The sequence below is a fragment of the Aeromonas sp. 130281 genome, from assembly GCF_056642115.1.
In genome coordinates this window covers 632,057-689,727 of record NZ_JBWVQS010000001.1, presented here as the reverse complement: position 1 = coordinate 689,727, position 57,671 = coordinate 632,057, and the positions used below count along the sequence as shown (strand labels likewise).

46 protein-coding genes and 1 tRNA gene (2 of these 47 running past the window's edge) are annotated in these 57,671 nt (G+C 59.9%); 42 read left to right on the top strand and 5 right to left on the bottom strand.

All coding sequences use genetic code 11. From position 1 onward, the window contains the following. Together dauA and AC1IN8_RS02975 are read left to right on the top strand one after the other, a co-directional pair. Positions 1-1,188: the 3' portion of a C4-dicarboxylic acid transporter DauA gene (dauA, locus tag AC1IN8_RS02980; RefSeq protein ID WP_479758016.1), read on the top strand. It extends 549 nt beyond the left edge of the window; the window shows 1,188 of its 1,737 coding nt (coding positions 550-1,737); the start codon falls outside the window, past its left edge; the stop codon is at positions 1,186-1,188. 270 nt (positions 1,189-1,458) lie between these two features. After that, positions 1,459-1,546, top strand: a tRNA-Ser gene (locus tag AC1IN8_RS02975). Positions 1,547-1,862: 316 nt separating this feature from the next. On the opposite strand, the gene AC1IN8_RS02970 is transcribed toward AC1IN8_RS02975, so the two are convergent. Then, positions 1,863-3,077 (bottom strand): hypothetical protein, encoded by a 1,215-nt coding sequence (locus AC1IN8_RS02970; protein WP_319917877.1) that lies wholly within the window; start codon positions 3,075-3,077, stop codon positions 1,863-1,865. A gap of 652 nt (positions 3,078-3,729) precedes the next feature. Between AC1IN8_RS02970 and hcp1 the strand changes: the two genes are divergently transcribed. From hcp1 to AC1IN8_RS02775, 39 genes are all read left to right on the top strand, one after another. Then, the gene (gene hcp1, locus AC1IN8_RS02965) at positions 3,730-4,248 is read left to right on the top strand and encodes a type VI secretion system effector Hcp1 (RefSeq protein ID WP_025326621.1); all 519 of its coding nucleotides are present in this window, start codon (positions 3,730-3,732) and stop codon (positions 4,246-4,248) included. 58 nt (positions 4,249-4,306) lie between these two features. Beyond that, positions 4,307-4,525: a hypothetical protein gene (locus tag AC1IN8_RS02960; RefSeq protein WP_139436145.1), complete on the top strand. Its 219-nt coding sequence runs from the start codon at positions 4,307-4,309 to the stop codon at positions 4,523-4,525. Positions 4,526-4,767: 242 nt separating this feature from the next. Then, positions 4,768-6,813 (top strand): type VI secretion system Vgr family protein, encoded by a 2,046-nt coding sequence (locus AC1IN8_RS02955; RefSeq protein WP_479758015.1) that lies wholly within the window; start codon positions 4,768-4,770, stop codon positions 6,811-6,813. Further along, the gene (locus tag AC1IN8_RS02950) at positions 6,803-7,534 is read left to right on the top strand and encodes a DUF4123 domain-containing protein (protein ID WP_479758014.1); all 732 of its coding nucleotides are present in this window, start codon (positions 6,803-6,805) and stop codon (positions 7,532-7,534) included. Before AC1IN8_RS02955 ends, AC1IN8_RS02950 begins: the two co-directional genes overlap by 11 nt. Next, complete coding sequence (locus tag AC1IN8_RS02945) at positions 7,531-12,381, top strand: RHS repeat-associated core domain-containing protein (protein WP_479758013.1); 4,851 nt, start codon at positions 7,531-7,533, stop codon at positions 12,379-12,381. Before AC1IN8_RS02950 ends, AC1IN8_RS02945 begins: the two co-directional genes overlap by 4 nt. 2 nt (positions 12,382-12,383) lie before the next feature. Further along, the gene (locus AC1IN8_RS02940) at positions 12,384-12,605 is read left to right on the top strand and encodes a hypothetical protein (RefSeq protein ID WP_479758012.1); all 222 of its coding nucleotides are present in this window, start codon (positions 12,384-12,386) and stop codon (positions 12,603-12,605) included. 277 nt (positions 12,606-12,882) lie between these two features. After that, positions 12,883-13,341, top strand: a complete 459-nt coding sequence (locus AC1IN8_RS02935) for a hypothetical protein (protein WP_479758011.1) — start codon at positions 12,883-12,885, stop codon at positions 13,339-13,341. A gap of 117 nt (positions 13,342-13,458) precedes the next feature. Beyond that, complete coding sequence (locus AC1IN8_RS02930) at positions 13,459-14,844, top strand: tetratricopeptide repeat protein (protein WP_479758010.1); 1,386 nt, start codon at positions 13,459-13,461, stop codon at positions 14,842-14,844. Between the two features lie 685 nt (positions 14,845-15,529). Then, positions 15,530-16,033 carry a type VI secretion system contractile sheath small subunit gene (gene tssB, locus AC1IN8_RS02925; protein ID WP_139436157.1) on the top strand — a complete coding sequence of 168 codons (504 nt, stop codon included), beginning with the start codon at positions 15,530-15,532 and terminating at the stop codon, positions 16,031-16,033. A gap of 36 nt (positions 16,034-16,069) precedes the next feature. Further along, on the top strand, positions 16,070-17,548 hold the full coding sequence (tssC, locus tag AC1IN8_RS02920; protein ID WP_025326629.1) for a type VI secretion system contractile sheath large subunit: 1,479 nt from the start codon (positions 16,070-16,072) through the stop codon (positions 17,546-17,548). Between the two features lie 6 nt (positions 17,549-17,554). After that, entirely contained in the window at positions 17,555-17,986 is a 432-nt protein-coding gene (tssE, locus tag AC1IN8_RS02915) for a type VI secretion system baseplate subunit TssE (protein ID WP_139436159.1), read from the top strand. A gap of 5 nt (positions 17,987-17,991) precedes the next feature. Beyond that, positions 17,992-19,758, top strand: coding sequence for a type VI secretion system baseplate subunit TssF (tssF, locus tag AC1IN8_RS02910; protein WP_025326631.1), 1,767 nt, complete (start codon positions 17,992-17,994; stop codon positions 19,756-19,758). After that, entirely contained in the window at positions 19,722-20,720 is a 999-nt protein-coding gene (tssG, locus tag AC1IN8_RS02905) for a type VI secretion system baseplate subunit TssG (protein WP_139436161.1), read from the top strand. Before tssF ends, tssG begins: the two co-directional genes overlap by 37 nt. Positions 20,721-20,722: 2 nt before the next feature. Further along, positions 20,723-21,961 carry a type VI secretion system-associated FHA domain protein TagH gene (gene tagH, locus AC1IN8_RS02900; protein ID WP_139436163.1) on the top strand — a complete coding sequence of 413 codons (1,239 nt, stop codon included), beginning with the start codon at positions 20,723-20,725 and terminating at the stop codon, positions 21,959-21,961. After that, complete coding sequence (gene tssJ / locus AC1IN8_RS02895; protein WP_139436165.1) at positions 21,961-22,476, top strand: type VI secretion system lipoprotein TssJ; 516 nt, start codon at positions 21,961-21,963, stop codon at positions 22,474-22,476. The genes tagH and tssJ overlap by 1 nt, the downstream gene beginning before the upstream one ends. A 2-nt stretch (positions 22,477-22,478) precedes the next feature. Next, a complete protein-coding gene (gene tssK, locus AC1IN8_RS02890; protein WP_139744852.1) occupies positions 22,479-23,813 on the top strand; it encodes a type VI secretion system baseplate subunit TssK in 1,335 nt (444 codons plus the stop codon). Between the two features lie 23 nt (positions 23,814-23,836). Then, positions 23,837-24,616, top strand: a complete 780-nt coding sequence (gene icmH, locus AC1IN8_RS02885) for a type IVB secretion system protein IcmH/DotU (protein ID WP_162519181.1) — start codon at positions 23,837-23,839, stop codon at positions 24,614-24,616. A 20-nt stretch (positions 24,617-24,636) separates the two neighbouring features. Then, a complete protein-coding gene (gene tssH, locus AC1IN8_RS02880) occupies positions 24,637-27,279 on the top strand; it encodes a type VI secretion system ATPase TssH (RefSeq protein ID WP_479758004.1) in 2,643 nt (880 codons plus the stop codon). Between the two features lie 2 nt (positions 27,280-27,281). Further along, positions 27,282-28,820: a sigma-54 interaction domain-containing protein gene (locus AC1IN8_RS02875; RefSeq protein ID WP_479758002.1), complete on the top strand. Its 1,539-nt coding sequence runs from the start codon at positions 27,282-27,284 to the stop codon at positions 28,818-28,820. Beyond that, entirely contained in the window at positions 28,820-29,416 is a 597-nt protein-coding gene (gene vasI, locus AC1IN8_RS02870) for a type VI secretion system-associated protein VasI (RefSeq protein WP_479758000.1), read from the top strand. Before AC1IN8_RS02875 ends, vasI begins: the two co-directional genes overlap by 1 nt. 8 nt (positions 29,417-29,424) lie before the next feature. Then, on the top strand, positions 29,425-30,852 hold the full coding sequence (gene tssA, locus AC1IN8_RS02865; RefSeq protein ID WP_479757998.1) for a type VI secretion system protein TssA: 1,428 nt from the start codon (positions 29,425-29,427) through the stop codon (positions 30,850-30,852). A gap of 41 nt (positions 30,853-30,893) precedes the next feature. After that, on the top strand, positions 30,894-34,385 hold the full coding sequence (gene tssM, locus AC1IN8_RS02860) for a type VI secretion system membrane subunit TssM (protein ID WP_479757996.1): 3,492 nt from the start codon (positions 30,894-30,896) through the stop codon (positions 34,383-34,385). 44 nt (positions 34,386-34,429) lie between these two features. Continuing rightward, positions 34,430-35,860: a VasL domain-containing protein gene (locus tag AC1IN8_RS02855; RefSeq protein ID WP_479757994.1), complete on the top strand. Its 1,431-nt coding sequence runs from the start codon at positions 34,430-34,432 to the stop codon at positions 35,858-35,860. Between the two features lie 295 nt (positions 35,861-36,155). Continuing rightward, complete coding sequence (locus tag AC1IN8_RS02850) at positions 36,156-36,443, top strand: type VI secretion system PAAR protein (protein ID WP_025326642.1); 288 nt, start codon at positions 36,156-36,158, stop codon at positions 36,441-36,443. A 10-nt stretch (positions 36,444-36,453) separates the two neighbouring features. Further along, positions 36,454-38,499: a type VI secretion system Vgr family protein gene (locus AC1IN8_RS02845; protein WP_479757991.1), complete on the top strand. Its 2,046-nt coding sequence runs from the start codon at positions 36,454-36,456 to the stop codon at positions 38,497-38,499. Positions 38,500-38,508: 9 nt separating this feature from the next. After that, the gene (locus tag AC1IN8_RS02840) at positions 38,509-41,067 is read left to right on the top strand and encodes an N-acetylglucosaminidase (protein WP_479757989.1); all 2,559 of its coding nucleotides are present in this window, start codon (positions 38,509-38,511) and stop codon (positions 41,065-41,067) included. A 3-nt stretch (positions 41,068-41,070) separates the two neighbouring features. Continuing rightward, positions 41,071-41,868: a hypothetical protein gene (locus tag AC1IN8_RS02835; RefSeq protein ID WP_479757987.1), complete on the top strand. Its 798-nt coding sequence runs from the start codon at positions 41,071-41,073 to the stop codon at positions 41,866-41,868. Between the two features lie 117 nt (positions 41,869-41,985). Next, positions 41,986-42,786 (top strand): lysozyme inhibitor LprI family protein, encoded by an 801-nt coding sequence (locus AC1IN8_RS02830; protein WP_479757985.1) that lies wholly within the window; start codon positions 41,986-41,988, stop codon positions 42,784-42,786. Positions 42,787-43,435: 649 nt separating this feature from the next. Next, positions 43,436-44,569: a hydrogenase 2 small subunit gene (gene hybO, locus AC1IN8_RS02825; RefSeq protein ID WP_025326646.1), complete on the top strand. Its 1,134-nt coding sequence runs from the start codon at positions 43,436-43,438 to the stop codon at positions 44,567-44,569. Positions 44,570-44,571: 2 nt separating this feature from the next. Further along, positions 44,572-45,621: a hydrogenase 2 operon protein HybA gene (hybA, locus tag AC1IN8_RS02820; protein ID WP_479757983.1), complete on the top strand. Its 1,050-nt coding sequence runs from the start codon at positions 44,572-44,574 to the stop codon at positions 45,619-45,621. Then, positions 45,614-46,801: a Ni/Fe-hydrogenase cytochrome b subunit gene (hybB, locus tag AC1IN8_RS02815; RefSeq protein ID WP_479757981.1), complete on the top strand. Its 1,188-nt coding sequence runs from the start codon at positions 45,614-45,616 to the stop codon at positions 46,799-46,801. Before hybA ends, hybB begins: the two co-directional genes overlap by 8 nt. Next, complete coding sequence (gene hybC / locus AC1IN8_RS02810) at positions 46,798-48,501, top strand: hydrogenase 2 large subunit (RefSeq protein WP_479757979.1); 1,704 nt, start codon at positions 46,798-46,800, stop codon at positions 48,499-48,501. The genes hybB and hybC overlap by 4 nt, the downstream gene beginning before the upstream one ends. Then, positions 48,501-49,031 carry a HyaD/HybD family hydrogenase maturation endopeptidase gene (locus AC1IN8_RS02805; protein WP_479757977.1) on the top strand — a complete coding sequence of 177 codons (531 nt, stop codon included), beginning with the start codon at positions 48,501-48,503 and terminating at the stop codon, positions 49,029-49,031. The genes hybC and AC1IN8_RS02805 overlap by 1 nt, the downstream gene beginning before the upstream one ends. Then, positions 49,013-49,555 carry a hydrogenase-2 assembly chaperone gene (gene hybE, locus AC1IN8_RS02800; protein ID WP_479757975.1) on the top strand — a complete coding sequence of 181 codons (543 nt, stop codon included), beginning with the start codon at positions 49,013-49,015 and terminating at the stop codon, positions 49,553-49,555. The genes AC1IN8_RS02805 and hybE overlap by 19 nt, the downstream gene beginning before the upstream one ends. Before the next feature lie 104 nt (positions 49,556-49,659). Further along, complete coding sequence (locus AC1IN8_RS02795) at positions 49,660-51,276, top strand: ABC transporter substrate-binding protein (RefSeq protein ID WP_479757973.1); 1,617 nt, start codon at positions 49,660-49,662, stop codon at positions 51,274-51,276. Continuing rightward, a complete protein-coding gene (locus tag AC1IN8_RS02790; protein WP_479757971.1) occupies positions 51,261-52,265 on the top strand; it encodes an ABC transporter permease in 1,005 nt (334 codons plus the stop codon). The genes AC1IN8_RS02795 and AC1IN8_RS02790 overlap by 16 nt, the downstream gene beginning before the upstream one ends. Continuing rightward, complete coding sequence (locus tag AC1IN8_RS02785) at positions 52,255-53,070, top strand: ABC transporter permease (protein ID WP_479757969.1); 816 nt, start codon at positions 52,255-52,257, stop codon at positions 53,068-53,070. Before AC1IN8_RS02790 ends, AC1IN8_RS02785 begins: the two co-directional genes overlap by 11 nt. Further along, the gene (locus AC1IN8_RS02780) at positions 53,064-53,852 is read left to right on the top strand and encodes an ATP-binding cassette domain-containing protein (RefSeq protein WP_479757967.1); all 789 of its coding nucleotides are present in this window, start codon (positions 53,064-53,066) and stop codon (positions 53,850-53,852) included. Before AC1IN8_RS02785 ends, AC1IN8_RS02780 begins: the two co-directional genes overlap by 7 nt. Beyond that, positions 53,852-54,493: an ATP-binding cassette domain-containing protein gene (locus AC1IN8_RS02775; RefSeq protein WP_479757965.1), complete on the top strand. Its 642-nt coding sequence runs from the start codon at positions 53,852-53,854 to the stop codon at positions 54,491-54,493. The genes AC1IN8_RS02780 and AC1IN8_RS02775 overlap by 1 nt, the downstream gene beginning before the upstream one ends. A 370-nt stretch (positions 54,494-54,863) precedes the next feature. On the opposite strand, the gene hypB is transcribed toward AC1IN8_RS02775, so the two are convergent. Then, complete coding sequence (hypB, locus tag AC1IN8_RS02770; RefSeq protein WP_479758453.1) at positions 54,864-55,694, bottom strand: hydrogenase nickel incorporation protein HypB; 831 nt, start codon at positions 55,692-55,694, stop codon at positions 54,864-54,866. Here hypB and AC1IN8_RS02765 point away from each other — a divergent pair. Further along, on the top strand, positions 55,575-55,955 hold the full coding sequence (locus tag AC1IN8_RS02765) for a hypothetical protein (protein ID WP_479757963.1): 381 nt from the start codon (positions 55,575-55,577) through the stop codon (positions 55,953-55,955). The genes hypB and AC1IN8_RS02765 overlap by 120 nt on opposite strands. Here AC1IN8_RS02765 and hypA read toward each other — a convergent pair. The 3 genes from hypA to hypD form a co-directional block, all read right to left on the bottom strand. Beyond that, the gene (gene hypA / locus AC1IN8_RS02760) at positions 55,933-56,274 is read right to left on the bottom strand and encodes a hydrogenase maturation nickel metallochaperone HypA (RefSeq protein WP_216972722.1); all 342 of its coding nucleotides are present in this window, start codon (positions 56,272-56,274) and stop codon (positions 55,933-55,935) included. The two genes, AC1IN8_RS02765 and hypA, sit on opposite strands and share 23 nt — an antisense overlap. Before the next feature lie 66 nt (positions 56,275-56,340). Continuing rightward, complete coding sequence (gene hypE / locus AC1IN8_RS02755) at positions 56,341-57,345, bottom strand: hydrogenase expression/formation protein HypE (protein WP_479757961.1); 1,005 nt, start codon at positions 57,343-57,345, stop codon at positions 56,341-56,343. A gap of 85 nt (positions 57,346-57,430) precedes the next feature. After that, positions 57,431-57,671, bottom strand: the end of a protein-coding gene (hypD, locus tag AC1IN8_RS02750; protein WP_479757959.1) for a hydrogenase formation protein HypD. 872 nt of this gene lie beyond the right edge of the window; only the last 241 of its 1,113 coding nucleotides appear in the window; the start codon falls outside the window, past its right edge; it ends in the stop codon at positions 57,431-57,433.

Below are 57,671 nucleotides of genomic sequence, written 5' to 3'. Positions count from 1 at the left end.
TGGGGTGATACCCTGGTGGGGGTGGCCACCCTGGCAGTGCTGCTGCTCTGGCCCAGATTGCGGCTGCCGGTGCCGGGTCATCTGCCGGCCGTGCTGGTGGGTGTCGGTCTGGCTTTCGGTCTGCACCAGTTCGGGGTGGACGTGGCCACCATAGGCAGCAAGTTCAGCTATACCCTGGCCGATGGCACTCAGGGCATGGGGATACCTCCCATAGCCCCGACCCTGGTGATGCCCTGGGCCCTGCCCGGGCCGGACGGGGCGCCGGTGGAGTGGAACCTCGCCGCCATCGAGCGCTTGCTGCCCGCCGCCTTCTCCATGGCCATGCTGGGAGCCATCGAATCCCTGCTCTGCGCCGTGGTGCTGGATGGCATGACGGGGCGCAAGCACAGCTCCAACGGCGAGCTGGTGGGACAGGGGCTTGGCAACATCCTCACCCCCTTCTTCGGTGGCATCACGGCGACGGCCGCCATCGCCCGCTCCGCCGCCAACGTGCGGGCCGGTGCCACCTCGCCCATTTCCGGCATAGTCCATGCGCTGGTGGTGCTGGCGGCCATTCTGGTGCTGGCACCCTGGCTCTCCTGGCTGCCGCTCTCCGCCATGGCCGCCCTGCTGCTGCTGGTGGCCTGGAACATGAGCGAGGCCCACAAGGTGGTGGATCTGGTGCGCCGGGCGCCCCGCTCCGACGTGCTGGTGCTGCTGGTCTGCCTGTCGCTGACCGTCATCTTCGACATGGTCATCGCCATCACCTTCGGGGTGATCCTGGCGTCTCTGCTGTTCATGCGCGAGATTGCCAAGATGACTAAGCTGCACAATCTGGCGGAGCATGGGCGCTATGCCAGCGAGGTGCCGGCGCAGACCCTGCTCTACAAGATCAACGGTCCGCTGTTCTTTGCGGCGGCGGAGCGGGTCTTCGACGAGTTGCTGGCCCAGGTGGGGGAGCACAAGGCGCTGATCCTGCAGATGGAGGCCGTCTCCATTCTGGATGCCGGCGGGCTCTCTGCCTTCCAGCAATTTGCCTGGCGCATGGCCAAGTCGGGCGTCCAGCTGAAGGTGGCCGAGCTGCAGTTCCAGCCCCTCAAGACCCTGGCGCGCGCCAAGGTGCGTCCTGTCCCGGGTGAGCTGGAGTTCTACGGCTCGCTGGAGGAAGCCATCAGAGGGGAACATTTGCACGAAGCGGTTGAAAATTGACGTAAAGGGATAGGAAACGGCATCTTTTTGGTCAGTTGGTTCGCAAATTGAGCAAACGATGGCAAAAGATGAAAAATGAGATTGACCGGCATGCTCCTATCCCTTACATTACGCCCCGTTCCAGCGCAGCAGCGCAATGAACCCGTGTTGGATGAACACGTTAAACCACAGACAGAACTTTGGTGCGGTGTCCGAGAGGTTGCCCACCGACGAAGTCGGCAAGATGCACGCGCAGCGTGCTCCGAAAGCCACTTCAAGAAGTAAAAATTTGGTGAGGTGTCCGAGTGGCTGAAGGAGCACGCCTGGAAAGTGTGTATACGGCAACGTATCGAGGGTTCGAATCCCTCCCTCACCGCCAAATTGAAAGCCCGACCTTATGGTCGGGCTTTTTGCATTTCGGGTTATCACATTCCCTGATGCCCAGCGAGGGGCGGCTCGGTTCGAGCTCTGGTTCGACAAGGGGGCAGGACAGCTCGCCTGGACAGCCGCAGGGTTAGCGCCAGAGATGGCGCGAGTCAATCCCGACCACCGCCTTATGCAAAGCCCGATTTCATGATCGGGCTTTTTTGTTGTTGGGGCCGTCATCTCCTCGGCTTCAGCGCAAGATGGCGGTGTCTCCTTGCCGGAGGTGGTAATTCGTCCAGCTCATGCCGCTTTTTCCTTCCCCACCCGTATCAGAAGATCACCCCCACCAGCCTGTCGAGCAGAGTCTCGAAGGAGAAGAGGGTGAGGAGCAGGGGCAGGAAGGGCACCACAGTCGCGAGCACCAGCTGCAGGAACATGTCCCGGCTAAATGGCATGGGCCTTATCTCCTTGATGACGGCATAGGCATTGCCGAAATCTGCGAGGGACTGGATATCCGAGGCGCCGAGCAGGGACTCCCCGTCTCTGTCCGCCGTGCGCAGCCAGCGGTGTTCGAAGCTGCGGCTGTATTCGGCGGCGAGGGCGCCGTATTCCCGTAGCCCCAGACGCTTGGCCGCCAGAATATGGGGGGCAAAGACCGTCAGGGGCGCCAGTACCAGCAGCAGGCCGAAGCTGGCGAGCAGGATGATCTCCGGCTTGTAGGCGGTGAGCACGGCGGCGTCAAAGAAGATCCGGTTGGCGATAAAGCCGGCCAGCTGGGCCCCCAGAGCGGTCAGCAGCGGCGAGTAGGCGTAGGCCGACCCCCCGAGAAAGCCGAGACCGCAGTTGCGATCGGGATGGGTCGGCATGAGGGAGAGGGGGATCCGGGAGACCTGCCAGAGGAAGCGGGTCCAGATCAGGATCCGGTAGAGCCAGCGCAGGAGCAGGAACTGGATGATGGGGTTGCTTACCCAGAAGAACCAGAAACCGGGCAGGGTCAGGGTCGGGTTCCCCCCTTCCATGGTGGCGTACCAGGTCGAGGACTCCAGGATGAAGGTGTGGGTCCGGATGAAGTACCCCATCGAGAAGACAAACAGAATGAGGCCGACCTCTGCGGGGATCGAATTTCGCCAGACCATGGCGCTGCGAATGGCGTCATGAAAGCGTGGCAGAGAGAGCGGCGAGATCAGCCCCCGTTCGATGAACTGGCTGACGATCCCCCGGATGCGCTGGTGGACGATGAGTTCGGCGAACACCAGCAAGGAGACGCAGATGAGAAAGCGGACATGGGTCTCTATGTCCAGCAGAAAAGGCACCGCTACCCCTTGCAGCAGGCTGCCTTCCCACCCGCACAGCAGCAACAGGGGCAGCCAGCAGACCCCGCTCAGGATGAGGATCCGTCGCCTGATGTGCGCCTCTATGTCACCAAGATGCGCCCGACTCCAGAGCTGATAGAGGGGACCCCCCAGGATCAGGGAGAAGTTGCCCGGATCGGACAGGGGAGGGCTGAGGGGATCGGGCGGGGTGACAGGCCTGTGATGCGACATGATGGGACCACCTTGCTGTGCGACAAATGTGCCATCCGGCCGCCACTGGCTCCCCTTGCCACCAGGGTGGAGGGGGAGGGAGCTGCGGGCCGGGATCCGGGCTTGGTGTCATGAGTGCACCATGACGGATCCTCTGAACTCAGCCGATGTATTGGCTGAAAATCCCATATTTAACAGGATTTGCAGAGGAAAATGACTGCCGTGGCGGCGGGTTCCATCGCAATGCCTTTGAGCCAAGCCCCATGGCTATAGGTATAGCCTTTGCCAAGGACGGGTGATGTGATCGGCCCACGACAATTTTACCCTTGGAGTGTGCCCGTTTTCCCGTGATGGTCCTTGCCTCAGGGCCGTGCCGTGTCAGAGAAAGGGATGTGCTGCGATAACGGCATAAAGAGCCGTGTGTTCACCGCTGGTGGCAGTATCACATGCTGTTACGGGCAATATCTTGCCGTAATGGTGGGATTAAGTGCTGTTATTGCAATAAATGCCAGCGATATACACTGGATGCGCAAGGCATTGCGGCGTGTCGATGGAAGCTTGGATGAAAAATAATTTCAACCATTTGTTTTATAACAAAAAAATAGATTGGCATGGTCACTGCTAACGGTTTCGGTTGAGTGTCATTACCGTTCAACCAATCAGGAGCAAACTCATGCCAACTCCATGTTATATCAGCATCGAAGGTAAAACCCAGGGCAACATCACCGCCGGTGCCTTCACCTCCGACTCCGTCGGCAACATCTTCGTACAGGGTCACGAAGACGAGATGCTGGTGCAAGAGTTCCAGCACGTCGTCACCGTCCCGACCGATCCGCAATCCGGTCAGCCTGCCGGCCAGCGTGTCCACAAGCCGTTCAAGTTCACCGTGGCCCTGAACAAGGCCGTGCCGCTGATGTACAACTCCCTGGCCTCCGGTGAGATGCTGCCGAAAGTGACCCTGAAGTGGTACCGCACCTCTGTTGAGGGCAAGCAGGAGCACTTCTTCTCTACCGTGCTGACCGACGCCACCATAGTCGACATCGACTGCCAGATGCCTCACTGCCAGGATCCGGCCAACGCCGACTTCACCCAGCTGATCCAGGTCTCCCTGGCCTACCGCAAGATCGACTGGGAACACACAGTGGCCGGTACCTCGGGTGCCGACGACTGGCGTGCCCCCATCGAGGCTTGATGCCATGAGGGAGCACTCGTTCGGGTGCTCCCCTTTCTGAATCAGACAAGGAGGCATCATGCCAAGAGAGTCGTTCTATCCCGATACCAATGAACCGCACATTCACCTGCACAGAGGGGGCGCCACCTTCACCGACATTGGCCACAGCCATAGAACCCTGGTGCGGGGCTCTTTGGTGTATCGCGGCACCCTGCAGGAGGTGATTGCCGAGCTGCAAAGACGCGGTGATGCCCGCAGCCTCCAGATGGCGCAATACATCCAGACCAATCTGGCGTGATCTCGAAGGCCGGAATGCCGGCCTGCTTGTGACTCCCACTCAATAACGCCCCGTCGGTTTTTCTTCTGCTCGTTTGCAGCTGTGAGCGAGCACAAGAAAAATCACGACTGAAGTTCCAATCGCGCGCCTTTGGGCGTGCGGTAGCCATGGCGGCGAAAAAGTGGCGGCCAGGGTGGATCTTTCACTCCCCTTGACGTCACCCGGCAGTATTGCAGGGCCGGGTTCACAGCAGAGGCGCGCCGATGGCAGACAGCACAGGATTACAATTTACCGTCAAGGTGGGGGCCTTGCCCGAGAACACCTTCGTGGTGGCGGAGTTTGCCCTGGAAGAGGGGCTCAACCAGCCATTTCGCCTGCGCCTCGAGCTGGCAAGCCCCGAGCCCGACGTGGATTTCGGCGCCGTGCTGGACCAGCCCTGCGAGCTCTTGGTGTGGTACAACGGCGAGCTGCAGCGCCGGGTGTGCGGGGTGGTGAGTGACTTTGCTCAAGGGGACAGCGGCTTTCGCCGCACCCGCTACACCCTTGACGTTAAACCGGCGCTATGGCGGCTCTCTTTGCGTCAGAACTCCCGCATCTTCCAGGCACAGAAGCCCGACGAAATCCTCTCCATCCTCTTGCAAGAGCACGGCATCACCGACTACGCCTTTGCGCTCAAGAACGAACACGCCAAGCGGGAATACTGCGTCCAGTATCGTGAGACTGACCTCGATTTCGTCAATCGCCTCGCCGCCGAAGAGGGGCTGTTCTACTTCCACGAGTTCGAGCAGGGCAAGCATCGCATCGTGTTTGCCGACGACGCGGCCGCCCTGACCGCCGGCCCCGAGCTTTTCTTCAATCTGGGCAACCGCTCGCTGGAACAGGGCCCCTATATTCGCCAGTTCCACTACCGGGAAGCGGTGCGCCCCTCGGATGTGGAGCTGAAAGACTACAGCTTCAAGACCCCGGCTTATGGCCTCTCCCACCAGAAGGTGGGGGCGGAGCTCTCCCATCAGCGGGATACCTATCAGCACTTCGACTACCCGGGCCGCTACAAGCTGGACCCGAGCGGCAAGGCCTTTGCCCAGCACCGACTCGATGCCCTGCGCAATGACGCCGTCACCGGCAGCGGCAAGTCCAACTGCGCGGCCCTGCTGCCGGGGCAGACGTTCGCCCTCACCGAGCACCCGAATGGCAGTCTCAATGCCGACTGGCAAGTGGTGCGCATCAGCCACACCGGCTCGCAACCCCAGGCGCTGGAAGAGGAGGGGGGCAGCGGGCCCACCGTCTACCACAACGAATTCGGGGTGGTAAAAGCGAGCACGACCTGGCGGGCCCGTATTGGCAGCCCGGAAGCGCCCGACAGGCCCATGGTGGACGGTCCGCAAATCGCCATGGTGGTGGGCCCGGAGGGGGAGGAGATTTACTGCGACGAGCACGGCCGTGTGAAGCTGCAATTCCCCTGGGACAGATACGGCAGCTCCAACGACCAGAGCTCCTGCTGGGTGCGGGTATCCCAGGGCTGGGCGGGGGGTCAGTACGGCATGATGGCCATCCCGCGCATCGGCCACGAGGTCATCGTGAGTTTCCTCGAAGGGGACCCGGACCAGCCCATCGTCACGGGCCGCACCTTCCACGCCACCAACCGACCTCCCTATGAGTTGCCCGCCCACAAGACTCGCACCGTGTTTCGCACCGAGACCCATCAGGGGGAGGGGTTCAACGAGCTGCGCTTCGAAGACCAGGCGGGGCAGGAAGAGATCTACATCCACGGTCAGAAAGACCTGAACCTGCTCATCGAAAACGATGCCGCCTGGCATATCAAGCATGACGAGCATAGGGATATCGACAATGAGCGGGTGACCCGCATCAAGGCCAATGACCACCTGACGGTGGCGGGCGAAAAACGCGACCAGATCAAGGGGGATTATTCGCTGAGCGTGGATGCGTCCATGCACCAGAAACTCGGCCAGAGCTGGCTCACCCAGGCCGGGCAGGAAGTGCATGTCAAAGCCGGTGCCAAGGTGGTGCTGGAAGCGGGATCTGAAATTACCGTCAAGGTGGGCGGCTGCTTTATCAAGGTCGATGGCGGTGGCGTCACCCTGGTGGGCCCCACCATCAAGATGAACTCAGGTGGCAGCCCGGGCTCGGGCTCCGGTTGGGCGGGCAAGTCTCCCATCGATCCCCAGGGGGTTACCGTGCCTCCCCCACCCAAGGTGCCGCTGAGCCCGGCTCAGCTCGCCACCATGAAGAGTGCGGCTCCTTTCTGTGAGGAGTGCGAGAAGTGCAAGGAGGGGGCTTGTGAGATCTGAGATCATCTCGTTACCCGAGTGGGTCGGCACACACAGCTCATACCCTCTGTATGCCGTGCTGGCGGGGGCCAGCGATGCCGCCCCCTTGCAGCACTACTACCAGCTGGATGGCCGTCATACCCCCCGTGGCCTCTATCTCGGCACTGCCTATGCAGACTGGCACCCTGTCATGCCCTATCTGGTGGCGTTGGATGAAGGCAGCGCCTTTATGGAGTGGGCGTCCAGCACCCCGGCCCGTGATTGGGGATTTCTGCTCTCTACGGCGCAACCCGCCGACACACTCTATGCCCATCTACAGGGGCTGACCCAGATCCTGCACCAGGGGGAGGCGGTGTTTTTTCGTCACTGGGATGGCGTTTACCTGGCGTCGATCATCGAACAACTTGGGGATCGCTTTACCTCCCTGTTGCCCGAGTTGCGCGAGATCTGGGTCTGTGGCAGAGCCTTTGAATGGGCCCCTTCAGAGCCCTTGGCGCCACGTCCCTTCCCTTGGTGGAGCCTGCCCGAATCGTTGGCCGCGGCGCTGGCAAAACGAGATCCAGCCCCCCTTGTCACCAACCTGATGCAGCAGCTTGCCGATCAGAATGGCCAGCTCTATTGGTCCTTTCCCGAAGCCAATTTACGACTCAAGGTTGCCCGCTTTGTCGCACGCAACACCTTGAGTGATTCCGAATTATTCCCGGCGCTTGAAGCTGCGCTGTGTCAAGAGGTGCAAGCATGAACAATGCCGGCCAAGCCGTCTTCAACCAGGTACTTGCCGACTATCGCAATGCCCTGAAAGAGTACCGCAAGGATGCGGAGAGTTTCTTTCTCGGCGACATGCTCGGCATGGACATGGAGCAGACCATCAAGGTCGGCGACAAGACGATCAAAGCCTCATCCAGCAGCAGTAAAGCCCAATCTGTCGTGACCCAGTGCCCGCTCAGCGGCACTCTGCGCCTGGTTCATCTGTTCGAGTCTGTGCGCTTCATCCCCATCGGCAACACCCCTTACAAGGTGGAAGCTGGCAACATGACCAGAACGGGTTTCATGCCCGAGGCCGTGGTCAAGGAGGGCAGCCTGGATGCCAAAGGCATTGCCGAGATTGGCAAGCTCACCCCGGGCAAATCCTATCGGGTGACCTTCTACCCCAATGTGAAGAAGAGCGATCTCGATGCGCTGTTTGCATCCTATGCGCCGCTACAAAAAGATCTCGAAGCCTGGCTCACTCAGGAGTGGAACGGCGAACACAAGGTCGCCTGGAGCCGTTACAGCGCGACCGGTGGCGGATATGGCAGCCATTCTCTGGCAGCAGCCAGCGGCATTGGTAAAGCCCTGGTCGGGGTATGGGATGATCTCAAGACCATCTACGAACTGCTGGCCGATCCGGTGGGTAATGCCAAGAAACTGGCCGAGTTCGGCGTCGATGCGGCCGCCATGGCCGAGGCGGGTGCCTCCCAGATGGAGGCGGCCATGCTGGTGCTGCAGGATGAGGCGCTGCTTTATCTCTATGCCTATGCCCTGGTGAGCTGGGTCAAGCTGCTGCCGCCGGATCAGCAGACCGAGTTTGGTGCCCAGGTGATCGCCTCTGTGCTGATAGACGTCATCGTCGGTGTGGTGCTGACTGGCGGCGCCGGCCTTGCGGCCCGTTACGGTGCCAAGACTGTCTCCATGGCCAAGAACAGCGATCGGGTGATGCACCTGGTGACCTCTCTGGTCACGCTCTCCAAGAAGCACAATCTGGCCCAGCATGCCCAGACCGCCAAGAAGGTACTGGCGGCCGGTGTGGCCAAACTCAATCCGGCCAAGAAGGCCGATCTCAATCTGGTGGGGGATGGCAAGGCCCTGACTCAGGTCGAGCAAGCGACGGCCGCCAAGCGAAAATTCCAGTCTCATACCGAAATCCAGAAGGTCAACAGCACGCCGGATGTGTCCACACCGGCCAAAACGCCATCCGGTCAATCCAGTCAACTCGAGGCTCAGACCTGCAAGAACAACTGCCCTGTCTCCATGGTGACAGGAGAGGAGTTGCTGGCGCTGGAAGATGCGCTGCTGCCCGGCCTGCTGCCCTTTACCTTTGGTCGCCTCTACCGAACTTCGGCGGTAGAGCAGCACTGCGGTATGGGACCTGGCTGGAGTCACTCTTTGGCACACCGGCTGGAACGCCGCGGTGAGACCCTGATCTGGCGCGATAACGAGTCGTTAGCCGTCGAGCTGCCGCTGCCGTCGACAACGAGGCCCATGATAACCAACCGGGTGTCGGAGGCGGCAGCCTACCTGGGGGATCAAACCGATGAGGTGATCCTGGCCAAGGCCGGCTCCCCCTTCCTGCATTTTATCTGGCAGGGAAATGAAGGCCGATTGACGGCGATGTCGGATGTCTATGGCAATCGTCTGACGGTGCGCCCGGATGCCGAGGGTCGCCCCTGCTGGATTGAGCACGATGGTGGCCTGGCCCTGCGACTCGTCTACCAAGAAGGTCGTCTCACCGCCATCGAGTTGCAGCGATTCGATGGCATCAACTGGCAGCCGCAGGCCACCCTTCAGCGCTATCACTACGATGACGCAGGCCATCTGGTGGCCGCCGAAAATGGGGCAGGAGAGAGGGAGCATTATCGTTATCGCAGCGATGGGGTGATCCTGGAGCGTCGTCTCGCGGGTGGGGCCGGTTTCTTCTGGGAGTGGGAAGGTGAGGGGAGCAGCGCTCGCGCCATCCGTCACTGGAGCGACGTCGCCCGCTTCGATGTCAGCTATGGCTGGGATGATGACAAGGGAGAGGTGACCGTCAACAACGCCGACGGCAGCCTGGAGATCTACCAGCATGACAGCAATGCCCGCCTGGTGCGCCAGCAGGATCCGGACGGTGCAGTCACTGAATTTGTTTACAACGACAAGGGCCAGAAGGTGCTGGCTCGCGATGCCCTGGGGGGCGAGACCCGGTATCAGTATGACGATGCGGGTTTGCTCTCCCTCGAGGTTGCCCCGGATGGCAACCAGACGGCCTACAGCTACTGGGATGGCCGTGTTCGCAAAGTCGTACAAGGGGATCGTGAGTGGCGTTTCGAGCGCAACGAGCAGGGCGATGTGGTTGCCAGAGTGGATCCTCTCGGTCGGCAGACCCGTTATGGCTACACGGCACAGGGCAAACTCAGCTGGGTGGCGCAACCCGATGGCAGCCGTGTTGAACTGGTCTGGAATCGCCTTGGCCAACTGATTGAAGAGAAAGGGGGCGACGGCGGCATCACCCGTTGGCGCTATGATGAACGGGGTCGCCAGATCCTGGTGCGCGACCCGCGCGGGGCCATCACTCGCTATGAGTGGGATGCCGCCGATCGCTTGCTGGCCGTACATCTGCCAGGCGGTGGTAGCCGCCGTTTCGAATACAACCCTTATGGCAAGGTAACGGCGCAGTGGGACGAGCAGGGGCGCGAGACCCGTTTCGAATATCATCCGGGCCTGCACCTTGTGAGCCGGCGCATCAACCCCGATGGCAGTGAGCTCAAGTATCGCTACGACAATACCAAGCTGTTCCTGAGCGAGATCGAGAATGAACACGGCGAGCAGCACCGCATCCACTACGCCCCCAACGGGCTGGTTGAGCGGGAAACCGGTTTTGATGGCCGCACCACCGCCTATCGCTACGATCTCAATGGCCACCTCGGTGAGAAGGTGGAGTTTGGCAGGCAGGGGACAGAGCTGGTTACTCGCTATGAGCGTGATGCCATGGGGCGACTGCTCAGGAAGCTGCTGCCGGATGGTCGTGAAATCCAGTTCTCCTATGACCAACATGGCCAGCTGACCCAGGTCAATGATGGCGTCTGGCCGCTTGCCTTTGAATATGACAGGGGCGGCAATCTGGTTGCCGAGCATCAGGGGTGGGCTTCCAGCTACTTCAAGCACGACGTCATGGGGCAGCTCGCCCAGTGGCGGCTGCCGGACGGCAATCGTCTCGATTACCACTATCTGAACGGTGCCTTGAGTGGCGTCGATCTCAATGGAAATGAGCTGACCCGTCACCAGATGTTGGCCGGGCTTGAGATGCGCCGCCGCCAGGGGGCGCTGACCCAGCAATATGAATACGACGAGCAGGGGCGTCTGACCGCCTTGCGCCTGCAGCGTGAGCAGCGGACCGCCCGTGAGCGGCGTTACGGCTATGACAGCACCGGTAACCTGCTGCAGATCAATGACAGCGTGCAAGGGGAGCAGCGCTACCGCTACGACCCGCTGGATCGGTTGCTGGAGGTGCGCGGTGAGCTGACCGAACGTTTCCTGCACGATCCGGCGGGCAACCTGCTGAGCCAGACTCAGGGGGCTCAATTCGAGCCTGCGAGAACCCAGGGTAACCGGCTGCTGTTCAGTGGCGATCGCCACTTTGAATATGACGAATTTGGTCGTCTGGCCGTCGAACGACGCGGCAAGGGCCAATCATTGGTGACCCGCTATGAGTACGATTGTCAGCATCAGCTGATTGCGGTCGAGCTGCCTGATGGCAGCACAGCCCGCTACGACTACGATGCCTTTGGTCGCCGCATTCGCAAGACGCTCAATGGGCAGAAAGGGCAGGGCGCCGAGCTGGTGACCGAGTTCTTGTGGCAGGCCAACAATCTCATCGCCGAGAGCCGCAGCGACGGCATCTATCGCAGCTTTGTCTACGAGCCGGGCAGCTTCAAACCCTTGGTACAGCTGGAGGGGGAAGGAGAACAGGCCGAGGTTTATCACTACCAGCTGGATCACCTGGGCACTCCCTTGGCCCTGACTCATCATGACGGCCACACCGCCTGGCAGGTGCGTTATCGCGCCTATGGCAACGTCTGGAAGCAGGAGCTGGCCGAGGTAGATACCCCCCTGCGTTTTCAGGGGCAATATTTTGATGCCGAGACGGGACTTCACTACAACCGCCACCGCTACTACCAGCCCAACACCGGTAGATTTATCACCCCCGACCCGATAGGCTTGGCCGGCGGGCTCAATAACTACCAGTACGCACACAACCCCACCGGCTGGGTGGATCCGTTGGGGTTAAGCAATGTGCCGGGACAGTGTCCCGATGCTAGTTATGGTATTCAGTCTAAACGCCAAGATGCTTTGGAATCACCACTGAGTGTGGGTGGTAGCAAACCTGATTTTTATGTCGGGCCAAGTGGTCCAGATGCAACTTTGCCGAGCACTGGGTATCGGTATGATCGATATTTAAATGATGATGGTTCGTTATATAAATATGGACAGGATGCAATTAATACAGGAGAAGCTCGACTGTCATATTTCGGTTTTGATAAATTAGATACAGGTAATCAGGTTACAGAGGCATTCCAGATTCGAGCGCCAAAACATGTGAAGATGAATGATCCAGATAAGTCATGGAGTGATGGACGATTACGTATCAAGTTTGATACATTGCAATTATATGATGGCTCAGGTGTTCCAAGAGTGGAAGTGCCTAGAAGTCATGGGGGGAAAGGGCCTGATCTAGAACCATTCACTGAGGCTTATCCAGAGTATGGAAAGGGTGGTGCTAGACAATTAGTTCCTAACACGGATGAGTCTTTATATATAAAGGCTGATGCAATTGATATTTTACCAAAGGAATGATTATGACCGAAGGTGAATACTTTAGAGAACAATTAATAATTCTTATTGAAAATCATAAAGAGGATTTTTTTTCTGACTATGAAAATTTAATTGAAATTCTCAAAGATAAGAATAGAAGAATACCCATCAGGGGGATTAAGGAGAGTATGAGAGGGTATGACCAATCAAAGTACTCTGATGCTGAGAAAGAAATACTTGATGAAGCTATGTATCGTTATGGTTAGACCAAAATAAATATTGAGACTCTCACCATTTTGACTGAGAACAAGCGATCGAGGCTGAGTCGTGAGAGAGAATTTCAACTCAATAGAGGTAGCTTGGGTTCGATGATTTTTTAACTAGCATAAGGCGATCTTTACTATCGAGCAGTGGTTATAAACTAGGTCTGTATACTTGGCGAGAAGTGAATAATGGGGAAAAATAGGCTGCATTGCATTTTTCTGATAACAGAGTGAAATATATGGAACCTATTTTCTTTTATGGCATTATGACCTTGCAAAAATGAAACCATATAATAATATCGAGTTTTTATCAGAGTTCAAAACAAGACCATGGAATTTCTTTAAAGGAAATGAGGGTTTTTTGGTTATGGACAGAGATTGGGGAGAGCATAGCCATCACCGTTCAACTGGGCGCCTTCTAACCTATATTGAACGGGGGAATCTATCACTAGAAGATCTTACGAAAGGAATGAATGCGTTCATAGGCACGCTAGATAAAAATAGTAAAGAAGATTTCTTTCAATTTACCGCTAGTGCTTGTTACATCTATTGCTCCATATATAATGTGGATTTTTATCCATACAAAATAGAAGACGACTTTTTTCTGCCTGGTCATGCTTGCTACAGTGTGACAAAAGAATATATTGATAGCATAACATTTGATTACCACGTTCAACATTATGCATCTTTGATAAAAAATGAATACCCTCAGTCAGGCTTGGCCAATATCCTATTGTAATAGATTATTATCTTGCGTTGGAATACTATTGCTTTTTTATAATGTGGTTGTGGTATTATCAACGTCACAGCCAAAGTAATTTCATTATCTTCTTGTTTAACTCTGCGGGCGTTATAGATGGTATATCGAGCTTTATTATTGATACTATTATCGAGTGTGCTGATTGCTTGCACCACAACTAAATCACTCACTGAATCTGAACTTGCCCAAGCCGCCCGGCAGGGCCAGGGCAAGGTGCAGTATGAACTGGCCAATCGTCTGGCGGCCAAGCCGGATTATCCCGAAGCCATGCGTTGGATGAAGCAGGCCGCGGATCAAACCGGGCCTTTGGCGGCGGATGCCGATATTCGCGGTAAGGCGGCGCTGCAGGTGGGGAGCTGGTATCAGGCTGGTTTGGGTGAGCCCAAGAACCCCAGGCTGGCCCATGACTGGTGGCAGCGTTCGGCCAAGCTGGGCAATCGGGACGCCAGCTATCAACTCGGCAAGGAGTGCCAGCGTCAGCACCAGGATAAGCTGGTGAGCGCCTGTCTCGACTGGTTCGAGCAGGCTGCCAAACGGGATCATGCCGGTGCTCAGTTGGTTCTGGGTGAGTGGTACGCCAGCCAGCCCGGCGCCGATGCAGATGCGGTTCAGTGGCTGGAAAAGGCCGCCGAGCAGGGGAATCGTGACGCTCAATATCGGCTCGGCCTGCGCTATGAGCAGGGCAAGGGGGTGAGCAAGCGCCCCGACCTTGCCCTGCGTTGGTATGAGAAGGCTGCCGCCCAGCAACAACCGGATGCCTTGTTGACCCTGGCTCGCCAGGCAAACACGGCAGAGGCGTTTCCCCTTTATCAGCGTGCCGCCAATGCGGGTTCGCCATCCGCTCAGCTGTGGCTGGGGCAGGCCTATCTGGCGGGTGAACAGGTGCCCCAGGATCTGGCGCTGGGCCGGTACTGGCTGGAGCTGGCCGCAGGCCAGGGCTTCCATGAGGCCGAATACCAGTTGAGCCTGCAGCAGACCGATGCGGTTGCCCGTGAACATTGGCTGACCCTGGCCGCAGCGGGTGGGGTGAGTCAGGCTCAGCTTGAGCTGGCACTCTTGCAGCAGGAGAGGGGAGAGCTGAAGGCGGCTCGCCAGAGCCTTTCCCTTGCCGCTGGTGAAGGCAATGTGGATGCCCGCTATGCCTATGGCGAGATGTTGCGGCTGGGACTCGGCGGTGAGGCGGACTACAGCCTGGCATTGAAACAGTACCGACTTGCGGCAAATGCCAACCACCGTCAAGCCCAATATCGTATGGGTACCATGCGTGAACAGGGCTGGGGGGCGCCTCGCAACAGATTGCATGCCTATGCATGGTATTTGCTGGCGGCCACGGATGGCAATACAGATGCGACTGCCGCCAGCCGTGAGCTGGAAAAAGGCATGACAGAACAAGAGAAGGGAGCTGGACAGAAGCTGGCGCAGCACTGGTTTGTGACACTGGAAAAAAACAGTCAGCTGGTGCAGCCACACAACGACATTTAGCACCATGAATGCCGTGCCGATGTCACATATTCAAAGTGAATGAATGATATCTTGTCGCCGCTATTCCTCCTTTTTTCTTGTCATTAATCAGTCATTAATCAGTCATGAAGTCGTCATGAAACACCATCATGGCGGCCTTCCTATGTGTCAACAGACACTTCTTGTTACATAATTAGCCTTTAAATAGGTTGTTGATTGACCTGTGTTCATTGAGTGACGTTCACTCAATATCTTGGCTGAATATCAGATTAATCCTACATCAATAATGGTTGTTTCTGATTTATCCTTGTTTGTGATCTTTCATTTCAAGTCTTGCGAGTTGCATGTAAGTTATTGTTTTTATTTGATTATTTAGTTTGTTTTTGTTTTGTAAATCCATTTTAAATAGTTTTATGTTGACTAATTTAGATTTTAAAATATACCATTTGTCGCAAATGGCTCTCTAGCCAAGATGATCTCTAACAAAGAGTAGAGACGTTATCGGGTTGTATTAAGTAACAAGATGCATACTGTGTTTTCGGTTGCCAAGCTTCGCCTTGGTATATATCGAGAATGCGCCGTCGGCTGATGTTTTTTTGTCAGGATCCCTGCCGATCCCGTCAACTGTCATTTTTTACAGTTGCTGACAGATGCATTGGCTATAAGCTTTAGGGTCTTCATGGATCCTTAACTTGGTATTTAGAGCATGGGAAAAGGAATTGATGGCGCCACTGTTGCGCCCAAAGAGCGTATCAATATCAAATATGTGCCGGCAACCGGTGGTCAACAGGCGGAAATAGAGCTTCCGTTGACCATGATGGTGGTGGGCAATATGAAAGGACGCACGGAAGAGACTCCCATTGAGGAGCGTCAAACCGTCTCCATCGACAAGAATAATTTTTCCTCTGTCATGAAAGAATCTGCACTGGAGTTGAAGTTCTCCGTTCCCAACCGCCTGGAAGAAAACAGCCAGGACGAGTTGCCAGTGTCGATCAAGATCCAGTCTCTGGAAGACTTCACCCCCGACAGCGTGGCCCAGCAGGTTCCCGAGCTGCGCAAGCTCTTGGAACTGCGTGAGGCCCTGGTTGCCCTGAAAGGACCGCTCGGAAATATCCCGTCCTTCCGCAATCGTTTGCAGGATCTGCTGTCCAGTGACGAAGCTCGCGAGCAACTGCTCAAGGAGCTGGATCTGATTAAGCCTGCGCAGTGATCCGCAGATTAATTGACTGACTGATAAGGAAAAAATATGTCTCTGGTCGAAGAACAGGTTCAAGCGGGGGCGAGTGCGGCCTCCTCGTCCTTGCTGGACGAAATCATGGCGCAGGCCCGCATCACCCCGGTGGATGAGGGATACAGTGTCGCCAAGCAGGGGGTTGCCGCCCTGATCGCCAACATTCTGGACAGCGGTACCACCTCGGAGCCGGTCAACAAGGCACTGGTAGACAGCATGATTGTCGAGCTCGACAAGAAGCTGAGCAAGCAGATGGACGTCATCCTGCACGCCAAAGAGGTGCAGGAGCTGGAGTCCTCCTGGCGCTCCCTCAAGCTGCTGGTGGATCGCACCGATTTTCGTGAAAACATCAAGATCCAGGTGCTCCATGCGACCAAGGAAGAGCTGCTGGAAGATTTCGAGTTCTCGCCCGAGATCACCCAGTCCGGCCTCTACAAGCATGTCTACTCGACCGGTTACGGCCAGTTTGGCGGCCAGCCTGTCGGCGCCGTGATCGGCGACTATGCCTTCACCCACAGCTCCCCCGACATCAAGCTGATGCAGTATGTCAGTGCGGTGGGGGCCATGGCCCACGCGCCTTTCATCTCCTCCGTCGCACCGGCCTTCTTTGGCGTGGACAGCTTCACCGATCTGCCCTCCATCAAGGATCTCAAGTCGGTCTTCGAAGGCCCGTCCTACACCAAGTGGCGTTCCCTGCGTGAATCGGAAGATGCCCGCTATCTGGGGCTGACCGCACCGCGTTTCCTGGCCCGTCTGCCCTATGATCCGACCGAAAACCCCATCAAGGGCTTCAACTATCAGGAAGACATCAGCTCGGATCACGACCACTACCTGTGGGGCAACACCGCCTATCTGATGGGCACCTCCCTGACCGACAGCTTCGCCAAGTATCGCTGGTGCCCGAACATCATCGGTCCCCAGAGCGGCGGTGCCATCCATGATCTGCCGGTGCATGTCTACGAGGCCATGGGTCAGCTGCAGGCGAAGATCCCGACCGAGGTGCTCATCACCGACCGTCGTGAATACGAGCTGTCCGAAGAGGGTTTCATCACCCTGACCATGCGCAAGGACAGCGACAACGCGGCCTTCTTCTCCGCCAACTCGGTGCAAAAACCCAAGGTGTTCCCGAACACCAAGGAAGGGAAGGAAGCCGAGACCAACTACAAGCTCGGTACCCAGCTGCCCTACATGTTCATCATCAATCGCCTGGCACACTACATCAAGGTGCTGCAGCGCGAGCAGATCGGCTCCTGGAAGGAGCGTCAGGATCTGGAGCGTGAACTGAACGGCTGGATCAAGCAGTACGTGGCCGATCAGGAGAACCCGCCGGCAGACGTGCGCAGCCGTCGCCCGCTGCGTGCCGCCCAGATCAAGGTGCTGGACGTGGAAGGGGAGCCGGGCTGGTATCAGGTCGCCATGGCCGTGCGCCCGCACTTCAAGTACATGGGGGCCAGCTTCGAGCTCTCCCTGGTGGGTCGTCTGGACAAGGAATAATGCCCGATGCCGTATCTCTCTTCCTGGGATAGAGGCAATGCGGCCAGTCTGTTTGACCGGATCCGGGGGGAGGGGCTCGTCTCCTCCCCCCAATCGGACGTTGAGGAGCTGATCGACTCGGTCAAACGCCAGCTCGATCAGATCCTCAACACTCGCCCCGGCAATTGTCGTAGCGCGCCCGAACTCGGTGTCATCGATCTCAATGATGCCACCCAGGGCAGCGCCGACATCCGTGGGCGGATCCGTGAGGCGATCCGGCAATGCATCCGCCGCTATGAGCCGCGGATCGTGCATGTGGATGTGCGTTCACCCGATCATCAGTCGAGTCCGCTCGAGATGTCGTTTCAGGTGACGGCCCACGTGAGACTGGAGCATATCGAGCAGGTTACCTCGTTCAACGTCCATATGGACAGCCACCGTCACTACCGCATGGTCTGATCTCAATGTCGCTGGAACATTACTTCAGGGATGAATTGGCATTTTTGCGCCTGCAAGGGCGCGAATTTGCCGATGCGCATCCCGAACTCACCCGTTTCCTGTCGGAGCAAAATACCGATCCGGACGTGGAACGCCTGCTGGAAGGCTTCGCGTTTCTCACCGGCAATCTGCGCGCCAAGATAGAGGATGAGTTCCCCGAGCTGACCCACGGTCTGCTCAATATGCTCTGGCCAAACTATCTGCGCCCCGTGCCCAGCATGACCATCATGCAGTTCTCGGTCATTCCGGGAGCCATCACCCAGCCGGCGCTGGTCAAGCAAGGCTGCCAGCTCGACAGCCTGCCCATGGACGAGGTGACCTGTCACTTCCAGACCAGTCACGATGCCTGGGTCTATCCGGCCGATATCCGCCACATCGCGGCCCAAAGCGGCAACGATCTCTCCACCATCTCGCTGGATATCGCCCTGCATGCTCCCTTGCCATTGAGCGAACTGCAGCTGGACAAGCTGCGTTTCTTCCTCGGTGGCGACAGTTATACCGCCTATGAGCTCTACTTCTGGCTTTCCAACCAGCTCTCCCATATCGAGCTGGAGATAGACGGCAAGCGCTTTCGCCAGGAGGCCAAGGCGCTCAAGCCCGTCGGCTTCGAGCGCGACGATGCGCTCCTGCCCTATCCGAACAATGTCTATTCCGGCTACCGGATCCTGCAGGAGTACTTCTGCTTCCCGGAGAGCTTCCTCTTCTTCGAGCTCAGCGGTGGCGACTGGCCCAAACAGCCGCTGCCGGTGAGCGAATTCAAGATCCACTTCTGTTTCGACCGGCCCCTGCCGGCTGAGCTCAAGATCCGGCCCGACTCCTTCATGCTCAACTGCGTGCCTGCCATCAACCTGTTCCAGCACGACAGCGAGCCGGTCAATCTCAACGGCCGCCAGACGGAGTACCCCCTCAAGGCGAGCTATCGCCATGCGGACAGCTTCGAGATCTTCTCGGTCGATGAGGTCGAGGGCTGGGTCGAGGGCAACCTCGGCCGCTCCCGCGGTACGCCGCGCATCTATCAGCCATTCGAGAGTTTCCAGCACCAGATAGAGCGGGCCAAGCAGCGGCTGGCGCTCTATTACCGGGTGCGGGTCAGAGAGTCGGTGAGCGGCGACGGTTTCGAGCACAGCCTCTCCTTCGTGCGCGGAGATGAAACCACCACAGTCAATCTGGATGAGTCCATCTCTGTCACCCTGACCTGCACCAACCGCTCCCGTGCCGCCCGCCTCAAGGTGGGCAGCATCTGCGTGCCCACCGGCAGCTCCCCCTCGTTTGCCACCTTCCGCAACCTGATCCGGCCGACCCGGCCATTGCGACCGGCCCTCGATGGCAGCCTGCACTGGACGCTGATCTCCAACCTGTCCCTCAACTATGTCTCCCTGCTGCGCCGGGATGCCCTGGTGCAGGTGCTGCGTACCTACGACTTTCCGGCACTGCACGACAAGCAGGCGGAGCAGGCGTCGCGCAAGCGGCTGGCGGGGATAGAGCAGATCGAAACCAGCCCGGTAGACAGGCTGGTGCGGGGCATGCCGGTGCGCGGGCTCAAGTCGGTGCTCTCCATCCGCCAGTCCGCCTTTGGCAGCGAAGGGGAGCTCTACCTGTTCAGCACTGTGCTTGCCCACTTCTTCTCGCTGTATGCCAGCGTCAATGCCTTCCACCTTCTTGAGGTGGTCAATCTCGACAACAAGGAGCGTTACCTGTGGCCAGTCCAGATCGGTCAGCACTCCCTGATGTGACGTCCGCGAAGGACGCGCCCCGCTTCAGTTTCTTCCAGCTGGTTGAGCTGCTCAACCGGCTGGACGGCACCGATCAGGAGCGCAGGCTCGATCACCTGCCCGGGGATGAGGGTATCCGCTTCAAGGCGACCGCCTCTCTCGGTTTTCCTACCAGCGATGTGTTGCAGATCGGCCGCGATGGCAAGGGGCGCCACGAGCTGGAGGTGGCCTTCCTCGGCCTGCATGGCAGCCAGTCCCCCATGCCCGGGTACTACCTGGACTCCCTGGCGTGGGAGTACGCCCAGGGGGAGCAGAAGCTGGGTCTGTTTCTGGACTTCTTCCATCACCGTCTGCTGACCCTGCTGCACCGGATCTGGCGTAAGTATCGCTATCACGTGCGCTTCCAGGACAACGGCGAGGATGGTTTCTCCCGCCTGATGTTCGCCCTGGTGGGGCTGGGCAACGAGGCTGTCTGCCAGAGCCTGCCAGTCAACCGCGCCAAGATGCTCTCCTATGCGGGACTGCTGGCCAGCCCCAGCCGCTCCCCCGAGGTGGTGGCCGGTCTGGTGGCGCACTGTTTCGATCTGGCGCAGGTGGAGGTGAGTGCCTGGCAATGGCGCAGGGTGCCCATTCATCAGGATCAGCAAAACCGGCTGGGCAGCGCCTGCGCCACCCTGGGGGACGATTTTGTCATCGGCGACAAGGTGAACGACTGTGCGGGCAAGTTTCTATTGAAGATCAACAACCTGAGTTTTGGGCAGTTTCTCGGGTTTCTGCCGAACGGGGAGCACTTCCCCGCCCTGGTGACCTTTGTCTCCTTCATCCTGCGCGACCAATTGGCCTGGGATCTGCGACTCGGTTTCGGCCAGGAGCAGGCCAGGGGGCTGCGGCTGGGGGAGGAGCAGAGTGCCCGCCTGGGGTGGAGTACCTTTCTTGGCCAGCCGCCGAGTGATCCCTTCGTGACCATTTGTGTGCAGGAGTGAATGTGGACGACTTTAACCAGCAACTTTCCCTGGTGGTGCTCAACAGCGAGCAGCTCGACGGCAACCAGCAGGGGCAATACCGCTTCGACGAGATGGGGGGGACCCTGGGGGCCTCCGAGCAGGATGACTGGCAACTGCGAGACAGGTTGGGGGCCGTGATGCCGGCCCACGCCCGGGTCGAGCGCCAGGATGGCCGCTTCTGCCTGTGCGATCTGAGCGGCCAGACCTACATCAACGGTGCGACCTCGCCCATAGGGCGGGCCCGCAAGGTGTATCTGGAGCAGGGGGACGAGCTCGTCGTCGGCCCGTTCCGGCTGCGCGCCTATCTGGGGGCCATCTCGGCCGAGCAGAGCCTGCAGCAGGTGCTGGGCACACGCCCGGCCGAACAGCTCGACGAGTGGCTGAGCGGCGATGAGCGGATCAGCCAGCCCATGGAGGCGTCGCGCGCCCTGGCCGTCGACCCCCTGCTGGCGCTGCAGCATGAGCGCTCCGCGCTGACTCCCCTGGTGGATCCTCGTCGCCAGGCCGACTTCTCTTTACAACCGGATATGGAACATCCGTCCCTTTCCCCCTTTTCTGCCGCCGAGAACACCATGAACCAAGAATTTCTGGATATGCCCACCATAGAGAACCATCCCGATTATGCCCATCCGCTGGAGGGGGTCGATCACGTGGCCCTGACCCCGCTGATGCGCGGCCTGGGTCAGCCGTTGCAGCTGCAGGATACCCAGCAGGCCCACGACATGCTCGAAGAGATGGGCAAGACGGTGCGGGCCATGGTGGAGGGGCTGCTGCAACTGCAAAGCGATCAGGCGGCGCTGGCGGACAAGCACCTGCGTCCCATCGAGGACAACCCGCTGCGGCTCGGGCTCGACTATGACGAGACCCTGGCGGTGATGTTTGCCGAGCAGAAGAGCCCGGTGCACCTGACCGCCCCAGCGGCGGTGGCCGAGAGTCTGCGCAATGTGCGCATTCACCACGTGGCGAACCAGCAGGCCATAGGCGCGGCGCTGGACAGCATCCTTCAAGCCTTCTCGCCGGAGGCGCTGCTCGGTCGCTTCGAGCACTACCGCCGCACCGGCACCCCCGGCATGGCCGACGAGGGCTGGGCCTGGAACATGTATCAGCACTACTACCGCGAGCTCACCTCGGCCCGTCAGCAAGGGTTCGACAAGCTGTTCCACCAGGTTTATGCCCAGGCCTATGACCAGGCCGTGCGTCAGCAACAGGGACTGATTTGATGATACGTGCGTTGATGCTGGGGGCCTGTGTGCTGACCCTGGCAGCTTGTACCACCATGGGCAAGATGGCCGACGTGGCCATGAACCCGGACATCCAGGTGGGCAGCAATGACAGCCAGCCCTCCACCCTGGGGCTGAGCCTGGTGGCCGAGCCCGACGTCAACCCCAACGAGAGCGGGGAGGCGGCGCCGATCGAGTTTCAGGTGCTGCTGCTGGCGGAAGATTCCAAGCTGCTCGCCACCGACTACGACCAGGTGACCGAGGATGTGGAGAAGGCCCTCGGCAAGAACTACCTGGATCATCAGGACTACACCCTGCTGCCGGGCCAGTTCAAGTATCTGCCTCCCATCAAGCTTGACGAGAAGACTCGCTACATCGGGGTGATCGCACGCTACGCCGATCCGGACAGCGCCGAGTGGCGCAAGGTCATCAAGGTCAAGAGCAAGGGCACGGCCTATCAAATCCTGGTTCATCTGCGTCTGGATGAAGTGGAACTGCAACAAGAAGAAGAATAACCATGTCGAGTCGAAATCGGGTTATCTGGCGTGAGGGGCTCTTCATCAAGCCCCAGCACTTCCAGCAACAACAAAGGCATTCGGACTACGCGCTGCACGCTCGCCTGAGCGCGCTCTCCGACTATTTCTACGGCTTGCAGTCGCTCGCCATCAACGAGGATTACCTGGGCTTTGGTCGCATCGCCCTGGTGGGAGCCACCGGCATACTGCCGGACGGCACCGTCTTCAATATTCCCAATGACGATGTGCTGCCATCGCCCCTGGAGGTTACCGACGCCTCGGTGGCGAACCAGAAGGTCTATCTGGCGCTGCCGCTTTCGGTGAGCGGGGTCAACGAGGTGGGGCAGGGGGGGCTGGTCTCCAGCCGGTTGCAGGCCCATCGCCACGACGTGCGGGATCTGCACAGCGAAGGGGGGGACGTGGTCTCCCTCGAGGTGGGAAGGGTCAGTCTGCGGCTGATGCTGGAGCGGGACGATCGCAGCGCCTATGCCTCGCTCGCCATCGCCCGGATCCTGGACAAGCGCCCGGACGGCGGCCTGGTGCTGGATCCCAACTTCATGCCCTGCAGCATCAGCGTCTCCGCCATCCCGACCCTCAAGCGCTTCCTCGGCGAGTCGGCCGGCCTCGTGGCCGAGCGGGCCCGCAGCCTCTCCCAGCGCATCGCGGCACCGGGGCAGCAGGGGGTCGCCGATGTGGCCGAGTTCATGATGCTGCAACTGCTCAACCGGGCCCAGCCCCAGCTGTCGCACCTCGCGCGTCTTGGCACCCTGCACCCGGAGCGGCTGCACGAGGCCCTGGTGCAGCTGTGCGGCGAGTTGATGACCTTCACCGACGAGTCCCGCCTTCCCCCCGAGTTCCCCGCCTATCGCCACGACGATCAGCAGGTGAGCTTCGAGCCGGTGATGCTGGCCCTGCGTCAGGCGCTGAGCACAGTGCTCTCGCCCCGCGCCGTCTCCATCCAGCTGCGCAAGCACCAGTACGGCGTCATGGTGGCCGTGGTGGGGGAGAGCGAGCTGATGCAAAGCGCCGACTTCGTGCTGGCGGTGCGCGCCCGCATGCCCCAGGAGCAGCTGCGCAAGCAGTTGCTGCAACAGACCAAGGTGGCGTCCAGCGACAAGATCCGCGAGCTCATCAGCCTGCAACTGCCCGGCATTCCGCTGCTGCCGTTGCCGGTGGCGCCCCGTCAGCTGCCCTATCACGCCGGTTACAGCTATTTCCAGCTCGACCGGCAGAGTCCGGCCTGGCAGATGCTGGCGGTGGGCAACACCCTCGCCTTCCACATCGCCGGCGATTTCCCGGAGCTCGACATGCAGCTCTGGGCCATCCGTAGCCAGTGATAGCACCAAGGAAACAAGCAAAGATGACCACGGACATTATCAAGAACGAGCAACTGAGCGACCTGCTGTTCGATCATGCCGAGCAGCTGGACATGGATTCGGACCACTGGTTCCGCCTGCGTGGCCAGAGCATCAACCCCATGATAGATGCGGTGACCCCCTTGCTGGGGCTGGTGCAGCGGGTGCGCCTGCTGTCGCGCCACGACCGGGTGCCCGAGCTCTATCAGCGGGTGGTGACCGAGATCCAGGCCATCGAACAGGAGCTGATGGCCCAGGGCTACGAGAACGGAGTGGTGCTGTCGTTTCGCTACATCCTCTGCACCTTCATCGACGAGGCCGTGATGGGCCGCGACTGGGGCAGCCAGAGCGAATGGTCCGAGCACTCCCTGCTGACCCGTTTTCACAACGAGACCTGGGGCGGCGAGAAGGTGTTCGTGCTGCTGGCCCGCCTGCAGGAAGATCCGGTGCGCTATCGCGACATCCTGGAGTTCATCTATCTGTGCCTCTGCCTCGGTTTCGAGGGGCGCTACAAGGTGATGAGCCAGGGGCGGGACGAATTCGAGCGCATCGTCAGGCAGTTGCACAAGCAGCTCGCCCCCGAGGTCGGTGGTGAAGCCCCCAGCGTGTTTCACCTCGACCTCGGCCGCCAGGCCTCCCGCTACCAGCTGCGCAAGCAGGTTTCCCTGCGCAGCCTGTTCATGGGCGGCGCCCTGATCCTGGCCATCATCTTTGGCCTCTATCACCACCAACTCAATAACCAGACCCAGGACGTGCTGCGTCAACTGGGCGAATTATTAAAATAAAATACTAAGGAGAGCACGCCTTGATCCGTATAGAGCTACCCGTACTGGTGGAAAGACTCAACCCCATCTGCCGTCACATGCTGGAGGAGGCCGCGGCCCTCTGCGTCAACCATCAAGGGGCCGAGATCCGCATCGAGCACCTGCTGCTGAAAATGCTGGAGACCCCGCTGAGCGACGTGCGCCAGATCCTGAAAGTGGCCGGGGTGGAGGTAGAGGAACTCAAGACCCTGCTGCAACCCTCGAACGCCGACAGCGGTTATGGTCAGGGTTACCCTTCCTTCTCGCCACTGCTGGTGGAGTGGCTGCAAGACAGCTGGCTGCTCGCCTCCGCCGAGCTGCAACACGCCCAGCTGCGCAGCGGCGTCATGCTGCTGGTGCTCTTGATGACTCCCCAGCGCTATTTGCCGGGGTCGGTGACCCGTTTGCTTGCCAACGTCAATCGGGAGCTGCTGCGCCAGCAGTTCGATGAGTGGGTCAAGGAGTCCGCCGAGACCCAGGTGACAGTCTCTGCCAGCGGCGCTGCGACCCAGGCCGCCCTGCCGGCCGATGCCAGCCTGCTGGCCCGCTTCACCGTCAACGTCACCGAGCAGGCCCGCCAGGGGACGCTGGATCCCGTGCTCTGCCGGGATCATGAAATCGACCTGATGATCGACATCCTCTCCCGCCGCCGCAAGAACAACCCCATCGTCGTGGGGGAGGCGGGGGTCGGTAAAAGCGCCCTGATCGAGGGGCTGGCCCTGCGCATGGTGGCGGGCCAGGTGCCCGAGAAGCTGCGCGGCGTCGAGCTGATGACCCTGGATCTCGGCGCCATGCAGGCCGGTGCCTCGGTCAAGGGGGAGTTCGAGAAACGCTTCAAGGGGGTGATGCAGGAGGTCAAGGATTCGGTGCAACCCGTCATCCTCTTCATCGACGAGGCCCACACCCTGATCGGGGCAGGCAACCAGGCCGGCGGCCTGGATGTCTCCAACCTCATCAAACCGGCCCTGGCCCGGGGCGAGCTGCGCACCATCGCCGCCACCACCTGGGGCGAATACAAGAAATACGTGGAAAAAGACGCCGCCCTGTCGCGCCGCTTCCAGCTGGTGAAGGTGGGTGAGCCCAATGCCGACGAGGCTACCGTGATCCTGCGCGGCCTGCGCAGCATCTACGAGAAGGCCCACGGGGTGCTCATCGACGAGGAGGCGCTGCAGGCGGCCGCCCAGCTCTCCGCCCGCTACATCTCCGGCCGCCAGTTGCCGGACAAGGCGATCGACGTGCTCGACACCGCCTGTGCCCGGGTGGCCATCAACCTCACCACGCCGCCGCGCGCGGTCAGCCACCTGCAAAACGCGCTGCGCCAGCGCGAGCTGGAGATCCGCCAGCTGGAGCGCCAGAGTCTGATAGGCCTTGGCGACAACGCCGAGCGTCTGGCCGAGTTGCAGGCCGCCCAGCAGGCTTGCCGCGAGGAGTTGGCCGAGCAGGAGGCCCGGTGGCAGCAGCAGCAGGGGCTGGTGCACCAGATAGTCGAGCTGCGCGCCGCCCTGCTCGCCGATCAGCAGGATGAGATGCTGGCCAGAGAGGCGCTGGATCTCGCCGATGCGCCGCTGGATCCCCAAGCCGCCGCCGAGACGCTTGCCAGCCTCGAGCGCGAGCTGGCCGCCCTGCAGCAGGGAGAAGTGTTGGTCTCCGCCCATGTCGACAAGACCCAGATTGCCGCCGTCATCGCCGAGTGGACCGGGGTGCCCCTCAATCGCATCTCGCAAGGGGAGCTGGACGTGGTGACCCGGTTGCCGGAGTACCTCGGCGAGCTTATCAAGGGGCAGGATGTGGCGGTGGCCCACCTGCACAAGCACCTGCTCACCGCCCGCGCCGACCTGCGTCGTCCCGGCCGACCGCTCGGGGCCTTCCTGCTGGTGGGGCCGAGCGGGGTCGGCAAGACCGAAACCGTGCTGCAGATTGCCGAGCTGATGTTCGGTGGCCGCCAGTATCTGACCACCATCAACATGTCCGAGTACCAGGAGAAGCACACCGTTTCCCGTCTTATCGGCTCGCCTCCCGGCTACGTCGGTTTCGGCGAGGGGGGCGTGCTGACCGAGGCCATTCGTCAGAAGCCTTATTCCGTGGTGCTGCTGGACGAGGTGGAGAAGGCCCATCCGGATGTGCTCAACCTCTTCTATCAGGCGTTCGACAAGGGCGAGCTGGCGGATGGGGAAGGGCGCATCATCGACTGCAAGAACGTGGTCTTCTTCCTCACCTCCAACCTCGGTTTCCAGACCATAGTCGATCACGCCGAGCAGCCCGATGATCTGCTGGATGCGCTCTATCCCGAGCTCGCCGCCTTCTTCAAGCCGGCCCTGCTGGCACGCATGGAGGTGATCCCCTATCTGCCGCTGGGTCACGACACCCTGGTGCAGATTGTCGGCGGCAAGCTCAACCGGCTGGTCAAACTGCTCAAGGAGCGCTTCGGCGCCGAGGTGGTGCTGGAGAGCGAGGTGGCCGAGGAGATACTGCTGCGGGCCAATCGCAGCGAGAACGGTGCCCGCATGCTGGAATCCGTCATCGACGGCGCCCTGCTGCCGCCGGTCTCCCTGCAGTTGCTGCAGCGGCTCTCGGCCGGTGAACCCATCAAGTGCGTCCGCTTCTCGGTGGCCGATCACCAGTTCGTGGCCGAGGTGGAGGGCTGACCATGGAACAAGCCCTCGCCTTTGCCCTCGCTTTGACGCAGCAACGTGACGAGCAGCACCTGTGCCACTGGTGGAGCTCGACCCTGGACGCCAGCTTCCAGCCCAAGGGGATACTGCTCGGCATGCTGGATGTGAGCGGTCGCCAGCTCGAATGCACCGGCTGGGTCAAGGGACAGGCGGTGAGCCTGGCCCTGGCGGTGGACGATTTTTCCCACCCGCTCGCCTATGTGCTGCACAAGGCCCAGTCCCGCACCTGGGACTCCCTCCATGGCGGTGCCCGCATCGAGCACAAGGAGTTTCGTCTCCTGCTCTCCAACCTGGGCCAGCAGTGCGGCCTGCACGCTTTCCCCTTGCTGGACGGCAACGGCAAGCCGTTCGCCGTGCTGGCCATGATGGATGAGGGCGCTGTGTTGCAGGGGTGGACGGAGAGTTCCGAGCTGGCACAGCTGTCGCAGGTATTTTGCAACCAGCTCACCCTTATTCGCGATCTGGGGCGCAGCCGCCGGGATCAGAGCGTGCTGCGGGACTCCCTGCGTCAGATGAAGGGGGAGGGAGAGCGGCTGCGCCAGCATGAGAAGCTGCTCGGCGATCAGCTGGTCGGCCAGTCGGCGGTGATCCGCGGGCTGCGCGAGCAGATAAGCCTGGCGGGCCAGCACAAGCTGACCGTGCTCATTCAGGGGGAGACCGGCAGCGGCAAGGAGGTGGTGGCCCGCCTGGTGCACCAGTGCTCCGATCGGGCGGCCAAGCCGTTCGTCGCCATCAACTGCGCCGCCATCCCGGAGAACCTCATCGAGAGCGAGCTGTTCGGTTACCAGAAGGGGGCCTTCTCCGGGGCGCTGACCAACAAGGCGGGGCTGGTGGCCCAGGCCAACGGCGGCACCCTGTTCCTGGACGAGGTGGGGGACATGCCCGCCGCCATGCAGGCCAAGCTGCTGCGGGTGCTGGAAACCCGCAGCTACCGGCCCCTCGGGGCAGAGCAGGAGTACCACTCCGATTTTCGCCTCATCGCCGCCACCCATCAGCCCCTCAGCCGTCACGTGGAGGAGGGGCAGTTTCGGGCTGACCTCTACCACAGGCTCTGCCAGTGCCTGCTGCTGATTGCCCCCCTGCGGGAGCACATGGACGACGTGCCGCTGTTGTGCCAGCACTTCATGGCCCAGTTTGCCGCCCAGGATGGCAAGACCCTGGCGGGGCTGCAGCGCAAGTTCTTGAAGCAGCTGCAAAGTTATGACTTTCCCGGCAACGTGCGCGAGCTGCGAAACCTGCTGGAGGTGGCCTGCGCCCACACCCGTCATGGGGAAGAGGTGGTGCTGGAGGCGCTGCCGCCTGAGCTGCGGGAGCGGGTCTGTGTGGAGCTGCCGTCCTCGATGGACGACTACAACCACATCCGGGATCTGCGCCGGGCCATGCAGCAGTACGAAGCCTCCGTCATCGAGGCGCGTCTGCGCTACTTCCAGGGCAACCGCATGCTGGTGGCCGAGAGCCTCAACATTCCCAAGCGCACCCTGGATCACAAGTGCCAGAAACTGGAGGTGAATTGATGAGCGTCCTCGGCCTATTGCTGCTGGCCGCCGGCAGCGCGGCGCCGCAGCTGGATATGCCCGGCTGGCAGCAGTGCCGCCGCGAACCCTCTCCGCTGGTGCGGCTCGCCTGCTATGACGCCCTTGGCAGTGGCCCCGACACCGAGTCCGGCGCCGCGGCCATGTCCGCTGCCTGGCAAGCCATCCGGGATCAGGAGCAGAGCCGCACCCCTGACAGCCCCCCCTTCCTGCTGCAAAGCGATGCCGGCAGTGGCAGTGAAACCCTCACCCGTCCCGCCTTGCGCGGGGCGACCCTGGCCATAGGGTGCGTCGACAGCATCACCCATATCCGCCTGCGGCTCGATGCGCCCTGGGTCGGCGAGGAGGTGCAGATAGCGCTCGACGGCTCGCCCGGCAACCGCGCCCAGGGCTGGTTTATCCGGGACAAGGGAATGCTGCTGGAGTATGGCCGCGGCCTGCCCGCCATCGAGGAGCTCAAGCGCTGGATTGGCCATCGCGAGCTGCAGGTCAAGGCGGCCAATGGCGCCTTGCTGCGGGTCGATTTGAGCGGCCTGAAAGAGGCGCTGCTTCCCCTGCGCCAGCAGTGTCGCTGGTAGGGGGCGCCATGAGCTATCAACACCCCTGGTGTGCCCGCCTGCTCACCCCCTTGCCGGATGGGCAAGTCAGCGGCGCCGTGCTGGCGGATGAGCCGCGCTGGGATTATGTGGAGACAGAGCTGGTCAAGCTGGGATCCCTGGCCCATGGCCAGGTGGATCTCAATGCGGTGGCAGAGGCCTGTCTCGGGTTGCTGGAGAGCCGCACCAAGGACATGCGGGTACTGGCCCAGTTGCTGCGCTGTTTGCAGCATCCGGCCAAGGCGACCCCCATGGGGGCCGCGCTCAGTCTGCTGGAAGCCTGGATCCAGGCTTATTGGCTGCTGGCCTGGCCCGGCAATGCCAGCCAGAAACAGCGGCTGATGGTGCAAATCGTCAAGCGCTTCGAGGGGGCTCTGCCGCGAGTGAGCGAGAGCGCCTCGGCGGCCGAGCTGGCCCAGTTGCTGGCCCAGGCCGAGCAGTTGGAGCGAGTCTGGTTGGCCCGGTGCCCGGACAAGGGCGAGCTGCTCGACCCCCTGCTGATGGGGCTGAAGCGGGCCCAGCGCCAGCAGGTGGCCCAGGCCCAGGCGGATGCCGGTGTGCAACCCGGGAGCAGCGCCGCCGTGGCGACGGCCGCCGCCACCGGCATGGCGGGCTCCATGGTGCTCAGTGGCAGCACCAAGGGGTCCGGCGTCGAGATTGACAGCTCCAATGACAGGGCCTGGCGCCAGACCCAGCTCAAGGTGGCGGATCTGCTCATCGAGCGTCAGCCGGAGGCGGCGGTGGGCTATCGCCTGCGCCGTCACGCCATCTGGGCCGGGATCACGACTCCGCCCATGGTGGCCCGGGACAACAAAACCCAGCTGGCCCCCATGTCGGCGGACATGGTGGACGAGTACCGCGCCGCCATGAGCAGCCCCGATCAGGGGCTCTGGCAGCGCATCGAGCAGAGCCTGACCCTGGCCCCCTACTGGTTCGAGGGGCATCGCCTCTCGGCCGAGGTGGCGCAGAGGTTGGGATTTGCCGCCGTGGCCCGGGCCATCGCAGAGGAGCTCGATGGTTTCTTGCAGCGTCTGCCGGCCTTGCGGGACCTTGCCTTCAGTGACGGCAGTCCCTTTCTCCCCCCCGAATGCGGCCGCTGGCTGCAACCCGTCAGGGGCGGTGGAGGAGGCGAGGGGGAGTCTTGCCTGGCCGAAGAGATAGCCCAGCGCCATGGGGAGCAGGGGGTGGCCGCGGCCCTGGCCCTGCTCGATGAACGCATGGCGCAGATGAAGGAGCCAAGAGATCGCTTTCACGCCCAGCTGGTGCAGGCGGAGCTGTTGGCACAGGAAGGCATGGAGGCGCTTGCGCGCCAGCACTATCAACACTTGTGGCAAGAGGCGAGTCGCCTCGGGCTGTCGCACTGGGAGCCCGGGTTGGTCAGCCGCCTGGAGAGCCAGGCGACCCCGTTGTCGAAATAAGTGCCGAAATGAGTCATTGAGTCGGAGTTGGATCACATTTTATGTTCAAAACCATCTTTACCTTTCTGCGGCAACAGCTGCCGAAATTGAAACCCTCCTGGCCTCTGCTCGGTGTGGTGCTCTGGGGGCTTGCCCTGATCCTGGTGTGGTGGCTGGGCCCTCGCCTCGAGATCCGTGACGCCAAGCCGTTGGCGCCGCTGTGGGGGCGGGTGGTGTTCACCCTGCTCTGGCTCTGGCTGCTGCTGGGGGTTCTCTCCTGGCGGGTGTGGCGCAAGATGCAGCAGCTCAAGGCCGAGCGTCAGCACGAGGTGGTGCTGGAGCAGGATCCGGTCAAGGGGCTGCTCGACCGGCAGGCGCTGTTCCTGGATCGCTGGCTGCAGGCGTTGAATACCCATCTGGGCAAGGGGGCGCTCTACGCCATGCCCTGGTACCTGGTGCTGGGGCTGCCCGGCAGCGGCAAGAGCAGCCTTATTCACCGTGCCAACCCGGCCAACAAGCTAAATCCCAGGCTAGACACCGAGCTGCGTGACGTGGCGCAGGATCAGCTGGTGGACTGCTGGCTGGGGGAGCAGGCGGTGATGCTGGATCCCGCCGGCGAGCTCTTGTCCCAGTCCGAACCCGAGCTGGATCCCCTGGCGCGCAAGCACGAGCGGCTCTGGTTGCACCTGTTGACCTGGCTCTCCGAACATCGTCGTCGTCAGCCCCTCAACGGCCTGGTACTGACCGTGGATCTGGCCTGGCTCTCCCACGCCAGCGTGGCCGAACGCAAGGCCTATGCCCAGCTGATGCGCGCGCGCCTGCAGGAGGTGTCGGCCACCATGAATACCCGGTTGCCACTCTACGTCACCTTCACCAAGCTCGACCTGCTGCGTGGTTTTGACGTGGTGTACGAGCAACTCGACAAGGAGGCCCGTGACGCCGTGCTGGGGGTGACCTTCCAACCCGGTGACGGTCAATCCTGGCAGCAGGATCTGGCCCTGTTCTGGGATCAGTGGGTGGACAACCTCAACCAGAATCTGCCGGAGTTGATGCTGGCCCGGCTCGATGCCGCCCAGCGCAGCGCGCTGTTCTCCTTCGTGCGCCAGCTGGCGGGGCTGAAGGATTATGTCACCAGCCTGCTCGACGAAACCCTGGCCATAGAGGAGAGCAAGCCGCTCTTGGTACGCGGTGTCTACATCAGCTCCGTCTATCAGCAAGGGGTGCCGTTCGATGCGTTCGCCCAGGCGGCCTCCCGCCGCTACAACCTGCCGGAGCCCATTCACTCGGCCCTGCGCGGGGAGTCCAACACCTATTTCGTGCGCCAGCTCTTCTCCTCCATCATCTTCCCCGAGGCCCATCTGGCCGGGGAGAACCGGCTGCACACCCTCTATCGCCGCCGCCGCATGGCCATCGGCCTCGGTTGCCTGTCGCTGTTCTCGGCAGCCCTCATCGGTGGCTGGCACCATTTCTACCGGGTCAATGAGGAGGCGGGTCGCAACGTGCTGACCAAGGCCCAAGCCTTCATGGAGACCAACGAGGTGGCCGATGCCCACGCCTTCGGGGTGAGCCAGCTGCCACGCCTCAATCTCATCCGCGAGGCGACCCTCTCCTTTGGCAACTACCGCGATCGCACTCCGCTGGTGGCTGACCTTGGCCTCTATCAGGGGGACGAGATAGGCCCCTATGTGGAGGGATCCTATCTGCAACTGCTGAGCCTGCGCTTCCTGCCGGCCCAGATGCAGGGATTGCTGGCGGATCTCGAGCAGGCACCGGCGGGCAGCGAGGAGAAACTCGCCATACTGCGGGTGATGCGGATGCTCGATGACGCCTCCGGCCGCAACAAGGAGCTGGTGGCGCAATACATGGCGAGCCGCTGGCAGAAAGCCTTCCCGGGGCAGGGTGCTGTGCAGGAGCAGCTGATGGGGCATCTGGATTACGCTCTCGATCACACCGACTGGCACGGCGCCCGTGCGGCAAGGGATCAGGGGGCCATCACCGCCTTCGTGCCGTTCAAGGAGCCCATCTATGGTGCCCAGCGCGAGCTTGGCAAGTTGCCCATGTATCAGCGGGTCTATCAGAACCTGGTGGTGAAGGCGGGGGAGGTGTTGCCACCGGATCTCTACGTGCGCGACGAGGTGGGACCCACCTTCGACACCGTCTTTGCCCTGCGCAGCGACAGCGCCGGTCAGGTGCCCCGTCTGCTGACCTGGCCTGGTTTCAGCGACTTCTTCCAGAAGCAGGACAAGACGCTGATCGATCTCACCGCCATGGATGCCTGGGTGCTGGGCCAGCGCAAACTGACTCAGCTGAGCGAGGCGGATCGCAAGGAGATCACCCGTCAGGTCAATGAGCGCTACGTCACCGACTACGTCAACCAGTGGCAAAAACTGCTGACCAATCTGGATGTGCAGACCCTGGAGAGTCCGGAGCAGGCACTGGACGTGCTCTCCGCCATCACGGGCAACGATCAGCCGTTCCAGCGGGTGCTGGCGGCCCTCGATGACAACACCCGCATTCGCAAGATCTCCGACGTGGAAGGGGATCCGGCGCAGGCCATCACGGCCCGCATAGGTCGCCCCTTCATGGTCACCAATGCCGCTCTTGCTGGCCGGGGTGAGCAGGGGCCGCTCATCCAGGAGGTGAACCAGAAGCTGGTGGAGCTGCAGCACTATCTGGAGCTCATCGTCAACGCCACCGAGCCGGGCCAGTCGGCCCTCAAGGCGGTGCAGCTGCGCCTGACCAACAAGTACGCCGACCCCGTGTTTGCCTTGCAACAGTATGCCCGTGGCCTGCCGGCCCCGCTGGATCGCTGGGTGGGCCAACTCTCCGATCAGAGCTCGCGGCTGGTGATAGACCTTGCCATGTCCTCCCTCAATCAGGAGTGGCAGGACAAGGTGCTGGCCCCGTTCAACAGCCAGTTGGCGGGGCGTTATCCCTTCGAGCCCGGCTCCGCCAAGGATGTGCCCCTCTCCGAGATGGAGCGCTTCTTCGCGCCGGGCGGGACGCTGGACAGCTTCTACCAGGTCAATCTCAAGCCCATGGTGGAGAGCGGTCTGATGGAGGGGGAGCTGAGCTCGCCCATCCAGGCCGAGCTGGTGAAGCAGCTGGATAGAGCCGCCCGCATCCGCCAGATCTTCTTCAGCCAGCAGGGCAACCTGGAGGTGCAGTTCGCCCTCGAACCCATCGAGCTCACCGCCAACAAGCGGCGCAGCGTGCTGAACCTGGATGGTCAGTTGCTGGAGTATGCCCACGGCCGGCGTACCAAGATCCCCCTGGTGTGGCCCAACACCATGCGTGACGGGGCCGAGAGCAAGATAACCCTGGTGCCGGCTGCTCGCGAGCGCTCGCCGCGCAGCGAAGGCTTCGTCGGTCCCTGGGCCATGTTCCGGCTGATGGACAAGGGGGAGCTGACCCAGGTCAACGAGGCCACCTTCGACGTGCGCTTCCCGGTGGATCAGGGGGCCATGACTTATCGCGTCTACACAGACAGCGTGCAAAACCCCTTCGCCGGCGGCCTGTTCAGCCAGTTCAGATTGCCTGAATCCCTCTATTGATAGTGCGGGGGGCAGGCAGTGCCCCTCCTGTTTTGGAAGCCGATATGACACATGACCAGCAAGGCCAGCAGGCGTTGAAGGTGGGGCGAGACCCCAGAATGTTACCTGAGTACGAGGCGCTGCGAGCGGAGATCAACAAGCTCAGCCACGCCTCCCGTCCCGAGGTGGACTGGCTCAAGATCCATCAGCTCGCGAGCCAGATCTTCGAAAAACACGGGGTGGATCTGCAGACCGCCATCTATTTCACCCTGGCCCGTTCACGGCTGCAGGGCCTGAGCGGCTTCACCGAGGGGTGCGAGTTTCTCGCCAACCTGATAGTGACCCAGTGGGATAGCTTCTGGCCGCCGGCCCATCAGGAGCGGGCCCGCATCGAGATGCTCGACTGGTTTATCGCCCGCATCAGCGATGTCATTCGCCAGTACCAGATCAGTCACGAGGACAAGCGGCTGGTCTACCGCTGCGAGCGGGCGTTGCAGCTCATCAGCGAGAAGCTGCACAACGCGGGCTTAAGCCGCATTCCCCGGGTCGAGAACCTGGTGCACTTCATCGAGGGTTATACCCACCTCTTTGACGAGACCGAGATCGTCATCGTCTCCGACGAGCCCGGTCTCAAGGATGAACTGCAGATCCCGCCCATGGTCTTCTTCAAGTCCGATATGGAGAGCGATCACGGCGCTTCTGCCGGGACGGCGACCGGGCACCTGCCCCAGGGCAGCATACTGGTGGGTCGGGAGAAGGGGCAGATGAAGCCTACCGTGCTCAAGATTGAACAGCACCGCAAACAGCGGCCCGCCTGGTTCTGGTTTGGCTGCGGCCTGCTCAGCTGCGCCCTGCCGGTGATGGGCTGGCTCGGCTGGCAGCAGCAGCAGCAGGAGAAGATGGTGGTCGCCCAGCGCTTGCAGCAGCCGGCCGCCGAGTTGCCCAGGGCGCTCAGCTATGACGATATCCGCCAGGCACGCATCGTGCTGGGGGAGCAGGCCCTGCAAGGGATGGAGAGCGATCTGGTGGCCCGTTATCAGAGTCAGCTTGCCCGGCTGGAGCAGACCTCGCCGCTCTACTGGTATCGCTATGGCGAGGGGCTGCGTGCCTCGCTGCAGATGCTTTACCCCGACTCGCTGGCGGTCAAGGCGCTCGACAAACAGTGGCAGAGCGTGCTGGCGGGCCAGCAGGGAGACGCCCTCGGTGTGCCGACCTATCTGGATGCCCGCGCCGGAGTGGATGCCCTGCTGGAACAACTGCTGGAGCTGGAGCGCCAGCGCAAGACGGTGACCATCTCCTATCTCAAGTCCCAGCTCTACGAGGTGCAGAAGAACCTGATGCAGAACATTCCGTTCAGCTTGCGCCTCGATGAGCTGGAGGCGAGAAGGGCTGCCCAAGAACCCATCACGGCGGCGGATCTGAAGGGGCTGGAGAACGATCTGAAGGCGCTCAACATCCGCCTCTATCAGTTGCAGCAAGGCCATGTTGGCGGGTAATCATGCTGCCCCGAGCAAGATATTGCGCAAGACGCAGAGAAATTCTCTGAGTGGGCAAGGTTTTGCCATGTTTTCGCGAAGTCTTGTGCCATCCATTGCAGCGCGCAGCGCCATGGTCAGTTGGTGTGATTGTAAGGCTTTGATATAAAACAACATTGTCGTTTTGCCTGCGTTGGCATGGAGGCTGCTGGACAGCCACCCCAATGTGCATTCACGCCTCCTGCCCACCCGAGTGGGCAGGAGCCATGGCAGGGCCGTCATCCGTGGCGCGCCCTTGCCCAGACGGAGAACCCAGATGTGCCCTTCCATTGCATTGCTCGGTGACATAGGTACCGACCACGAGGGATTTCACCCCTCCCCGGTGATCGCCGCCAGCCCTGATGTGTTCCTTGATGGCAAGCCGGTGGCCCGGCAGGGGGATCCGCTGGCCCCTCACGACAAACCCAACAATCCCCCTCATCCGCGCAGCATCTCGGGGGGCGTCGGCTCGGTACTGGTCAATGGCAAGCCCATCGCCGTGACCGGCACCGCCATCGGCTGTGGCGGCGTGGTCATTGGTTCTGGCAGCGGACAGGCAGGATAAGGAGTCACTGATGGCAGACAGCACAGGATTACAATTTACCGTCAAGGTGGGGGCCCTGCCCGAGAGTACCTTTGTGGTGGCGGAGTTTGCTCTGGAAGAGGGGCTCAACCAGCCATTTCGCCTGCGCCTCGAGCTGGCAAGCCCCGAGCCCGACGTGGATTTCGGCGCCGTGCTGGACCAGCCGTGCGAGTTGCTGGTGTGGTACAACGGAGAGCAGCAGCGCCGGGTGTGCGGTGTGGTGAGCGACATGGCGCAGGGGGACAGCGGCTTTCGCCGCACCCGCTACACCCTTGACGTTAAACCGGCGCTATGGCGGCTCTCTTTGCGTCAGAACTCCCGCATCTTCCAGGCACAGAAGCCCGACGAAATCCTCTCCATCCTCTTGCAAGAGCACGGCATCACCGACTACGCCTTTGCGCTCAAGAACGAACACGCCAAGCGGGAATACTGCGTCCAGTATCGGGAGAGCGACCTCGACTTCGTCAATCGGCTGGCTGCCGAAGAGGGGCTGTTCTACTTCCATGAGTTCGAGCAGGGCAAGCACAGGGTGGTGTTCGCCGACGATGCGGCGGCATTGACTCAAGGCCCCGAGCTTTTCTTCAACCTGGGTAACCGCTCGCTGGAACAAGGCCCCTATGTGCGTCAGTTCCACTACCGGGAAGCGGTGCGCCCTTCTGACGTAGAGCTCAAGGACTACAGCTTCAAGACCCCGGCCTATGGCCTCTCACACCAGAAGGTGGGGGCGGAGCTCTCCCATCAGCGGGATACCTACCAGCACTTCGACTACCCAGGCCGCTACAAGCTGGACCCGAGCGGCAAGGCCTTTGCCCAGCACCGACTCGATGCCCTGCGCAACGACGCCGTCACCGGCAGCGGCAAGTCCAACTGCGCGGCCCTGCTGCCGGGGCAGACCTTCGCCCTCACCGAGCACCCGAACGGCAGTCTCAATGCCGACTGGCAAGTGGTGCGCATCAGCCACACCGGATTGCAGCCCCAGGCGCTGGAAGAGGAGGGGGGCAGTGGGCCCACCGTCTATCACAACGAATTTGCAGTGGTGAAAGCGAGCACCACCTGGCGGGCCCGTATTGGCAGCCCGGAAGCACCTGGCAGGCCCATGGTGGACGGCCCGCAAATCGCCATGGTGGTGGGCCCGGAGGGGGAGGAGATTTACTGCGACGAGCACGGCCGGGTGAAACTGCAATTCCCCTGGGATCGCTACGGCTCTAGCAATGATATGAGCTCCTGCTGGGTACGGGTGAGTCAGGGCTGGGCGGGGGGTCAGTACGGCATGATGGCCATCCCGCGTATCGGCCACGAGGTCATAGTGAGTTTCCTCGAAGGAGACCCGGACCAGCCCATCATCACGGGTCGCACCTTCCACGCCACCAACAGGCCACCTTACGAGCTACCCGCCAACAAGACCCGCACCGTGCTGCGCACCGAGACCCACCAGGGGGAGGGGTTCAACGAGCTGCGCTTCGAAGACCAGGCGGGGCAGGAAGAGATCTACATCCACGGTCAGAAAGACTTGAAACTGCTCATCGAAAACGATGCGGCCTGGCATATCAAGCATGACGAGCATAGGGACATCGACAATGAGCGGGTGACCCGCATCAAGGCCAATGACCACCTGACGGTGGAGGGGGAGAAGCGGGACCAGATCAAGGGGGACTACTCGCTCACCGTGGATGCCAACCTGCACCAGAAGTTGGGGCAGTCCCTGCTGGTGGAGGCGGGTCAGGAAGTGCATATCAAGGTGGGCGACAAGCTGGTGCTGGAGGCGGGGTCCGAGATCACCCTCAAGGGCGGCGGCAGTTTTGTGAAAGTTGACCCGAGCGGCATCAAGCTGGTCGGCCCCGCCATCAAGCTCAACGCCGGTGGCAGCCCGGGGTCAGGATCCGGCTGGGGTGGCAAGGCTCCCGTGGTGCCCAAAGGGGTAGAAGTGGTCAAGGCTCCCGAGCTGGTTGAGCTCATCAAGGCCATTCCCACCGAGAAGGCGATGGAGGCACTGCTCAAGGAGCAGAAGCCTGGCGCGTTCTACCTCTTTTCTGAATAAGGAAACAGCATGAAGTTTGCATTTCCCATCCTCACCGCCAAAGGGGAAGAGTTCAAGGACGTCAAGGCGCTGACGGCACTTATCAATGGCGAAAAGTCGGGCCATTACCTCCTTGGTAACCACAACAAATGGCACGGCGGCATTCATATCAGCGACCAGAGTGCCCCCTGGTGCAAGGATAAATACCCCGTCAGAGCCATTGCCGATGGCAAGGTGGTGGCATTCCGGATGATGAAGGATTACTTGACCTCTGAATTTCAGGGGGAGTCCCTGCGTTATTCCAACTGTTTCTGCCTGGTACAGCACGAATATTGTGAAATCAATGCAGAGACCAAGGCGAAAAATGAGTTCACATTCTATTCGCTATATATGCATCTGCTGCCTTGGGATCAGTACCAAACCGCCGAGAAACTGGTACTGAAAAAGGACTGGAATGCACGTAATTCCGTTCCTCACGCCAATCCCGATGCCGATCAGCAGCGTGCCGATGCCGCCTTGCCTCGTTTCACCCTGCCCAAGGATACCGAACTGGAAATGGACAGCAGTGTGCCATCCCAAAAGGGGAATGTCGGGGGCAAGGTGTATGACTTCATCAAGGTGATCATCAAGAGCCCGTTTTCCAGTGCCCAGATAAAAGAGGCGGAGAAGGCGGGAGTATTGGTCAGTGAAGGAAGTGCAGTCTGGATTGCCAATAGCCCGGACGCTGTCGAGGTGATTAAACCCAACCTGCCTACCTGGCTATTCGATCAGATAGAGGCGGAACTGCTGACTAATATGGTTGGCCGTGCGGACCCTGTTCTTAATGGACCTACAGGTCGTCTGATGGCGGGAGACAGAAGTGTATCTCTGCCTGCGGGCACCAAGTTGCAGTATGATGCGCACCAATTGGAATTCCATTGGATTGGTGACAAGGCGCGCAAGATGGCCAGATGCAACTATGTGATGCCGACTATGGAGGGGGCGCCCGGTAGCTGTGGCATGGCCTGGGTGTGCGTTGAGGATGAATTTATCAAGGTCAATGCGCGTACACCCTCCCATCTCGGTGAGCTCTATGTGTTGCCATCATCAGTTGCCATAGCGGCGGGAGAGACCATAGGTTACCTCGGCCTGGTGGAAACGCCGGGTTCCCTCATCGGGGGCATGAAGAGCAAGCATCAAGTACATCTTGAGGTGTTCACCCAGGATCCCAGACTGGACGATGTATTGGCCAACAAAGCTAATACAAAAGGCGGTGCCAGCTATGCCAAGGTGCCGGCCGAACTCGTCTTGCATGAGAAGAAAACGCAGGACGGTAAAGATCTCTGGGTTGCGACCGGTGACAAGAGTCTGGAAGAGCTGGTTGAATCACCCAAGCTGGAAAAAGACGCTGCCAAGCAGGAGTGGGTCAGCGTCTCGTCAGGAAAATATGTCAAGAAAGAGCAAGTGGAGCTGTTGAGCCAACATGACTGGCTGAAGATAGGTTTTAAAAAGGTCGATGGTTCAGGCTCTGACGGCTATCTGGATCCCGATGCACCGTCTGCATTTTTTACCAATCTGGTAAAAAGTTTTGATACCGATGGCAATGGTGAACTTAGCAGTGAAGAGATCCAGGCTGCCCTGCAAAATAGCGGTAATGCCGATCAACTTCATAAGCTAATCGTCAAGCACCCCAGCGAGTGGTATGAAAAATCCTCGGCCAGCAGTTACATATGGCTTGATAAATTGATGGCCAAGATTGGTCTGCCTGACTTTGATTTGCTAGTTGATCATGAAAAACAGCGTATCGATAAGCTGGAATGGATGCAGAGTGCTGCTAATTTAAAGATTGGTCCGGATATTTGGCATATCTACCCCATAGCTATTTATGGAAAGAAGAAGGACCGATTTGTAGTAAGCTATACGCATTATAAGTATCCACTATCGTATGCACTGGGAAAACAAATGGCAATTCCTTCCCAATATGCCCCTAAAGTAGGGAACTATAAGATAGCAAGTCGAAATGAAGTATTGGTGAATCTAACCCCAGATGATGATGTCACTAAAGATTCCATCTATCAATTTCTCGATCTGTCTAAGTATTCTGAAGTTTCAGATGATGAAATTAATAAATTTTTGTTAGGTCAAGGCGTTTTGGAAGGGAAAGGCTCTGTTTTTACATCTGCAGCTAAAAAATATAATGTCAGCGAAGTATATCTTGTTTCCCATGCATCACTAGAAACTGGTCGAGGGACGTCAGGGTTCGCACGTGGGAAAGATTTTAACGGAATTAAAGTTTATAATATGTATGGGATTAATGTTAGAGATGACAAGCCTTCACTAGGCACAAAGTATGCGTTTGATAAAGGATGGGATTCTATTGATAAAGCGATAGATGGTGGTGCTAAGTGGATCTCTGATAACTTTGTTAATCATCCTAAATACAAACAAAATACACTCTATAAAATGCGTTGGAACCCTGCATTACCAGGTGAACACCAGTACGCTAGTGATGTTCTGTGGGCTAAACATCAAATTCCCAACATGAAGAAACGATTTGATATTTTTCCAGATGCCGTTCTATACATAGATGTTCCTGTTTACGAGGAGTGATTGGTGAAAAATATATTTTCTCTTGTTTTTTTACTGCTTTCTTTCAGTGCTCAATCTGAGTGTGAAAAAATGAGTTTTTCGAATGCTGAAACTGACTCTGAAGGCGTGAATTATGGCTTGTCAGAAGTCGTTGTAACATCGAAAGGGAGAACTTATTTTTATGATTTCCCACTCGAAAAGTGTAAGTCAAAGAAAATTTTCATCATTAATGGTGATAAGGCAGTATCATATGCATCATATAATGATTTCCAATATATAAATTTTTTAGATAGAAATGGAAAAATACATGCTGGATGGGTTAAATCACCTCGGATAAGTAAAGATAGTGCTTCGACAGATAATTTAAATGTGAGGGAAGGTGATTTTTTTATAGATTTCAATGGTGCTGAAATACATATTGATAGTAGTTACAGTGACATAGCGTGGGTGTTTGCTAACTTTACTGAAATAGATAGTGGGAATAAATACATAGATTTATTTAGAACTGTAAATGGGGTTGATTATAAATTTTATCAACACGACTTTGGCTCTATATATATAGAGTCGTCGAATCTTAACTATGATAAAACAAAAAGAGATTTTGATGATTATAGAATAACTAGGATTACTATCAAGGGAGATATAGGATTTAGTAGTAGGGGGATTTTTGTGGGAAGTAAAATGCTTGACGTCCTAAAAGTATATGGTAAGCCTTCAGCGAAAAGAGACGGTTATTTAATTTACGATTATGATAATAAATCAATAAGTTTCATCGGTTCAGAAACAGTTAAGGAGATAGATGTTTCAATAAACCCAGTATAATATAGAGTTATTAATGGTTTATATGTCCAATGAAAGTTAATTCATCAGTTTCACTATATGCTTCGATTATCTAATTGTCATTAGTTCGATGAAGATTTTATTAAGGATTAAAAATATATGAAGTTAAAATTATTTATTGTCATTCTGGGTTTAGGGGCGGCGAGCATAGCTAATGCCGGACTTTTTGACTCTAAAGAAGAAAAACCTCCCTTCAAATGTGGTCGCGAAGATTCCGTACTCGCTGTGACGGAGGCACTGCGTGACAGTGCTTTGTCTAAAATGTCGGTCTCGGCAGATAAACTCGAACGTTTTCAAAATCAAGTCGCAATATTACCCATTAGCATATCTGATGTATCGACTACAGGTGGTTCAGCGCAAGAGCTGAAGTGTATAGCGACTGTATCGATGACTGTTCCTGCTGAATTGAAAGAGCTCTCAGAGAAGGTCCCAGAAGTATTTTCAGAATTTATCAGAGAAAGCCACGGATTGTATAAAAATGGTGATTTATCATGGAAAAATATCTCATATGGTATAAGGCTGGCCGACAATGAAAAAGATATTTCAGTAGATTTTGGTGGAACTTATTATGCCCCCATGTCACTGGCTAGTTCATCGTATTTAGCGATTAGGAAAGATGAAATAATTAGGAGTAATGATCCATCTAGAGTGACAATTGCCAAGCAATCCTATGAGGTAGAAGATGCTCATTTGAATAAAATTTGGAGGTCTATTCCTGCATCATTTCGGTCATCTATGAAAGATGAGCAAATAGCATGGATATGGGGAAAAGAAAGTAAGTGCGGCAAGATTGAATCTGTAGACCTTGCAGATCTATCCATATCGGAGCAGGTTGATAGGTATGAATGTCAAGCTGAAATGACCAAAAGTCGTGCAAAATATCTAAGCGGAAAACAGTGAGAATTTACAGTTATAAATATTCCCTGACACCGGCCTCTGGCCGGTGTTTTTATATCTGCTATCACGCAACAGTGGCCGCATCACCGTCTCTTCATTTTTTTCCCTTGGTACGGATTGCTGTGCTCAGCGTTTGTTGGGAGTTGGCGAGAAGGAGGTTGGCAGTGCTCTGTGCGGGGCGCAGTATCAGCAAATAGCTATCGAATGCGGCAGTCTGTAGATGTTGTTGATAAGCTGGGTAGCTTGATTAATTCATTGCCCCTATCTTGCCGGTTTTCCTGCCTGACTCACTCACCCCTCTCTCCTTGAAAAATTGTCAGCCAAATTTCGAAAACACCCAATATCAGCCACGGAAAAATGATTCTGTGACATCGCTTCTATTTTGATGAATGAACCCTGCTAGCGAACCGAAGTTTAAATGTTTTTAATTCCAGTCGTTCAGTTGATACCCCCTAATGGGTGTTTTTTTGGTTGAGAATGATTTTCGATAACCTATTGCTGCATATGGATTTTTTTGTTTTGTGGTGATGAGTTTTATCGGTGGCTAATGACCTTCCACTTGATGGAGATCAACATAAAGGGGGAGGGGGAGGCATAGCATTCCCGCCATTAAGCATTTGTCAAACAATGCTCACTGACGGGAATAAAAAGAATGGTCGAGGATACTTTTTTATCGGCTCATGGGATTAATCGCCGTGATTTTATGAAATTGTGTGCCGGGATGGCCGCAACCCTGGGATTAAGTCAGAATGCCGTCGCCAAGATGGCCACCGCGCTCACCAGCCCCGAACGGCCGCCGGTGATCTGGATTGGGGCGCAGGAGTGCACCGGCTGTACCGAGTCACTGCTGCGCGCCACCCACCCTACCATCGAGAACCTGATCCTCAATACCATTTCGCTGGAGTACCACGAGGTGCTCTCGGCGGCCTTTGGTCATCAGGCGGAAGAGAACAAGCACAACGCCATCAAGCGTTATAAAGGCAAGTATGTGCTGGTGGTGGATGGATCCATTCCACTGAAAGATGGTGGCGTCTACTGCATGGTGGCCGGTGAGCCCATCGTCGACCATATTCGCCGTGCCGCCGCTGATGCGGCTGCGGTCATCGCCATCGGCTCCTGCTCCGCTTGGGGTGGCGTGCCTGCCAGCGGTGGCAACCCGACCGGCGCCGTCAGTCTGGAAGAAGCCCTCGGCAATATCGGCACCCCCATCATCAATATTCCGGGTTGCCCGCCCAATCCCCACAACTTCCTCACCACGGTTGCCTACTACATTACCTACGGCAAGCTGCCGGCGCTGGATAGCAAGAAGCGTCCGCTGTTTGCCTATGAGCGTCTGATCCACGAGAACTGCGAGCGTCGTCCGCACTTCGACGCAGGTCGTTTTGCCAAGGAGTTTGGCGACGAGGGGCACCGTCAGGGCTGGTGTCTCTACCATCTGGGTTGCAAGGGACCGGAGACCTATGGCAACTGCTCGACCCTGGAGTTCTGCGATGTGGGCGGCGGCATCTGGCCGGTCGGCATCGGCCACCCCTGTTATGGCTGCAACGAGCAGGGCGTCGGTTTCAGCAAGGGGATCTTCCAGCTCGCCAAGGTCGAGAACCCGACTCCGCGGGTGGATAAACCCGACGTGAAGATCCAGGAGGGGGGCTATACCTCGCCCACTGCGACGGGTCTTATCGGTGGCGCCCTCGGGGTGCTGGTGGGGGTGAGTCTGATGACGGTGCGTGAACTCGGTCGCCAGCAGAAGCGCCACGAAGCCGGGCAGCACCCATCACGGGAGGAGTAACCGTGAACAGACGCAATTTCCTAAAGTTTGCCTCTGCCAGTGCACTGGCGGCAGGGGCTGCCGTGCCCGGCAGCGCCATGGCGGCGGCCAAGAACAAGCCGCCCATTCCCGGGGCGCTCGGCATGTTGTATGACTCCACCCTCTGTGTCGGCTGTCAGGCCTGTGTGGCGGAGTGTCAGCGTTTGAATGGCAACCCGGCCAATCCGGAGGGCGCACAGACCTGGTCCACCAACGACAAACTGACCCCCTACACCAACAACATCATTCAGGTGTGGAAGAGCGGCACGGGTGAGCACAAGGATCAGCTGGTGGATGGCTACGCCTACATCAAGAAGCAGTGCATGCACTGTGTCGATCCCAACTGCGTCTCTGTCTGTCCGGTGCAGGCGCTGACCAAAGATCCCAAGACCGGCATCGTTCACTACGATCCGGACGTCTGCACCGGCTGCCGTTACTGCATGGTGGGCTGCCCGTTCGATGTGCCCAAATATGACTACGACAATCCGCTGGGGGCGATCCACAAGTGCGAGCTCTGCAACCAGAAGGGGCTTGAGCGGATTGATCGGGGCAAACTGCCCGGCTGTGTCGAGGTGTGCCCGACCGGCGCCGTCATCTTCGGCACCCGCGAGGAGCTGATGGCCGAAGCCAAGCGTCGCCTGCTGGCGACCCCGGGCAGCGAATATGCCTACCCGCGCCAGACCCTCAAGGCCAACGACCCCTATCTGCACGAAGTGCCCAACTACCAGCCTTACGTCTATGGCGAGAAGGAGGGGGGCGGCACCCAGGTGCTGGTGCTGGCCGGGGTGCCTTATACCAAGCTCGACATGCCCGACTTGCCGGAGCTCTCCTCCGGTGCTCGCTCCGAGCATATCCAGCACACCCTCTACAAGGGGATGGTGCTGCCCATGGTGGTGCTGACTGGACTCTCGGTGCTGATTCGTCGCAATAGCAAGAAGAACGGTCACGATCACCATCACGATGATGGTCATGATCAGAGCAGCGCTCAGATTAAAGATCAGAGTTCAGCAAAGGGGGGCAAGGATCATGAGTAATCACAAGGCGCATCCGCTCGGCGGCAAGCTGGTCAGCTGGCCGGTACTGGTGCTGGCCCCCTTTGCCGTGCTGTGCGGCATGTTGATCTTGAAACGCCTCTTCTTCGGGCTGGGTTCGGTCACCGATCTTAACGGCGGTTATCCCTGGGGGCTGTGGATCTCGTTCGATCTCTTGATCGGCACCGGTTTCGCCTGTGGCGGCTGGGCGCTGGCCTGGGCGGTCTATGTGTTCAACCGGGGCGAGTATCACCCGCTGGTGCGACCGGCACTGTTGGCGAGCCTGTTCGGCTACTCGCTCGGTGGTCTCTCCATCACCATCGATGTGGGGCGTTACTGGAACCTGCCCTACTTCTACCTGCCTGGTCACTTCAACACCTCCTCTGTGCTGTTCGAGACGGCGGTCTGCATGACCATCTATATCGGGGTGATGGCGCTGGAGTTTGCGCCCGTGCTGCTGGAGAAGTTCGGCTGGAAAGCGTCACTCATTCGCCTCAACAAGATCATGTTCTTCGTGCTGGCGCTGGGGGCCCTGTTGCCCACCATGCACCAATCCTCGATGGGCTCGTTGATGATAGTGGCGGGGGAGAAGATACATCCGCTCTGGCAAAGCTACGAGTTGCTGCCGGTCTTCTCCTTGCTGACCGCCTTCATCATGGGCTTTTCCATAGTCGTGTTCGAAGGCTCTCTGGTGCAGGCGGGGCTGGCGGGGCGGGGCCCCAACGAGAAGTCGCTCTTCTACAAGCTGACCCAGGTGATCGACATCTTCCTGATCCTGTTTGTGGCGCTGCGCTTTGCCGAGATCGTCATCAACGACAAGTCGGAATACCTCTCCCAGTGGAATCGCTACGCCTTGATGTTCTGGAGCGAGATCGCGCTGATGATCTTCCCGCTGCTGGTGTTCCACTGGGACAAGAGCCGCCGCGATTCGCGCATGTTGTTCCTGGGGGCCCTCAGCATGCTGCTGGGCGCAGCCCTCTGGCGACTGGACTACTCCCTGCTCGCCTTCAACCCCGGCAATGGCTACCACTACTTCCCCTCCGCGGAGGAGGTGCTGATCTCCCTGGGCTTCGTTGCCATCGAGGTGTGTGCCTATTTGCTGTTGATCCGGCTGCTGCCGGTACTGCCATCACTTGAACGTGTTCACCAAGATTATCAGGCCCGAGGGAAAGCCAACGTATGAGCCAACGTATCACCATAGACCCCATCACCCGCATTGAGGGGCACCTGCGTATCGACTGCGAAATCGAAGGCGGCGTCGTCACCAAGGCCTGGTCGTCCGGCACCATGTGGCGCGGGATGGAGGAGATCGTCAAGGGCAACGACCCGCGCGATGCCTGGATGATAGTGCAGCGCATCTGCGGGGTATGTACCTCCATTCACGCCATCGCCTCGGTGCGGGCGGTGGAGAACGCCATCGGCGCCAAGGTGCCGGTCAACGCCCAGTACATCCGCAACCTCATCATCGCGGCCCACAACATCCACGATCACATCGTCCACTTCTACCAACTCTCCGCGCTGGACTGGGTGGATATCACGGCGGCCCTTGAGGCCAATCCGCAAAAAGCGGCCGACCTGCTCAAGGGGGTATCGACCTGGTCCCTCAACAGTGCTGAGGAGCTCGCCAAGGTGCAGGATAAAATCCGCGCGCTGGTGGCGAGCGGCCAGCTTGGCATCTTCGCCAACGGTTACTGGGGTCACAAGGAGATGAAGCTTAGTCCGGAGGTGAACCTCATCGCCGTGGCCCACTACCTGCAGGCACTGGAGTGCCAGCGCGATGCCAACCGCATCGTCGCCATTCTGGGGGGCAAGAGCCCGCACATCCAGAATCTGGCGGTGGGCGGCGTGGCCAACCCCATCAATCTGGATGCACCGAGTGTGCTCAACCTCGAGCGGCTGCTCTATGTGAAGAGCTTTATCGACCGGCTCGGCGAGTTTATCGAGCAGGTCTACAAGGTGGATGCCGCCATCATCGCCGCTCACTACCCCGAGTGGTTGAATCTGGGGCAGGGGGCCAAGCACTATCTGAGCGTGCCGGAGCTCCCCACCGACGCCAACGGCGGCAGCTTCCTGATGCCGGGCGGCTATATCGAGAATGGAAATCTGGCGGGGTATCGTCCCATCGAGAGCCATCAGGACGCCTGGCTGATGGATGGCATCGCCGAGAGCAACAAGCACGCCTGGTACAAGGAGGACGAACCTCTCAAGCCGTGGGAGGGCAAGACCGAGCCCGACTACACCGGCTGGCAGGATGACGGCAAATACTCCTGGGTCAAATCCCCCACTTTCTACGGCAAGGTGGTGGAGGTGGGGCCACTCGCAGACCTCCTGGTGAAATTGGCCGCCAAGCACCCGGAGACGGTGGCGCACTTCGATCAGCTGAACGGTCTCTACCAGACGCTCACCGGCTCTACCATCACACCTGCACAGCTGCACTCCACCCTGGGCCGCATCATCGGCCGGGCGGTGCGCTGCTGCGTGCTCAAAGACACCCTGGCGCACCAGTGGAAGGCGCTGGTGGACAACATCGGCAAGGGGGATGTCAGCGCCTACATCAAGGCCGAGATCCCGGCGGACAAGGAGTTTCGCGGGGTGGGCTTCGAGGAGGCGCCGCGCGGCATGCTCTCCCACTGGGTGGTCATTAAAGAGGGCAAGATCGCCAACTATCAGGCGGTGGTGCCATCGACCTGGAACTCGGGCCCGCGCAACTTCAATGACGAGCCCGGCCCCTACGAGCAGGCGCTGGTGGGCACCCCGGTGGCCGATCCCGCCAAGCCGCTGGAGGTGGTGCGCACCATCCACTCGTTCGACCCCTGCATGTCCTGCGCGGTGCACGTGGTGGATACCCAAGGTGGCGAAACGACCCAGGTGAAGGTGCTGTGATGAACACCCTGATCCTGGGCGTGGGCAACCTGCTCTTGAGTGACGAGGCCGTCGGCGTGCGCATCGTCGAGGGGTTGGGGCGCAACTACCGTTTCGCCCCCGGCATCGAGCTGCTCGATGGCGGCACCGCCGGCATGGAGCTGCTCGACGTCATGGCCAGTCGCGACCACATCATACTGGCGGACGCGGTGCGCAGCGGTAACCCGCCGGGCACCGTCGTGACCCTGAAGGATGAGGAGATCCCGACCCTGTTCGGTCGCAAGATCTCCCCGCACCAGCTGGGGCTGGCGGACGTGCTGTCGGCGCTGCACATGACGGGGGAATCCCCCAAGCGGCTCACCCTGATCGGCATAGAGCCTGAATCCCTCGAACCCCGTATCGGCCTCACCCCGCTAGTGGCGGCGGCGCTGGGGGAGGCGACGGATCGGATATTGACCCTGCTGGCCAGTGTTGGCGCCCCCGCCATCCCGCTCTCCGAGCAGGAGAAAGCCGAACAAGCACGGGAGGGCCTATGGCGCAGTCCCATTTAAGCGAGCTTGATGCCGTGCAAGAACGCGTGCAGGAGTTCTCGGGTTTTGCCACCGATCCCGCGCCCTTGCTGGTAGCCCAGTATGAGCGGATCGCTCGCGAAGAGATGCAGGCGTTGCCCTTCTATCACGCCACCATGCCCATAGTTGCGGAGTGCAGCCTGTTTGAAGGTCAGTGGCTCGGCTGTGTGCTCACCCCCTGGATGTTGAGCCTGGTGGTGCTACCGGGGCCGGATCAGCTGTGGCCGGTGCGCAGCAGCAGCGAACGGCTCGCCCTGCAGCTCCCCTGCGGCAACCTGACCTTTATGGTGGGTGCATTGCCCGAGACGGGGCAACTGCTGGCCTGCTCGCTGATGTCGCCGCTCGATCCCCATCTCGGGGCTGATCAGGGGAGAACGCTGGTGAGCGGCACCCTCAGGATGCTGCTCTCCTTGCCGGTTCAGCAAGGAGCAAGCGGCGTGGATCTGGGGCGCAGAAGGCTATTCGGGGCGCGGCGCGGCCAGAGGCCAGGGGCCACCGAGTCCTAGTTTCAGGGCTCATCCACCATAGTTCGGGGGCCCCTGTCGGCCCCCCTCGTTCGATGTGTCGCCCGGCGCCCTGCGTCGCCCGGTTCAGATGGATAAGGAGTCTTATGACCATCCCCCGTCATACCCATAACCAGGTTCGCCCTTATGGCGCCCCTGTGGTTGCCACCCTCCTGCTGACCCTGCTCTCGGGCATGTCTCAATCGGTGCAGGCCGCCCAGCCTGTGCCCGCCGAGCTCAAGCTCGCCATCGGTAGCGAGCCCACCGAAGGGTTTGACCCCCTGCTCGGCTGGAGTCACGGTAGCTACCTGCTGCTGCACAGCCCGCTGCTCAAACAAAACGCCGATCTCGGCTGGCAGAATCTGCTCACCCAATCGGTGACCCCGAACCAGGATGGCAAGGGGTGGCTTATCCGCCTCAAGCCGGATCTGAAATTCTCCAATGGCGCGCCGCTCACCGCCGAGGATGTGGCCTTTACCTACAACAGCGCGGCCAAGGGCGGCGGCAAGATCGACATGGGCAACTTTGTCTCGGCCAAGGTGCTCTCGCCTACCGAGGTGGTCATCACCCTGAGCGCCCCCCAGAGTACCTTTGTCAACGTGCTGGGATCCCTCGGCATAGTGTCGAAGAAGGATTACGACGCAAAAGCGTATGCCCAAAAGCCGGTCGGCGCAGGCCCTTACCGGTTGGTGAGCTTCCTGCCCGGCCAGCAACTGGTGGTGGAGGCGAACCCCTATTACGCCGGTGGGAACAACGACTTCAAGCGGCTGGTGTTTGTCTTTATCGACGAAGAGAGCGCCTATGCCGCCGCCCAGAGCAATCAACTCGATCTGGTGCGCATCGCCCCGTCGCTGGCGCCCACAGTCCCTGCCTCACTCAAACTCTGGGTGCGGCCAAGCGTGGAGAACCGCGGCATCGTCTTCCCCATTCCGCCGGCGGGTGGCAAGGATGCCAAGGGTTATCCCATCGGCAACGACGTGACCTCGGACGTGGCGGTGCGCCGCGCCATCAACTACGCCATCGACCGCAGGCTGCTGGCCGATCAACTGCTGGAAGGGCACGCCATTCCTGCCTACAGCGCGGTAGAAGGCCTGCCCTGGCAAAGCAAAGCCACCGCCTTCAAGGATGGGGATGTCGCCCATGCCAACGCCCTGCTCGACCAGGCGGGCTGGAAGATGGGCAGTGACGGCATTCGCCACAAGGGCTCCCTGCGCGCCGCCTTTACCCTCTGGTACACCAGCGGTGACAGCACCCGCCGGGATCTGGCGGAAGCGGTGCGGGCCATGCTCAAACCCATCGGCCTCGAGGTGAGCCTCAAGTCCGGCAGTTGGGAGCAGGTGGAGCGCGAGATGCACGCCAATCCGGTGCTGATGGGGTGGGGGAGTCTGGATCCCATGGAGCTCTATCACCACTACCAGAGCGGCTCCGGTGGCGTTGAGTTCTACAACCCGGGTTACTACAGCAACCCGGTGGTGGATGGCCACCTCAAGCAGGCGCTGGATGCCACCGACTGGCAGGCGGCCGCACCGTTCTGGCAGCAAGTTGAGTGGGATGGCAAGACAGGTGCCGGGGTGCAAGGGGATGCCGCCTGGGCCTGGCTGCTCAATGTGCAGCATACCTATCTCGCCAACCGTTGCATCGACCTTGGCAAGGGGGCGCCGGAGATCCACGGTAGCTGGTCACTCCTCAACAACCTCTCTGATTGGCGGTGGACGTGCCGCTAAGTTCGTCCACTATGATGAGTGTCACTGTGAAAGCCCTGCTGCGACTGGCAGGGCTGTTATGTCTGGTCTCTGTCGCCACCTTTGTGCTGCTGAGCTACTCCCCCATCGATCCCATCAAGGCCTATATCGGCAACGATCTGCTGCACGTGCCGCCCGAGCAGTACGCCCGCATTGCCGCCCGCTGGGGGCTGGATCAGCCGCTCTGGCTGCGCTATTGGCACTGGTTTAGCCAGGTGCTGCAGGGAGATCTCGGCTACTCCATGCTCTACAACGCACCAGTGGGTGAGGTCATTGGCCAGCGCTTTGCCGCCTCCTTCCTGCTGCTGGCGGGTGCCTGGCTGCTCTCCGGTTTTTTCGGGATTTTGCTGGGGCTCTGCGCCGGTCGCTATCTCAATCGCTGGCCCGATCGCCTGATTTGCCGTTTTGCCTACCTGCTCGCCTCCTTGCCCACCTTCTGGGTGGGCCTGTTGCTGCTGGCGCTGTTTGCGGTGCACTGGCCGCTACTGCCAGTCTGCTGCGCCTGGACGCCTGGCCTCTCTGCCGATGAGGTGGACTGGTTGATGCGATTGCGCCATCTATTGCTGCCAGTCACAACCCTGGCCCTGCTGGGGCTTGGCAATATCGCGCTGCATACCCGGGCGCGGGTGGCCGAGGTGCTGGAGAGCGACTTTATCCGCTACGCCCGCGCCCAGGGGGATGGCGGCTGGCCCATGCTGCGCTTTCACGTGCTGCGCCACGCCCTGACTCCGGCGCTCTGCCTGCAGTTTGCCTCCCTCGGTGAGTTGATTGGCGGATCCCTGTTGGCAGAGAAGGTCTTCTCCTATCCGGGTCTCGGCCAGGCCACCGTGGATGCGGGGCTGCGGGGAGATATCCCCCTGCTGATGGGCATCGTGCTGTTCTGTACCTTGCTGGTCTTTATTGGCAACACGGTGGCCAGCCTGCTGCTGGCGCGCATCAATCGGGGCTGGGAGGGCGAGCATGCTGTTTAATCCATTCCCCTCCATCGTGCGCCTTGGGGTGGCCCTGATAGGATTGGCGCTGCTGGCCACTTACGGCTGGAGCTTGTCGGCTCAGGATGTGCCGATGGATCTGCTGGCGCGCCAGCAGCCCCCCTCGCTGGCTCACTGGTTCGGCACCGATCAGATGGGGCGGGATCTCTGGTTGCGGGCGTTTCAGGGCACCCTCACCAGTCTGGAGCTGGGGATCAGTACGGCCCTGTGCAGCGGCCTGCTGGCCATGGTGGCGGCAAGCGTGTCGCTCATTCACCCCAGGTGTGATGCGGCGGTGCGAATGGTGATCGACGCCATGCTGGCGCTGCCCCATATGCTGCTGCTGATCCTGATCTGCTTCGTCGTTGGGGGGGGCATGCGCGGGGTGATCCTGGCGGTGGCGCTGACCCACTGGCCCAAGCTGGCGCTCATTCTCTGCGCTGAGGCGCGGCGGATCGCCTGCAGCGACTATGTGGTGCTGGCCCGCTGTCAGGGGATGGGGGCGCTGCGCCGCTGGCGCACCCACCTGCTGCCGGGGTTGTTGCCTCAGTGGTTTATCGGCACCTTGCTGATGTTTCCCCATGCGGTGCTGCACAGCGCGGCCTTGAGCTTTCTCGGCTTTGGGCTGGCGGCCCACGAGGCCTCGTTGGGTCTGCTGCTGGCCGATGCCCTGCGTTATCTGGCCGGCGGCGGCTGGTGGCTGGCTCTCTTCCCCGGTCTGATGCTGCTGACGTTGGTTTTACTGTTTGATCAGGCTACCCGTGCTTTGCAACAACTGCTGTGGCACAGGAGTGAACCATGCTGAGTTTTGACCATGTGACCATAGAGGCGGCCCACTACTCCTGGCTGGGGCGGCGTAGCTGGCAGCCATTGCTGACCGATATCAGCCTGCAACTGGCGCCGGGGGAAATAGTGGCGCTGGTGGGGGGAAGCGGCGAGGGCAAGAGCCTGCTGTTGCAAAGCGCTCTGACATTGCTGCCGGACAATCTGCGCATGCGCGGCGCCATCTCTCTTGATGGCACGCCTCTGTGCGATGCCAGCCGGGCCCGTCTGCGCGGCCACACCCTCTGTTATGTGCCGCAGGGGGTGAGCGCCCTCAATCCGCTGCTGACGGTGGAGCGCCAGCTGGGCCGCGCGGCGCGTCTGTGCGGTCAGAACGCTTCCCGCGAGCGGCTCGGCCAGCAGTTGCAGCGCTACCAGCTGCCCGCCACCACGTTGGACAGATACCCGCGCCAGCTCTCCGGCGGCATGGCCAAGCGCATCCTGGCCTGCACCGCGGCGCTCGGCGGTGCCCGCTACATTCTGGCGGACGAGATCACCGCCTGGCTCGACGAGGGGCTGGCCTGCCAGCTGCTCAGCCAGTTGCGTGAATTGGCCAATCAGGGCAGCGGTATCCTCTGGGTCACCCACGATCTGGCGCTGGCGGCCCGTTTTGCCGATCGCATCGTCGCGCTCCATCAGGGGCAGGTGAGCGACACCTTGAGCTGCCACCATCTGCGCCAGGGGCAGGGGAGCGAGATGCTCCGTGCTCACTGGCAGGCGCTGCCCGAGTTCAATGCGATCTTCTCCGTGCCGGAGGTGTCCTGATGTTTGAAGTACGAGATCTTACTATCGCCCAGGGGGAACGCCCCCTCTGGCAGGGGTTATCGCTGACGGTGAAAGCGGGGGAGCGGCTAGGGATATCTGCGCCAAGCGGCCATGGCAAGACCACCCTAGGGCGGGTATTGGCGGGTTGGCAACCGGTTCGTGCTGGCGGGCAGATCCTGCTGGATGGGCAGCCGTTGGCCGAACCGGTGAAGGGCTATAACCCCATCCAGCTGGTGCCCCAGCATCCTGAGCTCACCTTCAACCCCTACCGCACCACCGGGCAGGCGCTCTGGGATGTATGGCGCCCCGATGACGCCATGCTTGCCCGCTTTATGGTCAAGCCTGCGTGGCTCGGTCGTAAACCCGGTCAACTCTCCGGTGGTGAGCTGGCCCGCATCGCGCTGTTGCGCGCCCTCGATCCCCGCACCCGGTTGCTGATTGCCGACGAGGTGACCGCCCAGCTGGATCCGCAAATACAGCGCCAGCTCTGGCGGGAGTTGATGGTTGAGTGCGAACAGCGCGGGCTCGCCATGCTTGTCTTCAGTCACCAGCAGGCACTGCTGCGCCAGATCTGCCATCGGGTACTGCGCTTTGGGGAGATGCAGCCCGTGACTGGTGTATTGGCTGAAAATGCGGCCTGAGGGTTAGTTCCCCCTCATCCCCAGCCCTTCCCCCGCAAGGGGAGAAGGGAGCAGAAGGTGCCATCTCGTCAGGCTCGGGGTTGGGAAACGGGGCGGGTTGTTATGCCCACAGACTTTCTGGGGGGCTGTGCGTACTTCGAGCATCTCGCGAGCATCCATGAACAGGTTCCCCTTTCCCTGTTGAGACGGGAACGGAGCATCCACAGACCGGTTCCCTCTCCCTGGGGAGAGGGTCAGGGTGAGGGGGGCGAGTATGAAACGCTGGCCATTTTGGGCAGATAGCACGGCGGGCAAGATTCGCAGATAAAAGAGAGGGAGGCATCAGCCTCCCTCTCTTGTTTTCTACCGTTATCAGCGGCGTTTAACCGGTTCAGGCACTGGCCAGCCAGTTAAGCCAGGCATCCATTCCTTCGCCTGTGGTGGCGCTGACCTGGATCACCTGGATATAGGGGTTGACCCGTTTGGCGTTCTCGATGCAGCGGGCCACGTCAAAGCTGACATGGGGCAGCAGATCGATCTTGTTGATCACCATCAGCTGGGCGGCGGCAAACATGTCCGGGTATTTCAGCGGTTTCTCTTCCCCCTCGGTGACGGAGAGGATCGCCACCTTGTACTTCTCGCCGAGATCGAAGCTGGCGGGGCAGACCAGATTGCCCACGTTTTCGATAAAGAGGATGCCCCCTTTATTGGCGGGCAGCTGGTGGCAGGCGTCGTGGACCATCTTGGCATCCAGATGGCAGCCCTTGCCGGTGTTGATCTGCACGGCAGGGACGCCGGTGGCACGGATGCGATCCGCATCGGCACTGGTCTGCTGATCCCCCTCGATCACCACGCAGGGGCGTTTGTCGGCCAGCTGGCGCAGGGTTTCGCACAGCAGGGTGGTCTTGCCCGAGCCCGGACTCGATACCAGATTCAGTACCAGCTGTCTGGCGGCCTCGAAGTGCTCGCGGTTGTGGGCCGCCAGGGCATTGTTCTTGGCCAGCACGTCCATCTCGATGGCGATCAGCTGGCGCTGCCCCATGCCGGGCACCGACAATCCCGCTTCCCCCTTGCCGTAGTGCAGGGAGCCCTGCTGATGGTCATGGTCATGGTCATGGGGATGCGCGTGGGAATGACCGTGGTGATGAGTGTGATCATGATGATGGCCGTGGGGGGGCTCATGGTGGTGCTCATGGGGGTGATCATGCCCCTCATGACTTATGGGAGCCCGCACCCCGTGGTAGTGGTGATGAACATCCCCCTGATGGTGATAGTGGTGGTGAATGATCAGGGTGCGCGTCGCACTCTGCTCGTGGTCATGATGGTGATGCGCGTCATAAGCATGATGATGGTCGTGCTCATGACCATGTTCATGGTGATGTTCATGTTCGTGATGATGCTCATGATCGTGCTCATGGCCGGCGATCCGCGCCTGGCCGCATCCGCATACGCTACACATATCAACTTACCTCGATGTCGGTGATGCGCAGGCTATCGCCCTGCGCGACTCGTAATTTGTATCCGCCACACTCGGGACAGGCCTGCCCGCGCTCGGTGAGGGTGACCGTCTGGTTGCAGTCGTAACACCAGGCCTCTGCCGCCTGGTGCTGAAAGTGAAGCTGGGCGCCTTGGGCCACGGTGCCCTTGGCGGCTGCCTCGAAACAGAAGGCAATGGTGTCCGGGTCGACGCAGGAGAAGCTGCCGACCTCGAGCCAGAGGGCGGTCACCTTGTTAAAGCCCCGCTGGGTGGCCTGCTCGGCCGCCAGATCGATGGCGGCCATGGCCAGAGACATTTCGTGCATGGTGGCTCCTTAACCGATATGGGGAGGAGTTATTCCCCCCTGTAATTGGCTGAACGGCATGGCCGATCAGCAGATCCGCGGCAGCAGTTCCCCTTGCGGCAGCTCCAGATAACGGCGGCTGCCCCAGGGGTTGTTGAGGATCACCTTGTGGCGATCGCTCGCCTGCACCCCGCCGATCTGGCTGGCGGCGGGGTTGAATTGCCGCAAGATACCCAGCGCGTCCTGTGCCTGTTCGGCAGGCAGGGCCAGCACCATGGTCCCCTCGTTGGCGAGATCATGGGGCTCGAAACCGTAGAGCTCGCACAGGCCGCGCACCGGATCGCACACCGGAATGGCGGACTCCTCCAGCTCGATGGCAACGCCGGAGGCGCTGCTCCACTCGTTGAGCACGGCGGCGAGGCCACCGCGGGTGGCATCGCGCAGGGCGTGAGGTGTAATGCCCGCTTTTAGCAGCGCTTCGACCTGTGGCCAGAGGGTGGTGCAGTCGCTCTTGAGATCAGATCCCAGCTGCAGGGTGTCACGGGCCATCAGGATGCAGGCGCCATGGCTGCCGATATCCCGCGACACCAGAATGGCGTCACCGGCCTTGAGGCTCCGCACCGAAATGCCCCGGCTCTGCTCAGGCAGCGGGAAGGTGCCGACCCCGCTGGTGTTGATAAAGATCTTGTCGGCCGCCCCCTTGGGCACCACCTTGGTGTCGCCGCAGACGATGCGGGCGCCGCTCTTGGCAAGCTCCGCCGCCATCGACTCGACGATGCGGGCCAGATCGGCGTAGGGGAACCCCTCCTCGATGATAAAGCTGGCGCTCAGATACTCGGGTTTGGCCCCCATCATGGCGAGATCGTTGACCGTGCCGGCGATGGCCAGCTTGCCGATATCGCCCCCCTCGAAGAAGAGCGGCGAGACGGTAAAGCTGTCGGTGGTGAAGGCGACGGGGCCCTCTACCGGCAACAGGGCGGCATCTTCACCGCGCAGCAGGATCTCGTTGCCAAAGTGGCGAAAGAAGAGCTGATTGATCAGCTGATTCATTTCGACACCGCCGCCGCCGTGGCTAAGTTGGATTTCTCTCATCGGGTCTGGTTCTCCACAAGATTGCAGAAATAGGCTGGTTCATCTCTCCTCATCACCCGACCGCCGTGGCTTGACTGAATTTCTCTCATTGGATCCCCATATATCGGTAGTAGGCATTGCAGGCCCCTTCGGAGCTGACCATGCAGCTGCCCATGGGCTGGGTCGGGGTGCAGCCCCGGCCAAAGACTTTGCACTGGTTCGGTTTGGCCAGGCCGCGCAGGATATCGGCGCACTGGCACGCCTTGTGGTCATCGATGGGAGTCTGATTGAGCGCGAAGTGGCGCTCCGCATCGCGTTTGGCAAAGGCATTGCGCAGGCGCAGGGCG

Excerpts from the sequence above, each read along its gene's own strand:
- AC1IN8_RS02785 (WP_479757969.1), top strand. The coding sequence starts at position 52,255 with ATGCTGTTTAATCCATTCCCCTCCATCGTGCGCCTTGGGGTGGCCCTG.
- tssE (WP_139436159.1), top strand. The coding sequence starts at position 17,555 with ATGCCGTATCTCTCTTCCTGGGATAGAGGCAATGCGGCCAGTCTGTTT.
- hybO (WP_025326646.1), top strand. The coding sequence starts at position 43,436 with ATGGTCGAGGATACTTTTTTATCGGCTCATGGGATTAATCGCCGTGAT.
- AC1IN8_RS02935 (WP_479758011.1), top strand. The coding sequence starts at position 12,883 with ATGAAACCATATAATAATATCGAGTTTTTATCAGAGTTCAAAACAAGA.
- vasI (WP_479758000.1), top strand. The coding sequence starts at position 28,820 with ATGAGCGTCCTCGGCCTATTGCTGCTGGCCGCCGGCAGCGCGGCGCCG.
- tssC (WP_025326629.1), top strand. The coding sequence starts at position 16,070 with ATGTCTCTGGTCGAAGAACAGGTTCAAGCGGGGGCGAGTGCGGCCTCC.
- AC1IN8_RS02850 (WP_025326642.1), top strand. The coding sequence starts at position 36,156 with ATGTGCCCTTCCATTGCATTGCTCGGTGACATAGGTACCGACCACGAG.
- AC1IN8_RS02930 (WP_479758010.1), top strand. The coding sequence starts at position 13,459 with ATGGTATATCGAGCTTTATTATTGATACTATTATCGAGTGTGCTGATT.
- AC1IN8_RS02780 (WP_479757967.1), top strand. The coding sequence starts at position 53,064 with ATGCTGAGTTTTGACCATGTGACCATAGAGGCGGCCCACTACTCCTGG.
- AC1IN8_RS02955 (WP_479758015.1), top strand. The coding sequence starts at position 4,768 with ATGGCAGACAGCACAGGATTACAATTTACCGTCAAGGTGGGGGCCTTG.
- tssK (WP_139744852.1), top strand. The coding sequence starts at position 22,479 with ATGTCGAGTCGAAATCGGGTTATCTGGCGTGAGGGGCTCTTCATCAAG.
- tssF (WP_025326631.1), top strand. The coding sequence starts at position 17,992 with ATGTCGCTGGAACATTACTTCAGGGATGAATTGGCATTTTTGCGCCTG.
- AC1IN8_RS02830 (WP_479757985.1), top strand. The coding sequence starts at position 41,986 with ATGAAGTTAAAATTATTTATTGTCATTCTGGGTTTAGGGGCGGCGAGC.
- AC1IN8_RS02970 (WP_319917877.1), bottom strand. The coding sequence starts at position 3,077 with ATGTCGCATCACAGGCCTGTCACCCCGCCCGATCCCCTCAGCCCTCCC.
- AC1IN8_RS02845 (WP_479757991.1), top strand. The coding sequence starts at position 36,454 with ATGGCAGACAGCACAGGATTACAATTTACCGTCAAGGTGGGGGCCCTG.
- AC1IN8_RS02805 (WP_479757977.1), top strand. The coding sequence starts at position 48,501 with ATGAACACCCTGATCCTGGGCGTGGGCAACCTGCTCTTGAGTGACGAG.
- AC1IN8_RS02840 (WP_479757989.1), top strand. The coding sequence starts at position 38,509 with ATGAAGTTTGCATTTCCCATCCTCACCGCCAAAGGGGAAGAGTTCAAG.
- hybB (WP_479757981.1), top strand. The coding sequence starts at position 45,614 with ATGAGTAATCACAAGGCGCATCCGCTCGGCGGCAAGCTGGTCAGCTGG.
- tssM (WP_479757996.1), top strand. The coding sequence starts at position 30,894 with ATGTTCAAAACCATCTTTACCTTTCTGCGGCAACAGCTGCCGAAATTG.
- AC1IN8_RS02875 (WP_479758002.1), top strand. The coding sequence starts at position 27,282 with ATGGAACAAGCCCTCGCCTTTGCCCTCGCTTTGACGCAGCAACGTGAC.
- tssA (WP_479757998.1), top strand. The coding sequence starts at position 29,425 with ATGAGCTATCAACACCCCTGGTGTGCCCGCCTGCTCACCCCCTTGCCG.
- AC1IN8_RS02855 (WP_479757994.1), top strand. The coding sequence starts at position 34,430 with ATGACACATGACCAGCAAGGCCAGCAGGCGTTGAAGGTGGGGCGAGAC.
- icmH (WP_162519181.1), top strand. The coding sequence starts at position 23,837 with ATGACCACGGACATTATCAAGAACGAGCAACTGAGCGACCTGCTGTTC.
- hcp1 (WP_025326621.1), top strand. The coding sequence starts at position 3,730 with ATGCCAACTCCATGTTATATCAGCATCGAAGGTAAAACCCAGGGCAAC.
- hypE (WP_479757961.1), bottom strand. The coding sequence starts at position 57,345 with ATGAGAGAAATCCAACTTAGCCACGGCGGCGGCGGTGTCGAAATGAAT.
- AC1IN8_RS02960 (WP_139436145.1), top strand. The coding sequence starts at position 4,307 with ATGCCAAGAGAGTCGTTCTATCCCGATACCAATGAACCGCACATTCAC.
- AC1IN8_RS02765 (WP_479757963.1), top strand. The coding sequence starts at position 55,575 with ATGGTCATGGTCATGGGGATGCGCGTGGGAATGACCGTGGTGATGAGT.
- hybE (WP_479757975.1), top strand. The coding sequence starts at position 49,013 with ATGGCGCAGTCCCATTTAAGCGAGCTTGATGCCGTGCAAGAACGCGTG.
- tssB (WP_139436157.1), top strand. The coding sequence starts at position 15,530 with ATGGGAAAAGGAATTGATGGCGCCACTGTTGCGCCCAAAGAGCGTATC.
- hybC (WP_479757979.1), top strand. The coding sequence starts at position 46,798 with ATGAGCCAACGTATCACCATAGACCCCATCACCCGCATTGAGGGGCAC.
- hypA (WP_216972722.1), bottom strand. The coding sequence starts at position 56,274 with ATGCACGAAATGTCTCTGGCCATGGCCGCCATCGATCTGGCGGCCGAG.
- AC1IN8_RS02940 (WP_479758012.1), top strand. The coding sequence starts at position 12,384 with ATGACCGAAGGTGAATACTTTAGAGAACAATTAATAATTCTTATTGAA.
- AC1IN8_RS02775 (WP_479757965.1), top strand. The coding sequence starts at position 53,852 with ATGTTTGAAGTACGAGATCTTACTATCGCCCAGGGGGAACGCCCCCTC.
- AC1IN8_RS02795 (WP_479757973.1), top strand. The coding sequence starts at position 49,660 with ATGACCATCCCCCGTCATACCCATAACCAGGTTCGCCCTTATGGCGCC.
- tssJ (WP_139436165.1), top strand. The coding sequence starts at position 21,961 with ATGATACGTGCGTTGATGCTGGGGGCCTGTGTGCTGACCCTGGCAGCT.
- AC1IN8_RS02945 (WP_479758013.1), top strand. The coding sequence starts at position 7,531 with ATGAACAATGCCGGCCAAGCCGTCTTCAACCAGGTACTTGCCGACTAT.